The 57,063-nt window shown below is 69.5% G+C and carries 49 protein-coding genes (2 of these 49 cut by a window edge); 26 read left to right on the top strand and 23 right to left on the bottom strand.

Annotation, left to right across the window (positions count from 1 at the left end; genetic code table 11):
* On the top strand, positions 1–723 hold the 3' portion of the coding sequence (nadC, locus tag AL072_RS23880) for a carboxylating nicotinate-nucleotide diphosphorylase (RefSeq protein ID WP_045583966.1). The gene continues 111 nt to the left of window position 1, outside the view; only the last 723 of its 834 coding nucleotides appear in the window; its start codon lies beyond the left edge, outside the window; the stop codon is at positions 721–723.
* A 19-nt stretch (positions 724–742) separates the two neighbouring features.
* Here the strand turns inward: nadC and AL072_RS23875 are convergent, their stop codons facing one another.
* The 6 genes from AL072_RS23875 to AL072_RS23850 all read right to left on the bottom strand — a co-directional run bounded on the left by AL072_RS23875 (position 743) and on the right by AL072_RS23850 (position 6,350).
* Positions 743–1,309: a carbonic anhydrase gene (locus AL072_RS23875; protein ID WP_045583626.1), complete on the bottom strand. Its 567-nt coding sequence runs from the start codon at positions 1,307–1,309 to the stop codon at positions 743–745.
* Positions 1,310–1,504: 195 nt separating this feature from the next.
* On the bottom strand, positions 1,505–2,392 hold the full coding sequence (locus tag AL072_RS23870; RefSeq protein ID WP_045583627.1) for a MurR/RpiR family transcriptional regulator: 888 nt from the start codon (positions 2,390–2,392) through the stop codon (positions 1,505–1,507).
* 94 nt (positions 2,393–2,486) lie between these two features.
* The gene (locus AL072_RS23865) at positions 2,487–3,428 is read right to left on the bottom strand and encodes an ABC transporter substrate-binding protein (RefSeq protein ID WP_045583628.1); all 942 of its coding nucleotides are present in this window, start codon (positions 3,426–3,428) and stop codon (positions 2,487–2,489) included.
* Positions 3,428–4,477: a FecCD family ABC transporter permease gene (locus AL072_RS23860; RefSeq protein WP_045583629.1), complete on the bottom strand. Its 1,050-nt coding sequence runs from the start codon at positions 4,475–4,477 to the stop codon at positions 3,428–3,430. The genes AL072_RS23865 and AL072_RS23860 overlap by 1 nt, the downstream gene beginning before the upstream one ends.
* On the bottom strand, positions 4,474–5,502 hold the full coding sequence (locus tag AL072_RS23855) for a FecCD family ABC transporter permease (protein WP_045583630.1): 1,029 nt from the start codon (positions 5,500–5,502) through the stop codon (positions 4,474–4,476). Before AL072_RS23855 ends, AL072_RS23860 begins: the two co-directional genes overlap by 4 nt.
* Positions 5,499–6,350, bottom strand: a complete 852-nt coding sequence (locus tag AL072_RS23850; RefSeq protein ID WP_144428359.1) for an ABC transporter ATP-binding protein — start codon at positions 6,348–6,350, stop codon at positions 5,499–5,501. The genes AL072_RS23855 and AL072_RS23850 overlap by 4 nt, the downstream gene beginning before the upstream one ends.
* Before the next feature lie 366 nt (positions 6,351–6,716).
* Here AL072_RS23850 and AL072_RS23845 point away from each other — a divergent pair, with 366 nt between their 5' ends.
* Positions 6,717–8,873, top strand: a complete 2,157-nt coding sequence (locus tag AL072_RS23845; protein ID WP_158511090.1) for a TonB-dependent siderophore receptor — start codon at positions 6,717–6,719, stop codon at positions 8,871–8,873.
* Positions 8,874–8,958: 85 nt separating this feature from the next.
* Here AL072_RS23845 and AL072_RS23840 read toward each other — a convergent pair whose 3' ends face one another.
* Entirely contained in the window at positions 8,959–9,624 is a 666-nt protein-coding gene (locus tag AL072_RS23840; RefSeq protein ID WP_045583632.1) for a hypothetical protein, read from the bottom strand.
* Between the two features lie 279 nt (positions 9,625–9,903).
* On the opposite strand from AL072_RS23840, the gene AL072_RS23835 reads away from it, so the two are divergent.
* From AL072_RS23835 to AL072_RS23805, 7 genes are all read left to right on the top strand, one after another.
* Complete coding sequence (locus tag AL072_RS23835; protein ID WP_045583633.1) at positions 9,904–10,974, top strand: amino acid ABC transporter substrate-binding protein; 1,071 nt, start codon at positions 9,904–9,906, stop codon at positions 10,972–10,974.
* 164 nt (positions 10,975–11,138) lie between these two features.
* Positions 11,139–12,296 (top strand): amino acid ABC transporter permease, encoded by a 1,158-nt coding sequence (locus AL072_RS23830; RefSeq protein WP_045583634.1) that lies wholly within the window; start codon positions 11,139–11,141, stop codon positions 12,294–12,296.
* Complete coding sequence (locus AL072_RS23825; protein ID WP_144428358.1) at positions 12,293–13,471, top strand: amino acid ABC transporter permease; 1,179 nt, start codon at positions 12,293–12,295, stop codon at positions 13,469–13,471. The genes AL072_RS23830 and AL072_RS23825 overlap by 4 nt, the downstream gene beginning before the upstream one ends.
* Positions 13,472–13,505: 34 nt before the next feature.
* Positions 13,506–14,249, top strand: coding sequence for an amino acid ABC transporter ATP-binding protein (locus tag AL072_RS23820; protein ID WP_045583635.1), 744 nt, complete (start codon positions 13,506–13,508; stop codon positions 14,247–14,249).
* A 51-nt stretch (positions 14,250–14,300) separates the two neighbouring features.
* Positions 14,301–15,008 (top strand): response regulator, encoded by a 708-nt coding sequence (locus AL072_RS23815; RefSeq protein ID WP_045583636.1) that lies wholly within the window; start codon positions 14,301–14,303, stop codon positions 15,006–15,008.
* A gap of 395 nt (positions 15,009–15,403) precedes the next feature.
* The gene (locus AL072_RS23810; RefSeq protein ID WP_045583637.1) at positions 15,404–17,626 is read left to right on the top strand and encodes a methyl-accepting chemotaxis protein; all 2,223 of its coding nucleotides are present in this window, start codon (positions 15,404–15,406) and stop codon (positions 17,624–17,626) included.
* Positions 17,627–17,765: 139 nt separating this feature from the next.
* The gene (locus AL072_RS23805) at positions 17,766–18,776 is read left to right on the top strand and encodes an amino acid ABC transporter substrate-binding protein (protein WP_245636999.1); all 1,011 of its coding nucleotides are present in this window, start codon (positions 17,766–17,768) and stop codon (positions 18,774–18,776) included.
* Between the two features lie 10 nt (positions 18,777–18,786).
* Here the strand turns inward: AL072_RS23805 and AL072_RS23800 are convergent, their stop codons facing one another.
* Genes AL072_RS23800 through AL072_RS23780 form a run of 5 tightly spaced genes read right to left on the bottom strand, consistent with a single transcriptional unit; the run spans position 18,787 to position 23,449 of the window.
* On the bottom strand, positions 18,787–19,500 hold the full coding sequence (locus AL072_RS23800; RefSeq protein WP_045583638.1) for an ABC transporter ATP-binding protein: 714 nt from the start codon (positions 19,498–19,500) through the stop codon (positions 18,787–18,789).
* Positions 19,490–20,281: an ABC transporter ATP-binding protein gene (locus tag AL072_RS23795; protein WP_045583639.1), complete on the bottom strand. Its 792-nt coding sequence runs from the start codon at positions 20,279–20,281 to the stop codon at positions 19,490–19,492. Before AL072_RS23795 ends, AL072_RS23800 begins: the two co-directional genes overlap by 11 nt.
* Positions 20,278–21,348 carry a branched-chain amino acid ABC transporter permease gene (locus AL072_RS23790; protein WP_063840370.1) on the bottom strand — a complete coding sequence of 357 codons (1,071 nt, stop codon included), beginning with the start codon at positions 21,346–21,348 and terminating at the stop codon, positions 20,278–20,280. Before AL072_RS23790 ends, AL072_RS23795 begins: the two co-directional genes overlap by 4 nt.
* Positions 21,345–22,214, bottom strand: coding sequence for a branched-chain amino acid ABC transporter permease (locus AL072_RS23785; RefSeq protein ID WP_045583640.1), 870 nt, complete (start codon positions 22,212–22,214; stop codon positions 21,345–21,347). The genes AL072_RS23790 and AL072_RS23785 overlap by 4 nt, the downstream gene beginning before the upstream one ends.
* A gap of 50 nt (positions 22,215–22,264) precedes the next feature.
* Positions 22,265–23,449, bottom strand: coding sequence for an ABC transporter substrate-binding protein (locus AL072_RS23780; RefSeq protein WP_144428357.1), 1,185 nt, complete (start codon positions 23,447–23,449; stop codon positions 22,265–22,267).
* 341 nt (positions 23,450–23,790) lie between these two features.
* On the opposite strand from AL072_RS23780, the gene AL072_RS23775 reads away from it, so the two are divergent.
* The 8 genes from AL072_RS23775 to pcaG all read left to right on the top strand — a co-directional run bounded on the left by AL072_RS23775 (position 23,791) and on the right by pcaG (position 30,753).
* Complete coding sequence (locus AL072_RS23775) at positions 23,791–24,651, top strand: CoA transferase subunit A (protein ID WP_045583641.1); 861 nt, start codon at positions 23,791–23,793, stop codon at positions 24,649–24,651.
* Complete coding sequence (locus AL072_RS23770; RefSeq protein WP_045583642.1) at positions 24,651–25,481, top strand: CoA-transferase subunit beta; 831 nt, start codon at positions 24,651–24,653, stop codon at positions 25,479–25,481. Before AL072_RS23775 ends, AL072_RS23770 begins: the two co-directional genes overlap by 1 nt.
* A gap of 4 nt (positions 25,482–25,485) precedes the next feature.
* Positions 25,486–26,685 carry a 3-oxoadipyl-CoA thiolase gene (pcaF, locus tag AL072_RS23765; protein ID WP_045583643.1) on the top strand — a complete coding sequence of 400 codons (1,200 nt, stop codon included), beginning with the start codon at positions 25,486–25,488 and terminating at the stop codon, positions 26,683–26,685.
* 170 nt (positions 26,686–26,855) lie between these two features.
* Positions 26,856–27,656: a 3-oxoadipate enol-lactonase gene (pcaD, locus tag AL072_RS23760; RefSeq protein WP_045583644.1), complete on the top strand. Its 801-nt coding sequence runs from the start codon at positions 26,856–26,858 to the stop codon at positions 27,654–27,656.
* A complete protein-coding gene (gene pcaC, locus AL072_RS23755; protein WP_045583645.1) occupies positions 27,653–28,063 on the top strand; it encodes a 4-carboxymuconolactone decarboxylase in 411 nt (136 codons plus the stop codon). The genes pcaD and pcaC overlap by 4 nt, the downstream gene beginning before the upstream one ends.
* A gap of 5 nt (positions 28,064–28,068) precedes the next feature.
* The gene (locus tag AL072_RS23750; RefSeq protein WP_045583646.1) at positions 28,069–29,442 is read left to right on the top strand and encodes a 3-carboxy-cis,cis-muconate cycloisomerase; all 1,374 of its coding nucleotides are present in this window, start codon (positions 28,069–28,071) and stop codon (positions 29,440–29,442) included.
* Positions 29,443–29,467: 25 nt separating this feature from the next.
* Positions 29,468–30,190 (top strand): protocatechuate 3,4-dioxygenase subunit beta, encoded by a 723-nt coding sequence (gene pcaH, locus AL072_RS23745; protein WP_045583647.1) that lies wholly within the window; start codon positions 29,468–29,470, stop codon positions 30,188–30,190.
* A 5-nt stretch (positions 30,191–30,195) separates the two neighbouring features.
* Positions 30,196–30,753, top strand: a complete 558-nt coding sequence (gene pcaG, locus AL072_RS23740; protein WP_045583648.1) for a protocatechuate 3,4-dioxygenase subunit alpha — start codon at positions 30,196–30,198, stop codon at positions 30,751–30,753.
* A gap of 64 nt (positions 30,754–30,817) precedes the next feature.
* Here pcaG and AL072_RS23735 read toward each other — a convergent pair whose 3' ends face one another.
* The 5 genes from AL072_RS23735 to AL072_RS23715 all read right to left on the bottom strand — a co-directional run bounded on the left by AL072_RS23735 (position 30,818) and on the right by AL072_RS23715 (position 36,836).
* Positions 30,818–32,902 (bottom strand): methyl-accepting chemotaxis protein, encoded by a 2,085-nt coding sequence (locus tag AL072_RS23735; protein WP_045583649.1) that lies wholly within the window; start codon positions 32,900–32,902, stop codon positions 30,818–30,820.
* A 300-nt stretch (positions 32,903–33,202) separates the two neighbouring features.
* Complete coding sequence (locus AL072_RS23730; RefSeq protein ID WP_045583650.1) at positions 33,203–34,222, bottom strand: TRAP transporter substrate-binding protein; 1,020 nt, start codon at positions 34,220–34,222, stop codon at positions 33,203–33,205.
* Between the two features lie 49 nt (positions 34,223–34,271).
* Complete coding sequence (locus AL072_RS23725) at positions 34,272–35,549, bottom strand: TRAP transporter large permease (protein ID WP_045583651.1); 1,278 nt, start codon at positions 35,547–35,549, stop codon at positions 34,272–34,274.
* Positions 35,550–35,601: 52 nt separating this feature from the next.
* On the bottom strand, positions 35,602–36,192 hold the full coding sequence (locus AL072_RS23720; protein WP_045583652.1) for a TRAP transporter small permease: 591 nt from the start codon (positions 36,190–36,192) through the stop codon (positions 35,602–35,604).
* Positions 36,189–36,836, bottom strand: a complete 648-nt coding sequence (locus AL072_RS23715) for a gluconokinase (RefSeq protein ID WP_052710173.1) — start codon at positions 36,834–36,836, stop codon at positions 36,189–36,191. Before AL072_RS23715 ends, AL072_RS23720 begins: the two co-directional genes overlap by 4 nt.
* A 354-nt stretch (positions 36,837–37,190) precedes the next feature.
* On the opposite strand from AL072_RS23715, the gene gntR reads away from it, so the two are divergent.
* The 6 genes from gntR (at position 37,191) to AL072_RS23685 (ending at position 46,851) form a co-directional block, all read left to right on the top strand.
* The gene (gntR, locus tag AL072_RS23710) at positions 37,191–38,255 is read left to right on the top strand and encodes an HTH-type transcriptional regulator GntR (protein WP_245636998.1); all 1,065 of its coding nucleotides are present in this window, start codon (positions 37,191–37,193) and stop codon (positions 38,253–38,255) included.
* A gap of 286 nt (positions 38,256–38,541) precedes the next feature.
* Positions 38,542–40,050 (top strand): thymidine phosphorylase family protein, encoded by a 1,509-nt coding sequence (locus AL072_RS23705; RefSeq protein ID WP_045583653.1) that lies wholly within the window; start codon positions 38,542–38,544, stop codon positions 40,048–40,050.
* Between the two features lie 185 nt (positions 40,051–40,235).
* Positions 40,236–41,840 carry an MBL fold metallo-hydrolase gene (locus tag AL072_RS23700; protein ID WP_045583654.1) on the top strand — a complete coding sequence of 535 codons (1,605 nt, stop codon included), beginning with the start codon at positions 40,236–40,238 and terminating at the stop codon, positions 41,838–41,840.
* Complete coding sequence (locus AL072_RS23695; protein WP_045583655.1) at positions 41,837–42,979, top strand: HlyD family secretion protein; 1,143 nt, start codon at positions 41,837–41,839, stop codon at positions 42,977–42,979. The genes AL072_RS23700 and AL072_RS23695 overlap by 4 nt, the downstream gene beginning before the upstream one ends.
* A complete protein-coding gene (gene rbbA, locus AL072_RS23690; RefSeq protein WP_045583656.1) occupies positions 42,976–45,720 on the top strand; it encodes a ribosome-associated ATPase/putative transporter RbbA in 2,745 nt (914 codons plus the stop codon). The genes AL072_RS23695 and rbbA overlap by 4 nt, the downstream gene beginning before the upstream one ends.
* 3 nt (positions 45,721–45,723) lie before the next feature.
* Positions 45,724–46,851 (top strand): ABC transporter permease, encoded by a 1,128-nt coding sequence (locus tag AL072_RS23685; protein WP_045583657.1) that lies wholly within the window; start codon positions 45,724–45,726, stop codon positions 46,849–46,851.
* Positions 46,852–46,998: 147 nt separating this feature from the next.
* Here AL072_RS23685 and pgmG read toward each other — a convergent pair whose 3' ends face one another.
* The 3 genes from pgmG to galU form a co-directional block, all read right to left on the bottom strand.
* The gene (pgmG, locus tag AL072_RS23680) at positions 46,999–48,399 is read right to left on the bottom strand and encodes a phosphoglucomutase/phosphomannomutase PgmG (RefSeq protein ID WP_045583658.1); all 1,401 of its coding nucleotides are present in this window, start codon (positions 48,397–48,399) and stop codon (positions 46,999–47,001) included.
* 52 nt (positions 48,400–48,451) lie between these two features.
* Positions 48,452–49,783 (bottom strand): UDP-glucose dehydrogenase family protein, encoded by a 1,332-nt coding sequence (locus AL072_RS23675; RefSeq protein WP_045583659.1) that lies wholly within the window; start codon positions 49,781–49,783, stop codon positions 48,452–48,454.
* Positions 49,784–49,910: 127 nt separating this feature from the next.
* Positions 49,911–50,780 carry a UTP--glucose-1-phosphate uridylyltransferase GalU gene (galU, locus tag AL072_RS23670; RefSeq protein ID WP_045583660.1) on the bottom strand — a complete coding sequence of 290 codons (870 nt, stop codon included), beginning with the start codon at positions 50,778–50,780 and terminating at the stop codon, positions 49,911–49,913.
* 402 nt (positions 50,781–51,182) lie between these two features.
* Here galU and AL072_RS23665 point away from each other — a divergent pair, with 402 nt between their 5' ends.
* Positions 51,183–51,944, top strand: a complete 762-nt coding sequence (locus AL072_RS23665) for an RluA family pseudouridine synthase (protein WP_045583661.1) — start codon at positions 51,183–51,185, stop codon at positions 51,942–51,944.
* A gap of 89 nt (positions 51,945–52,033) precedes the next feature.
* Positions 52,034–52,381: a GNAT family N-acetyltransferase gene (locus tag AL072_RS23660; RefSeq protein ID WP_245636997.1), complete on the top strand. Its 348-nt coding sequence runs from the start codon at positions 52,034–52,036 to the stop codon at positions 52,379–52,381.
* 21 nt (positions 52,382–52,402) lie between these two features.
* On the opposite strand, the gene AL072_RS23655 is transcribed toward AL072_RS23660, so the two are convergent.
* From AL072_RS23655 to AL072_RS23645, 3 genes are all read right to left on the bottom strand, one after another.
* Positions 52,403–53,383, bottom strand: coding sequence for an endonuclease/exonuclease/phosphatase family protein (locus AL072_RS23655; RefSeq protein ID WP_045583662.1), 981 nt, complete (start codon positions 53,381–53,383; stop codon positions 52,403–52,405).
* A gap of 52 nt (positions 53,384–53,435) precedes the next feature.
* Positions 53,436–54,116 carry a chemotaxis protein gene (locus tag AL072_RS23650; RefSeq protein ID WP_245636996.1) on the bottom strand — a complete coding sequence of 227 codons (681 nt, stop codon included), beginning with the start codon at positions 54,114–54,116 and terminating at the stop codon, positions 53,436–53,438.
* 121 nt (positions 54,117–54,237) lie between these two features.
* Positions 54,238–55,788 carry a D-alanyl-D-alanine carboxypeptidase/D-alanyl-D-alanine-endopeptidase gene (locus AL072_RS23645; RefSeq protein ID WP_082109107.1) on the bottom strand — a complete coding sequence of 517 codons (1,551 nt, stop codon included), beginning with the start codon at positions 55,786–55,788 and terminating at the stop codon, positions 54,238–54,240.
* 141 nt (positions 55,789–55,929) lie between these two features.
* Here AL072_RS23645 and AL072_RS23640 point away from each other — a divergent pair, with 141 nt between their 5' ends.
* Positions 55,930–57,063, top strand: the 5' portion of a protein-coding gene (locus tag AL072_RS23640) for an FHA domain-containing protein (RefSeq protein ID WP_045583663.1). It continues 750 nt past the right edge of the window; the window shows 1,134 of its 1,884 coding nt (coding positions 1–1,134); its start codon is at positions 55,930–55,932; its stop codon lies off the right edge, out of view.

Below are 57,063 nucleotides of genomic sequence, written 5' to 3'. Positions count from 1 at the left end.
ACCGCCCGCATCGCCGCCCGCAAGGACGGCCGCGTCGCCGGGCTGGACGCGGCCTTGATCGCCTTCCGCCTGCTCGATCCCGCCATGGCGGTGACGGTGGAGCGCGCCGACGGCACCGACGTCGCTGCGGGCGGCACCATCGCCACCCTGACCGGCAGCGCCCGCGCCCTGCTGACGGCGGAGCGCACGGCGCTGAACCTGATGGGCCGGCTGTCCGGCATCGCCACCGCCACCCGCGCGCTGGTGCGCGAGGTGGACGGCACGAAGGCCCGCATCGTCTGCACCCGCAAGACCACCCCCGGCCTGCGCGTGCTGGAGAAGCATGCGGTGAAGCTCGGCGGCGGCTTCAATCACCGCTTCGGGCTGGATGACGCGGTGCTGATCAAGGACAACCACATCGCGGTGGCCGGCGGCGTGCGTCCGGCGGTGGAGCGCGTCCGCGCCACCGTCGGCCACATGGTGAAGGTGGAGGTCGAGGTCGACACGCTGGACCAGCTCGACGAGCTGCTCGGCCTGCGGGTCGACGTCGTGCTGCTCGACAACATGGACCCGGACACGCTGCGCCGGGCGGTGCGCATGGTGGACGGCCGGCTGCTGACCGAGGCGTCGGGCAACGTCACCCTGGCCAGCGTCCGCGCCATCGCCGAGACCGGCGTCGACATGATCTCCTGCGGCTGGCTGACCCACAGCGCCCCGAACCTGGATCTGGGGCTGGACATGTGAGGGGGAGAGAGGAAGCGCGCTACGCCGCCACCTTCTCGACCTGGCCGTCCAGGCCCATCAGCAGCAGTTCGACCTCCAGGTCGGGATGGCGTTCCTTGACCATCGCCTTCAGCCTGGTCAGGTACTGGCCGTGGACCTCGGCCTCCTTGGCGGGGTCGGGCGACAGGTCCATGCCCAGGAAGACCTTGTAGGCACCGCAGTCCCGGTGGTCCATGACGATCACCCGCTTGATGTGGTGGAGATCCTTGGCGACGGCGACATGGTCCCAGAAGGCCTCGCCCCAGGCCGGCTTCTTGTCGGTCAGGGCGCCCAGGCTGGCGCCGGCCAGGATGACATGGTCGTAGTTCGCCTGCATGTTGCGGGCGTTCATGTAGTCGGCGACATGCCCCATCAGGCGGTAGTCCATGCAGGACAGCAGCAGCGTGTCGACGCTGCCGGCCAGCGCCGGGCGGCTCATCGTCAGCGGCGCCATCAGCGTCACCCCGGCGCCCAGCGTCGCCAGCTTCAGGAACCCGCGGCGCGAGCTGTGCTCGCCATTGTGTCCGCCCTGGCAGCAGCCATGGTGATGACCGGTCGGATGATCCATCGTCGCCTCCCCACGCACCCCGAAGCCTTCCGGGGTTTCACACGCGATGCTGGCGGGAAAATGATGAAGATTTCAATATGGAGGCTTCTTCCAATTCTATCTGTCGGAAAATCCGGCGGCGGGGGCGTCTCCCGCATGGTGCCGATGGTGCCGCTGCGCGCGCCGTGATCCCGCATCCAGGAGGCACGATCCCGCTCACCGGGAATGCGGGCGGATCTCGCCATACAGCGTGACGAGCCGGTCGAGCGTGCCGACCGTCCGTTCCGGAGTCGCGGCGGACAGCGCGAGGTGCATCGCCTCGATGGTCACGAGGCCCGGCGCGTGCAGGGCGACATGCTCGGACTTCACCCGCGGCAGGAGGATGCAGGCCGCCGCGTGGGCGCGCAGCGGCGAATCCGCGCGGCCGAGGATCATGACGACGGGCAGGCCGAGACGCTGCGCCTCGGCCAGCGTCGCCGTCGCCTCGCGGTGCGCCCGCCCGTGCAGCAGCATCAGCAGGACCTGCCCCGCCCGCATGCCCAGCAACTGTTCGCCGAGCGCGATGCCGGTGGCGTTGAGCGCGAGGCCGGGCAGGCCCGAGCGGGAGAACAGCCGCGCCGCGTAATGCGCGATGATGCCCGACGCGCCGATGCCGAAGACGCAGACACCGTCCGCCCCGGCCAGCAGCCTGACGGCGGCGGCCATGGCGCGGCGGTTCTCCGGTTCGGCCAGCGCCTCGGCCGTGCGGCGCTGGCTGTCGATCACGAAATCGATGGCGGCGTCGCAGTCGCCGCCCAGTTCCCGCGCGGTCAGGGCCATCTTCTCGACCGGCGAGTCCGTCTCGCCCAGCCAACCGTCGAGCGTGTCCTTGAGGTCGCGCAACCCGCTGAAGCCGAGCGCCTGGATGGCGCGGATCACCGTGGCGTCAGACGTGCCGGTCTCGAACCCGATTTCCAGCGCCGAGAGGCCCAGCACGGCGTGGCGGTGCGCATCGATGTAGGTGGCGACCGCGAGGAGGCCGGGCGACAACCGGTGCCGGCGCTGGTTGAAACGCTCGGTGTAGAGGTCCTTCACCCGCTTCTGACGCGGTGCGACCTGAGACATGGCGGCAAATCCCCCTGGAACTCTCCGTCCTGTCTATCCCAGAGCAGGAACCGCTTCAATCGCACGGCCTCCGGCCGCCATCTTTCGGCAGCCGTCATTCCGCCGCCGGCCGCCGGGTCAGGTTCGACTGCACCGCCACCACCATCAGGCTGAGCGCCGCGTAGGAGTTGGAGATCGCCTCCTCGCGCGGGATCATGACGTAGCGCCCCTCCCGGCAAGCCTTCAGCAGATCGCAGAAGCCGGGAAGCACCTCGTTCATCAGGGCGATCTCCTCCGCCGCCCCCTTGCCCTGGTCGGAGCGGTAGGGGTCGAAGATGATGTCCGCATCCAGTTCCGGCAGCCGTTCGGGCCCGACCTCGATCCGGTCGTTCTCGGGAATTCCGTCGATCAGGGCGGGAAAGCGGAAACCCGCATCGCGCAGCACCCGGCCCAGGGCGCGGTAGCTGTGATAGACGCTGAGCTTGCCGCGCATCGGCTGCAGGACCGAAACCGTGATGGCGCCGGTGTCCACCTCCGCCCGCAGCCGCTCGATCTGCGCGCGGTAGCGGCGTTCGAGAAAAGCCAGCCGCCGCTGGGCGTGGACCAGATCGGCCAGCTGGCGGTAGAGGTGGGGGGCGCCCTTGCGGTTGTCCAGCGCGACGGTCGGCGCGATCTTCGCCAGCTGCTCCACCGGGGTGGGACGCGAAATCTCGGTGACGATCAGGTCGGGCTTCAGGCGGACGACCGCTTCGAGATCCACGGTGGTGGCGCCGATGAAGACGATGCCGCCAGTGTCGAAATCGACGCCGGTCAGCAGGTCGCTCGACCGCAGCTCCGGCCGGCCGTCGGGACCGATGCGGCCATGGCTGCCCACCGGGAGCACGCCCAGCTCGATCAGCGGAATGGTCACGTCGATGTCGTAGACCGACACGATGCGTTTGGGCTGGGCGGGCACCTCCACCTTGCGGCCGAGGTCGTCGGTGAAGCTGCGCGTTTCCTGCGCCAGCGCGAGCGTGGGCAGGCAGAGCAGCAGGGACAGGAGAAGGCGGATCGGCATCACAGCTGGTTCCTGCGGGTCCAGAGAAGAAGGATCAGCGTCGGCGCGCCGACGGCGGCCAGGACGACCCCGGTCGGCAGTTCGACCGGGGCGAAGGCGCTGCGCCCGATGGTGTCGGCCAGCAGCACCAGCATGGCGCCGATCAGCCCGGTGCCGATCAGCCGGGCGCGGGGCGATCCGGCGGGCAGCGCGCGCGCCAGATGGGGGGCGATCAGCCCGACGAAGCCCAGCCCCCCGGCGACCGACACCGCCCCCGCGACCAGGAACAGCGCCACCAGGAACTGCGCCACCGTGACTGCGCGCAGGCGCGTGCCCAGGCTGACGGCCAGGGAATCGCCCAGCAGCCGCGCCTCGGCGACTGGGCTCGACAGCAGCAGCAGCCCGGCGCCGGCCGCCGTCAGCAGCGCCGCCAGCCGCACCATCGGCCAGTCGGCGGCCTGGATGTTGCCGGCGAGCCAGAGCATCGCGGCCTGGAGGTTGCGGGTCTCCGCCGCCGCCAGCAGGATCGCCAGCACCGCCGACAGGCACCACGACACGCCGATCCCCACCAGCACCAGCCGCAGCCCCGATCCCGCCCGCGCCAGCAGCAGCACCAGCGCCCCCACCGCCAGCCCGCCGCACAGCCCGGCCACCGGCCGCCACCACAGCGGCGTGCCGGGCAGAAGCAGCAGCAGGGTCACGACGCACAGCGCGGCCCCCTCGCGCACGCCCATCAGGCCGGGATCGGCCAATCCGTTGCGCGTCAGCGCCTGCATCGTCGCCCCCGCCAGCGCCAGCATCGCCCCGCACAGCATGGCGAGCCAGACGCGCGGCGCGCGGAAGGCAGACAGGACCAGGCGGCGGCCCTCGTCCGGCACCGCGTCGCCCAGCCCGAGATAGCCGAGGATCTCGCGGGCCGGGATCGGCTCGCTGCCCCGCCCCAGCGCCCAGAAGGCCAGGAGCACCAGCGCCAGGAAGAGGCCCGCCGCCGCCAGCGCCGGACGGACGGGCAGCCGCACCGACAGCGCCCCTGCCCGCCAGACCAGGACTTGAGGATGCGCGCGGCTCATTTCGCCGTCCTCGCGAAGATCCACAGGAACACCGGCGCGCCGACCAGCCCGGTCAGGGCGCCGGTCGGCAGCTCCCTCGGCCGCAGAAGGCCGGTGGCGGCGAGGTCGGCGGCGGTCAGCAGCGCGGCTCCGGTCAGCGCCACCACGATCAGCGCGGCGGCGGACGGGCGGTTGTGCAGCCCCGGCCACAGCACCGGGGCGACCAGCCCGACAAAGCCCATCGGACCCACCAGCGACACCGCCGCCCCGCACATCAGCGCGGCGGCGCACAGCGCCCCGACCCGCAGCCCCGTCGCCGACACCCCGAGCCCCCGCGCCAGCGCGTCGCCCAGGCTCAACGCCGCGAGGCCGGGCGCGATCAGCAGCGCCAGCGCGAAGCCCGCCGCCGCGACCGGTGCCGCCGCCGCCACATGCGCCATCCGCGCCCCGGCACCGTCGCCGATCAGCCAGAAGCGCAGCTCCTCCAGCGTCCCCTCGTCGAGGATCAGGATGACGGAGGTCAGGGCGTTGGCGAGCGCGGTGAAGGCGATGCCGCAGAAGATCAGCTTCACCGGCCGCAGCCCCTGCCGCCCGGCGGACGCGAAGCCGAGAACCAGCGCGAACAGCGCCCCCGCCCCCAGGCTGGCGACGAGCGGCCGCAGGGACGGCCCGACCGCCAGCGCCGGAAAGGCGGTCAGCGCCACCATGGTCAGCGAGGCGCCGGCATTCAGCCCCAGGATGTGCGGCTCTCCCAACCGGTTGCGCAGCACCGATTGCAGCAGATAGCCCGCCGCCCCCAGCCCCGCGCCGGCCAGCATCACCGCCAGCAGGCGCGGCAGGCGCAGCATCGCCAGCATCCGGTGATCGATGTTGCGCGGGTTGTAGGCGGTCAGCAGATCGACCAGCGTCGCCGGTGCCATCGGCTTCGGCCCGCCCAGCAGATGGACCGCCGCCAGCGCCAGCGCGGCGGCCAGCGCCAGGGGCAGCAGCGGCCACGGGCTGCGGCGGGCCGCCTTCACGGGGATCGGCGTCGTGACGGCCGTCATCGACACGCCACCGGCATGGAGGTCGGGGCGGATATCGGCACGAACACCGGCAAGCCGGTTTCGGGATGGCTCAGGCCGGCGACCGGCATGTCGAACACGTCGCCGACGATCGCCGCCGTGCAGGCGGCGGGATGGTCCAGCCGGTGGCGGATGCCGCCGCCCTTCAGGAAGAGGAAGCGGTCGGCGTGCTGCAAGGCGAGGTTCAGGTCGTGCAGCACGCAGACGATGGTGCGGCCATGGTCGCGCACCAGCGTGGCCAGCATCGCCAGGATGTCGATCTGGTGGCGCATGTCGAGGAAGGTGGTCGGCTCATCCAGCAGGATGACGGGGGTTTCCTGGGCCAGGACCATGGCGATCCACACCCGTTGGCGCTGCCCGCCCGACAGGCTGTCCACGCCCCGCGCCGCCAGATCGGCGACGCCGGTCACCGCCATCGCCCGGCCGACCGCCGCCTCGTCCGCCGCGCTCCATTGCCGGAACAGGCCCTGGTGCGGAAAGCGCCCGCGCGAAACCAGATCGAAGACGCTCAGCCCCTCCGGCACCAGCGGCTGTTGGGGCAGCAGGCCGAGCTTGCGCGAGACCGCGCGGGTCGGCAGGCGGGCGATGTCGGCACCGTCCAGCAGAACCGACCCGGCCATCGGCGGCAACAGCCGCGCCATCGCCGCCAGCAGCGTGGATTTCCCCGACCCGTTCGGTCCCAGCAGCACGGTGAAGCGCCCGGCCTCGATCTGGAAATCGGCCCGCTCCAGCACCCGGCGCCCGTCATGGCCCACGGCCAGCCCCTCGACTGCGAGGGGTGGAACCGCAAAGGGGGAGAGCGGGGATCGCGGGGTGTCGTCTCTCGTCATTGGCACCTGTCCCGACAGCATCCCGCCTTAGCAGGATTTCCGCCTGTAGTAGTCAAGCCTTTCCGGCCGCAAAAAAAATTCCGGATGTCGCATCGCCGCCTCCGGGACGCGGCTGCGGGGCGGAAAACCGCCCCCGGCAGGGCCGTTTCGGCCCGATCCGGCGGGGAATCGCCTGGAAATGGAACCGGTCCGCCGGCCGTCGGCGGCGGCGCATTCTTGACTACTACGGCGTGACAGTCGAGCAAGAATGAGAATGAATTGCATGCGCAGCGCATTTCAGGCCCGGCAACCCCAAACCTCCGGCACATGCCTCCGGCACCCTGCCCCCGGCATCGTGCCCCCAGTATCATGCCCATGGAATCCGACATGACGACCAGGACCCGCCTCCGCCCCTTCGCTTCCGCCCGGCTTCTCGCGCTTGCCGCCTGCACGCTGCCTCTGTCGAACGCACCCGCCCTCGCCCAGACGGCGGAGGACAAGGGTCCGAAGCCCATCCTCCTTGCCCCCATCCTGCTGGAGGGCCGGGACGGCACGACCTACACCGCGCCGGTCGGCACCACCGCCACCCGGCTGGAGGTGCCGGTGATGGAGGTGCCGCAGGCGGTGACCACCGTCACCGGGCAGGCATTGCGGGACCGCGAGGCCGACAGCATCGACGACGCGCTGGCCACCGTCAGCGGCGTGACGCAGACCAACACCGTCGCCGGCAAGGAGGACGCCGTGATCCGCCGCGGCTTCGGATTCAGCCGCGACGGGTCCATCCTGACCGACGGGCTGAAGACGGTCCTGCCGCACTCCTTCAACGCCACCGTGTCCAGCGTCGATGTGCTGAAGGGTCCGGCCTCGACGCTGTACGGGGTGCTCGACCCCGGCGGAATGATCAACCTGACCACGAAGAAGCCGGAGAGCCGCTTCGGCGGGACCGCCTACACCCGCTTAGACGCCTATGGCGCCGGGCGCACCGGCGCCAAGGCGGGGGTGGACGCCACCGGCCCGGTCGATGGAACCGGCCTGTCCTGGCGCTTCATCGCCGAGGGCGAGAATGGCGATTACTGGCGCAATTTCGGCACGCGCAAGAGCTGGACGGTGGCGCCCTCGCTGCGGTGGACGGGGGAAACGACCGACGTCACCCTCTCCTACCTGCATCAGGACTACGAGGTTCCCTACGATCGCGGCACCGTCTACGACACCCGGACGGGCCGTTTCGCCGCCATCGACCGCCGGACGCGGCTGGACGAGGAGTTCGGCCGGACCGACGGCGCCTCCGACCTCGCCAAGCTCCTGGTGGACCACCGGCTCGGCAATGGCTGGAAGCTGTCCGCCGGCTATGCGTGGAGCGCCGACGATTTCCGCGCCGATCAGGTCCGGGTTCTCGGCTTCAACGGCACCACCGGCATCGTCAACCGCCGCGCCGACGTGCGCGACGATTACGAGGTGCAGGCGCACGCCGCGCGGCTGGAATTGATGGGCGACACGCGGTTCGCCGGGATGACGCAGGAACTGCTGTTCGGCCTGTCCTACGACCACGAGGCAACCGACCGGACCGCGCTGCAGAATTGCCGGACCAACAGCAGCTTCAACATGTACAACCCGGTCTATGGCCGCATGGCGCCCTGTGCCTATGTGCCGGTCGCCGGGACCGACGAGCATGAGCGCATCGAAACCGCGTCCCTCTACCTGCAGGACCGCATCCATCTGGCCAGGGACTGGATCCTGGTGGCCGGCATGCGGTACCAGGGCTACGACATCCGCGCCGGGCGGGGGGCGGTGGTGAACACCGACACCGACGGCCATGTCTGGCTGCCCAACCTGGGCCTCGTCTGGACCGCGACGCCCGCCCTGTCATTCTATGCCAACACCGCGCGCAGCTTCCGCCCCAACAGCTCGATCACCAGCGCCTACGGCAGCCTGCCGCCGGAGACCGGAACCTCGCACGAGCTGGGTGCCAAGTTCGAGCTGGCGCAGGGGATCACCGGCACGTTGGCGCTCTACACCGCCCGCAAGAAGAACGTCGCCTATGCCGAGACGGTGAACGGCACCACCGTCTACCGCACCGCCGGGCTGGTGCGCTCGCGCGGGGTGGAGCTGGATCTGGCCGGCCAGCTCACCGAACGGCTGCAGCTGATCGGCAGCTACGGCTTCACCGACGCCAAGGTGCTGGACGATCCCGATTACGCCGGCAAGCAGCTGGCGAACGTGGCGCGGCAAACGGCGGCCGTCTATCTCGCCTACGACCATGGCGCGCTGTTCGGGAGCGGGGGCGGCCTGCGCTTGGGCGGCGGCGTGCGTCTGGTCGGCGCGCGGGCGGGTGACAACGCCAACAGCTACGACCTGCCGGGCTATGGCGTCGTCGATGCCTTCGCCGCCTACACCTTCGATACGGCCCGCCCGGTCACCGTGCAGCTGAACCTGAACAACCTGTTCGACAAGACCTACTACACCTCCTCGATCGGCAACTCCGCCTATGGCATCGCCATCGGCGACCCCTTCAACGCCAGCCTGAGGGTCAGCGTCGCTTTCTGACGGGATGCGGCGGCCATGTGGACCGGACGGGCCGCCCGTGCCCGGCCGGTCGGGCACGCCGGGCAGTGCCGCCAGACCCGGAGCCCTAGAACAGGCCCTTGAACGGCAGCTGAGCCGGCGGTTCATCCGCCTTGGCCGCCTTGGCCGCCTTGCGGGCCGCGGGCTTCGCCTTTCCGGGCGTTTTCACCGGTTGTTCGGCGGCGGCCATGGGCATGGGAAGTTCCGGCAGCGATTCGGGTGGAGAGGGGGACGAAGGCTCCATGACGGGCTCCATGACGGGCTCCGGCACGACTGGCTCCAGCGCGACGGGTTCCGCCGCCACGGGCTCCGGAGCGGCAGGTTCCGGTGCGGCTGCTACCGGTTCCGGCTTGCCTGCCTTCTTCTTCTTCGCCGGGCGGCCCGGCGTGAAGCCCACCCCGTCCTTGGCACGCTCCTTGGCCTTGTCGCGGGCCTGGGCCTCCGGTGCGCTCGTGTCGGCGTCCAGCCATTTGCGGCGCTTGATGACCTCGTTCACCCGGCCCTGGTTGACGCCGAGCTGGAAGGCGATCTCCTGCTGGGTCATGCTGGTGGTCTCGTGCAGATGCAGGATTTCGACGGCCAGTTCGGGCGTCATCTTGCGCCCGGTCAGCCGCCGCGCCGGACGGATGGAGCGCTGGCTGCGGTCGCGCGCCCGCAGCGAGTCCAGGATTTCCAGCGCGGCCGTGTTGCCCGCCGCCTTCAGCGCCTCCTCGAACTCCTTCAGCGTCGCCATCAGATCCCTCCCCTCGTCGCCTGCCGGTCCCCCGCCGCAACCGGCAGGATCACAGATAGTTAGGGTTCTGGCGATGGAAAAGACCAGGGAGACAGGACGGCGGGACCGCCGGCAGCCCACCGGCAGCCGGCCGGCCCCGGCGAAGGATCGTCCAAAGCTGTTCACAACTCGCCCATTCCCGTTCAAGCCGGGGGGGCACTTTGTTCAAGCCGGCGGGCGATTGTCGGGGTGCGCCTGCCGCCGGGGTCACGCTCCGGGCGGCAGGCGAGCCCGGAATGAATGAGGCTGAAGGAGCCACGCCCCGTGAAGACCCGTCTGCACACGCTCGCCATCGCGGCCACCTTGTCCGTTTCCGCCATCGCCCTGTCCGGCGCCGTCTCCGGCACCGCCCAGGCCGGCGCCACCTTCGACGGCGTGAAGCAGAAGGGCTACGTCCAGTGCGGCGTCAACCTGGGCCTCTACGGCTTCTCCTCGCCCGACGACAAGGGCAAGTGGTCGGGCCTCGACGTCGACGTCTGCCGCGCGGTCGCCGCCGCCATGTTCGGCGATGCGGAGAAGGTGAAGTACACGCCGCTGTCGGCGCAGCAGCGCCTGCCGGCGCTCCAGTCCGGCGAGATCGACCTGCTGGCCCGCAACACCACCCGCACCCTGACCCGCGACACCGCCAACGGCCTGAACTTCACGCCGACCAACTATTACGACGGCCAGGGCTTCATGGTGTCGTCCAAGCTGGGGCTGAAGAGCGCCAAGCAGCTGAACGGCGCCACCGTCTGCGTGCTGCCCGGCACCACCACCGAACAGAACGTGTCGGACTATTTCCGCGCCAACAAGATGACCTTCAAGCCGGTGGTCATCGAGAAGAACGAAGAGCTGAACAAGGCCTTCTTCGCCGGCCGCTGCGACGCCCTGACCTCCGACGCCTCCCAGCTGGCCGCCATCCGCGCCGCCGAGGTCCAGAATCCCAACGACTACGTCATCCTGCCCGAGCTGATCTCCAAGGAGCCGCTGTCCCCGGCCGTGCGCCAGGGCGACGAGGAATGGATGAACCTGGTCACCTGGGCCTTCTACGCCATGGTGCAGGCGGAGGAGAAGGGCCTGACCTCCGAGACCGTCGACGCCGCCATGACCTCGCCCGACCCGGACGTGAAGCGTCTGCTGGGCGTCACCGCCGGCAACGGCAAGGCGCTGGGCGTGGAGGAGAACTGGGCCTTCAACATCATCAAGCAGGTCGGCAACTACGCCCAGAGCTATGAGCGCAACGTCGGCGCCGGCTCCAAGCTGAAGATGCCGCGCGGCCAGAACGCCCTCTACACCGAAGGCGGCCTGATGTACGCCCCGCCGATGAAGTAAGCGCCTGCCGCGGATGCCCCCTCCCTAACCCTCCCCCACCTTCGGTGGGAGAGGGGACTGCCGCCGCTTCGCGACAGACTCCCTCCCCCGCGAAGCGGGGGAGGGTCGGGGAGGGGGCAATCCGCACCCCCACGCGGCCTCACTCCCCCGCACGGAGCAACACCATGTCCAACCTGATCCAGGCGCTGAACTCCGCGCGCGTGCGGGGGTGGCTGTACCAGGGGCTGTTCCTGGCCGGCATCCTGGCCGTCGCCTGGTACCTCGTCTCCAACACACTTACCAACCTCGCCAACCGCGGCGTCGCCACCGGCCTGGGCTTCCTCGGCCGCGAGGCCGGCTTCGAGATCGGCGAGAGCCTGCTCTCATATTCCGCGTCCGACACCTATCTGAAGGCGCTGGTCGTCGGCCTGCTGAACACGCTGTCGGTCTCGGCCGCGGGCGTGGTGCTGGCGACCGTTCTGGGCGTGCTGATCGGCATCGCGCGGCTGTCGTCCAACTGGATGGTGAACCGCTTCGCCACCCTGTATGTCGAGACGATCCGCAACGTGCCGCTGCTGCTGCAACTGGTGGTCTGGTACACCATCATGAACCGGCTGCCCAGCCCGCGCGAAGCGATGGAGGTGCTGCCGCACGTCTTCCTCAGCAACCGCGGCATGAAGTTCCCGGTGCTGGCGGAGCATGCCGGCCATGGCTGGATCCTGCTTGCGCTGCTGGCCGGAATCGCCGCCGCCATCGGCATCGTCCGCTACAGCCGCCGCCATCGCGAAGCCACCGGCAAGCCCTTCCCCACCCTGCCGGCAGCCGTCGCCGCGCTGCTCCTGCCGCCGGCCGCGATGTTCATCGCCACCGGCGCGCCGCTGGCCTTCGACGTGCCGGTTCTGGCCGGCTTCAACTTCGAGGGCGGCGGGGCGATCACCCCGGAATTCACTGCGCTGCTGATCGGCCTGTCGGTCTACACCGCCGGCTTCATCGCCGAGATCGTGCGCTCCGGCATCCTCGCCGTGCCGCACGGCCAGACCGAGGCCGGGCTGGCGCTGGGCCTGTCGCCGGGTCACATCCTGCGCCTCGTCATCCTGCCGCAGGCGCTGCGCGTCATCGTGCCGCCGCTGACCAGCCAGTACCTGAACCTGACCAAGAACAGCTCGCTGGCGGTCGCCATCGGCTATCCGGATCTGGTCAGCGTCTCCAACACCTCGGCCAACCAGACCGGGCAGGTGGTGGAGGCGGTGGCGATGATGATGGTGGTCTATCTCATCATCAGCCTCAGCATCTCCGGCTTCATGAACTGGTACAACCGCCGCGTGGCTCTGGTGACCCGATGAGCAAGCACTCCCCCGCCGATCAGGCCCCCATTCCCACCGTCGCCATCCCGCCCGCCCACTGGGCCGCCTCCTACGAGGAGGAGCCGTCCCAGGCTTCCGTCCCGCCGCAACCGGGCGGCATGACGGCGCTGAAGCCCTTCGGCTGGGCGAAGGACAACCTGTTCAACACGCCGCTGAACACGGCCCTGACCGTCGCCTGCCTCGTCCTGCTGTGGCTGGTGGTTCCGCCGGCGGCAAGCTGGCTGCTGCTGAACGCCAGCTGGACCGGCGCGTCGTCGGAGGCCTGCCGCGAGGCGGCCGGCGCCTGCTGGACGGTGATCGCGGTCAAGCACCGGCTGATCTTCTTCGGGACCTATCCCTATGACGAGCAATGGCGCCCCTTCCTGGCCTGCGCCCTGTTCGTGGCGATGCTGGGGGCCAGCGGCGTGCGCGCCTTCTGGCGGCCGTGGCTGGCCGGCGCCTGGGCGCTGACGCTGGTCGGCATGGGCGTGCTGATGTGGGGCGGCGTCCTCGGCCTCTCCTATGTCGCCAACGACCGGTGGGGCGGCCTGCCGATCACGCTGATGCTGTCGGTCTTCTCCATCGCGCTCGCCTTCCCGCTGTCGATCCTGCTGGCGCTGGGCCGCCAGTCGTCGCTGCCGGCGATCCGCACCGTCTGCGTCGGCTTCATCGAGACGATGCGCGGCGTGCCGCTGGTCAGCGTGCTGTTCATGGCGTCGGTGATGTTCCCGCTGTTCCTGCCGGAAGGCGTCACGGTGGACAAGCTGCTGCGCGCGCTGGCCGGCATGACGCTGTTCACCGCGGCCTATCTGGCCGAGGCGGTGCGCGGCGGCCTGCAGGCGATCCCCCGGGGCCAGTACGAGGCCGCCGACGCGCTCGGCCTGTCCTATTGGCAGAAGACGGCGCTGATCGTCCTGCCCCAGGCGCTGCGCATCGTCATCCCGCCCATCGTCAACCAGTTCATCAGCGCCTTCAAGGACACCTCGCTGGTCACCATCGTCGGCCTGTACGACCTGCTGACCGCCGCCACCGTGGCGACGACCGACCCGGAATGGCGTCCCTACTTCGCCGAGGTCTACATCTTCGCCGGGCTGATGTTCTGGATCTTCTGCTTCAGCATGTCGCGCTACAGCCAGTGGCTGGAGCGTCTGGCCAACCGCTACACCAGCCGCTGACCGGCCCGCCGGAGAGCCTCTTGGAGAACGACCAATGACCGAGACCGCCATCATCGAACTCCGCAAGGTCGGCAAGTGGTACAACAGCTACCACGCGCTGCGCGACGTCAGCCTCAGCATCGGCAAGGGCGAGAAGGTCGTCGTCTGCGGACCCTCCGGGTCGGGCAAGTCGACGATGATCCGCTGCATCAACCGGCTGGAGGCGCACCAGACCGGCCACATCATCGTCGACGGCATCGAGTTGACCGACGACGTGAAGGCGGTGGAGAAGATCCGCCGCAAGGTCGGCATGGTGTTCCAGAACTTCAACCTGTTCCCGCACCTGACCGTGCTGCAGAACCTGACGCTGGCCCCGATCTGGGTGCGCGGCATGGCGAAGTCCGAGATCGAGGAGATCGCCATGATGTACCTGAAGCGGGTGCGCATCCCCGACCAGGCGCACAAGTTCCCCGGCCAGCTGTCCGGCGGCCAGCAGCAGCGCGTCGCCATCGCCCGCGCGCTGTGCATGCGGCCCGAAATCATGCTGTTCGACGAGCCGACCTCGGCGCTCGACCCCGAGATGGTCAAGGAGGTGCTCGACGTCATGACCGAGCTTGCCGGCGAGGGCATGACCATGGTCTGCGTCACCCACGAAATGGGCTTCGCCCGGCAGGTCGCCGACTCTATTGTCTTCATGGCCGAAGGCTCGATCATCGAGAGCGGGTCGCCGGCCCAATTCTTCGAAAACCCGAAAAGCGAGCGCACCCGCCAGTTCCTCGGCCAGATTCTGGAACATTGATCCGGAAACGGCGCGGCGGACGGCGAGCAGGCGGAAGCGGACAAGAGGACCATGCCGGCGACCATTGCCATCACCGACGACGACGCGGTGACGCGGGAGACGCTGAAGTCCTACCTGATGGACGAGGGCTTCGACGTCCTGCTTGCCCGTAGCGCGGAGGAGCTGAAGGAACTGCTGGCCGTGGCCACGGTGGACCTCCTGCTGCTCGACATCCGGCTGCCGCGCCAGGACGGGCTGACCCTGACCCGCGAACTGCGCGCGGGCTCCGAGATCGGCATCATCCTGGTCAGCAGCCGGGCGGAGAAGCTGGACCGCATCATCGGGCTGGAGATGGGGGCCGACGACTACATCGCGAAGCCCTTCGAGCCGCGCGAGATCCTGGCCCGGGTGCGGAACCTGCTGCGCCGGCTGCGGGCGCCGGGCGACCGGCGCGACGACCGCCGCCGCCTGTTCGCCGGCTGGACGCTGTGGCTCGACCGCATGCGGCTGACCGACCCGCAGGGACAGCCGGTGCGACTGACCGGGGCCGAGTTCGAGCTGCTGTCGACCTTCGTCTGCAACCCGGGCCGGGTGATGAACCGCGACTATCTGCTGACGGCGACGACCCGGCGCAAGTCCGACGCCACCGACCGCACCATCGACAGCCTGGTCCGCCGGCTGCGCCGCCTGATCGAGAGCGATCCCGCCGACCCGCGGCTGATCGTGACCGTGCATGGCACCGGATACCTCTTCGCCGGCGACGTCACGCAGGACGGCTGACCGCCTCCATACCGACCCCGAGCAAACTCCCCCGTCGCTACAGTCTCGCGGCGGCCACGCGCTCGGCAGCCTGGGCCACGGAAGCCGCGAAATATTTTCGCCGGCTTCCGTGGCCTTATTTTTATGCATCCGGCGAGGCAACCGGCCTTCTTTGAAGTCAATCCACCACATCCGGTTGCTTTTCTTCTTTTTCCAATCGCCCCAGAGAAAGTCATAGGCCCGCATTCAAGCGGAAATATCGTCAGCTCTTCTGCCGAAATCCGGCCCGCTTGTCTCAAATGCAAACGAAAAGACACGATCTGTTCACAAATCGACGCTAAACCGTTCAAAGGAACCAGCGATCATATGCGTGTTGCAATCCGTGAAACCGTGCTGTGGCGGCGGGGGGTTTGGGCATGAAGGCAATCGCGACGGTATCCGGCAGGACTTTGGACGACACCGGCGCCCGGTACCGCTTCTGGACGCTGCGGCGGGCCATGGTGTCGGTGGTGGGCGTGCTGGTGGCGGCGCTGATCGCCAGCCAGGCCTGGGTCTCGCACCGCTACACCGACTTCGCCCTGACCACCTTCAACAGCAGCGCGGCGGCGACGCTGCGGGTGCTGGCCAACGACCGCATCCGCAAGAACTACACGGAATGGCTCCAGGGCCACGCCAACGAATGGAGCCGCGATTCCTTCCTGGTCGACAGCATCAACCAGAAGGATTTCGCCAAGACCACGCTGGCGCTGAAGAACATCAACACCCGCCCCGTCGTCGTCGACCGCGAGGTGAGGCTGGTGTCGATCGCCGTGTTCGACGCCGAGATGAACCGGGTCGCCGGCACCGGCGGCGAGGCGGACAGCGTCGCCACCGTGGCCCCGCTGTTCGAGACGCTGAAGTCCCGCGACATCGCCGACAAGCGCCGCCCCGCCAGCCTGCTGTGGCGCGACGGCCAGGGACGCCCGCTCTACAGCATGATCGTCCCGATCGGCGGCTTCCGCATGCTTGGCTTCCTGGAGGTGGTGACCGATCCCCTCCCCGCCCTGTCCACCCTGGGCGCCGTGCTGGACGCCGACATCCGCGTCACCGACGCCAAGGGCGGGCTGCTGTTCGAATCCAAGGGCGGCGAGCCGTCGGCCCATGCGCAGCTGTCCACCACCACCGTCGCGCTGGGCGGCGACGGCGGCCTGCCCTGGGCGACGGCGGAGATCTCGCGCGACGTCGCCGATTTCGTCGACGCGACGGAGGAATTGCGCAACGACGCCCTCAAGATGGTCGCCGCCTTCGCGCTCGCCGTCGCCATCGCCGCGGCGCTGCTGCTGCGCGTCGCCGTCTTCGCCAACCTGCGCAAGTTCGCCCGCGCCATGGAGCAGATCGCCGCCGGCGACCTGTCGATCGAGGTGCCGCGCACCGGCCGCGACGAACTGTCGGTGATGGCGGCCTCCCTGCGCCGGCTGCGCGGCAGCGTCGAGCAGGTGCTGCTGATGAAGCGCATGGTCGATTCCAGCCCGGTGCCGACGGCACTGCTGCGCACCGATGGGCAGGCGATCCATGTCGGCTTCATCAACCCGGCCGCCCGTGCCTTCTGCGAGGCGCACGGCATCGACCCGGCCGGTCCCGACCTGCTGGGCCAGGGGCAGGAGTTCGCCGCCGAATGCGCCGACCCCGCCCGCCCGCCGATCCCGCGCCGCACCCTGACCGTCGACGAGACGACGGTGGAGGCCCATGTCGACACCGTGTACGACGACCAGGGCAACGTGCTGGGCAAGACGCTGTCCTGGACCGACGTGACCGACCAGGTGCGCTCGGCCGCCTTGTCCCGCCAGCTGATGGAGGACGTGCATCAGGTGGCGTCCGGCGTCGCCACCCAGTCGGGCCAGCTGCGCGAGCTTGCCGACGCGCTGCGCCAGCAGTCGGCGGGCACCATCGACAGCACGGTCACCGCCGGCAACTTCGTCGCCGAGAGCAACCGCAACGCCACCACCTGCAACGGCAGCGCGGAAACGCTGATGGACACCATCGGCACCGTTTCCAGCCTCGCCAACGAGGCGGCCGGCGTGGTCGGCTCCACGCTGGGCGAGCTGACCGCCGCCCGCGGCGTGGTCGACCAGCTGGGCGAGAACACCGACCAGATCCGCCGCATCGTCGACGTCATCACCAGCATCGCCCACCAGACCAAGCTGCTGGCGTTGAACGCCACCATCGAGGCGGCGGTGGCCGGCGAGGCGGGGCGCGGCTTCGCCGTCGTCGCGGCGGAGGTGAAGAAGCTGGCCGAGGAGACCGCCAACGCCACGGTGCAGATCGCCAGTTCGGTCAGTGCCATCAACGGCAGCATCCAGAACACCGTCGGCACCTTCGCCCGCATCTCCGGCTCGGTCGAGCGGATCAACGAGGTGCAGGATCTGATCGGCGAGGCGGTGGCGCGCCAGACCGAATCCTCCACCGACATCCGCAGCCGGGTCGGCGTGATCGCCGGCAACACCGGCGAGGTGGCGGCGCTGATCGACGGGGTGAGCGCCCAGGCGGCCCGCACCGGCGACATCGCCGGTTCGCTGACCCTGACGGCGAACACGCTGGCCGAGGAAGCCGCTTCGCTGCATAGTCTGCTCGGCACGCTGCGCGCCCAGCAGGCGGCCTGATCCCGGCCCGCCCGCCGGTTGCCGGCGGATCGGAGAATCAGGGGCGACAAAGATGGATCTGGTGAGGGGAGTCCGGCGGTTCGGCTCCGTGCCGGCTGCGATGCGGCTGATGGCGGCCGGTCTGATGAAGGTATCCCTGATGGCGACTGCCCTCGCCGTCATCGCCGCTCTCACCGCCACCCAGGCCCGGGCCGCCGACGGCGAGACGCTGGAGCGCATCCACAACCGCGGCGTCCTGGTCTGCGGGCTGCGCAGCGGGGTCAGCGGCATTTCCTTCTCCGACCCGCAGGGGCATCTGGACGGCTTCCTGGTCGATGTCTGCCGGGTTTTCGCCGCGGCGACGCTCGGCAACGCCCAGGCGATCCGCGTCGTCCGCCTGCCCGAGAAGCCGCAGGAATATTCCGCGGTGGAAAAGCACGAGGTCGACGTGGCGCTGACCACCACGACCTGGACCTTCAGCCGCGACATCTCCTACGACGTCGAATTCCTGATGCCGCTGCTGCATGACGGGCAGGGCTTTGCCATCCAGAGCGAGGGCCCGCCGCCGCCGCTCGACCGGCTGGGGCCGCGCACCGTCTGCGTGAAGACGGCGACCACCACCGTCCTCAACCTGGAGGACCATATCCGGAAATCGGACCTGCCCTGGACGATCCGCACCTTCCAGACGCTGGACGAGGCGCTGCAGGCCTTCCTCGCCCATGAATGCGACCTGCTGACCACCGACCGCACGGTGCTCATCACCTCGCTGGCCGGCTACCGTCAGGCCGGGATGGGCATCCACATCTATCCCGACGTGATCTCGCGCGAGCCGCTGACTCCCTACATCGCGCGCGGCGACCGCAACTGGTACGACATCACGCGCTGGATCCTCCACGCCATCATCCTGGCCGACGCCAGGGGCGTGACCGCCGCCGACGTCCAGGCCGGCCGGATTCCCGACGATCCGGAGCTTCACCGCATGCTCGGCCATGCCGGCACCGCCGCCCGCACGTTGGGACTGCCCGACGACTGGGCCTTGCAGGCGCTGGCCCAGGTCGGGAATTACGGCGAGATCTTCGACCGCAACCTCGGCATCCCCTACGGCATGGACCGCGGGATGAACAGGCCCTGGACCCAGGGCGGCCTGCTCTATTCGCCGCCGTTCCGGTGAAACACCCCCCTCACGCCGCCAGCGCCACGCCCAGATGCCGTTCCAGCAGCGCCGAATCCGTCTTCGCCTGCTGGGCCGGGCCGGCATGCACCACCCGGCCTCGGTCGAGGAAGACCACCCGGTCGGCGAAGTCCAGCGCCCGGTCGACCTGCTGCTCGACCAGGACGATGGTCATGTCGAGCCGCGACAGCGCCGCCATCAGCAAGTCGCAGATGACCGGCGCCAGCCCTTCCAGCGGTTCGTCCAGCAGCAGCACCGTCGGCTTGCCCAGCAGCGCGCGGGCGACCGACAGCATCTGCTGTTCGCCGCCCGACAGCTCGCCGCCGCCGTTGCGCCGCCGCTCGCCCAGGCGCGGGAACAGCTCGTACGCTTCCTCCAGCGCCGAGCGCGGCCGGCCCTTCAGCCCGGTGACGAGGTTCTCCTCGACCGTCAGCGACTTGAAGACGTCGCGCGTCTGCGGGACATAGCCGAGCCCGGCCGCCGCCCGCGCCGAGCTGGCCAGCCCGCCCAGTTCCACCCCGTCGAGCCGGATGCTGCCGCCATGGCGGGTCGTCTGCCCGACCAGCGTTGCCAGCGTCGTCGTCTTGCCCACCCCGTTGCGGCCGAGCAGCGCGATGCGCCCGCCCGCCGGCACGCCGAACGAGATGCCGTCGAGGATCAGCGTCTTGCCGTAGCCGGCCTTCAGGCCGGTGACCTCCAGGGCCCCGGCGGACTCAGTGTGCATTGGCACGGCTCCCCAGATAGACCTCGCGCACGCGCGGGTCGGCGACGATCTCGCTCGCGGTGCCGCTGCACAAGAGCCGCCCCTGCGCCAGCACGACGATGGTTCTCGCGAACCGGAAGACCAGATCCATGTCGTGCTCGATCATCAGCACCGCCAGATCCTTGGGCAGCCGGTCGATGGCGTCGAGGATGCGCTGGCTTTCCGAATGGGGCACGCCGGCCGCCGGCTCGTCCAGGATCAGCACCTTGGGCTTCATGGCGAGCGCCAGCGCGATCTCCAGCAGCCGCTGCTGCCCGTAGGCCAGCGAGCCGACCGCGATGTGCGCCACGGGGGCCAGCCCCATGCTGTCCAGCAACTCCGCCACCTCGTCGGCCAGCCCGGCCATCTTGGCGACGCTGGCGAACAGCCGGAAGGTGCGGCGGTCGCGCTGGAGGACGGCCAGCTCCAGATGCTCGCGCACCGTCATCGACTTGAACAGCCGTGCCACCTGGAAGCTGCGGATCAGGCCCAGCCGCACCCGCTCGGCCGCCGCCAGCCTGGTCACGTCGCGGCCGTCGAGCCGGACGGTTCCGGCGCTGGGCGGGATCACCCCGGTGACGAGGTTGACGAAGGTGGTCTTGCCGGCGCCGTTCGGCCCGATCAGGGCGCAGCGGTCGCCCGCCTTCAGCGTCATGGAGATGTCGGACGACACCTGGAGGCCACCGAAATTCTTGCTCAGCCCCTCGACCTCCAGCAGCTTGGTCTCGCCGATCACGCCGATACCGGGAGCGGTCGCGCTCATCGCGGATCTCCTTTGGCCCGTTCCCCATCATCGGAGGCCCCTGCGCGCGGGCGCAGCAGGACGGCCAGCCGCCCTCCGACCGACACGATGCCGCCGGGCAGGAACAGGACGATGCCGATCAGGAACAGGCCGATGAAGGCCATCCAGTGGAAGGGGTCGCTGGCCGCCAGGATGTGATGGATTCCCATGAAGGCGGCGGTGCCGATCACCGCGCCGTAGAGCCGTCCGGTGCCGCCCAGCACCAGCATCACCAGCGCTTCCGCCGACCAGGAGAAGCCGGCGCTGTCCAGCCCGACGATGCCGCTGGTCACCGCGGTCAGCCCCCCGGCCACCCCGGCGAAGACCCCGGCCACCGCATAGAGCGCCACCAGATAGGCCTTGGGCGAGCCGCCGATTGCGGAAATCCGCAACGGATCCTCCTTCACCCCGCGGCAGGCCAGCCCGAAGGGCGAGCGCACGATCCGCCGCGCCACCACCAGCCCGACCACCAGCACCGCCAGCGCGAACAGGTAGGAGGTGCGGCCGACCATGTCGAAGCGGAACATCCCCAGCACCGGCGCCGGGTCGATGCCCGACAGGCCGTCGCTGCCGCCGGTCCAGTCGCGCGCCTTGTTGGCGACCTCCTGCACGATCTGCCCGACGGCGATGGTCAGCATCAGCAGGGTCAGCCCGCGGGCATGCAGGATCAGGGCGCCGGTCGCCAGCGCGATCAGCCCGCCGGCGACGCCGCCGACCGCCAGCAGGGCGAAGGGATCATCGATCCAGTTGACCGCGGCGATGCCGGCGGCATAGGCGCCGGTGCCGAACATCGCCGCCTGCCCCAGCGTGGCGATGCCGCCATAGCCGAGCACGAGGTCGAGCGACAGCACGAACAGCGCCGCCGCGGCGATCCGGGTCAACAGCCCCAGATCCTCCGGGAAAACCCAGTAGGCGGCCAGCCCGGCGGCGGCGACCAGCGGGATGCCGATCCAGTCCAGGATGCGGCGCCCGGCCGGCGGGATGCGTCGGGTCATGCTGTCGCTCCGGGTGTCGCTCTGGGGGCCGGTCCGCCCGGCGACGCTCGTCATGCCGTCCTCCCTTTGAAGAAGCCGTGGGGCCAGCGGAACAGGATCAGGATCAGGGCGGCGTAGAAGAAGAACTCGCCGAAATTCGGGATCAGGTATTTGCCGGCGGTATCGACGATGCCCAGCGCCAGCGCCGCCGCGGCCGAGCCGAAGATGCTGCCCGCCCCGCCGACCGCCACCACCGCCAGGAACAGCACGATGTAGCGGATGGCGTAATAGGGCTCCAGCGGCAGCAGTTCCGCCCCCAGCACCCCGCCCAGCGCCGCCAGCCCGGTGCCGAGCGCGAAGGTCGCCAGATAGAGCCGCTCGGTGCGGATGCCGAGCGCCGCCGCCATCGCCGGATCGTCCACCGCCGCGCGCAGCCGGATGCCGAAGTCGGTGCGCTCCAGCAGCCACCACAGCCCGACCAGCGTCAGCGCGCCGGCCGCGATGACGAAGGCGCGATGCGTCGGGATCGCCTTCGGCCCGAGCGAGACGGTGCCCTGCAGCAGCTCCGGCAACGGGATGCGCTTCAAGGTCGGGCCGAACAGGTAGTTGATGCCGGCGACGATGACGAAGGTCAGGCCGATGGTCAGCAGCACCTGCGCCAGCTCGTTGGCGGACCCGTAGATGCGGCGGTACAGCAGCCGTTCCAGCGGCAGCGTCGCCAGCACCGTCAGCGCCACGGCCACCACCAGCGCCGCCGCATAGGGCAGCCCGGCGACCTGCGCCGCATAGGAGGCGACATAGCCGCCGACCATGGCGAAGGCGCCGTGCGCCAGATTGACCACCCGCATCAGCCCCAGCGTCACCGACAGGCCGACGGAGATGATGAAGAGGATCATGCCGTAGGCGACACCGTCGACGGCGATCCCGAACATGGTTTCCATGATGTGCGTCCGTCCGGCCCGTTAACGGTGGCTGCCTTACGGCTCCCCCCTCACTTCCCGACTTTGTACCCGTAGTCGGGCTGCTTCTCGAAGGCGGCCTTCTCGACATTCTCGAAGGCGTCGCCGACCTTCTCAACGGTGCGCAGATAGATCGTCTGGGTGACGTGGCGGCTGACCGGGTCGATGGTCAGGGGCCCCCGCGGGCTTTCCCAACTCATGCCCTTCACCGACTCCACCGCCTTGGCGCCGTCGATCTTGCCGCCGCCGTTCCTGATCATCTGGTAGATGACATGGGTGCCGTCATAGGCGCCGACCGAGGTGAAGGTGACGCTGTCGCTCGACCCGAACAGCTCCTTGTGCTTGGCGATGAACGCCTTGTTCATCGCCGAATCATGGGCGCGGCTGTAGTTGAAGGTGGTGGTGATGCCCAGCGCCGCGTCGCCCAGCGTCGGCAGGTCCGGTTCCTGGGTGATGTCGCCAGGGCCGAAGAACTTGATCCCGGCCGCCTTCAGCCCGGTGTCGTTGAACGACTTGGCGAAGCCCAGCGTGGTCGGCCCGGCCGGCAGGAAGGCATAGACGGCCTCGGCGCCCGAATCCTTGATGCGCTGCATGAAGGGGGCGAAGTCGTTGGACTTCAGCGGCATGCGGATGGTGTCGACCACCGTGCCGCCATGCTTCTCGAAGGTGGTCTTGAAGGCGGTCTCGCCGTCGATGCCGGGGCCGTAGTCGCTGACCGCCGACACCGCCTTCCTGATCCCCTGCTTGGCCATGTATTCGGCCAGCGGCACGGTGTTCTGCCACAGGGTGAAGGAGGTACGGACGTAGCGCGGCGACTTTTCCGTGATGGCGGAGGTCGCGGCGTTGAAGATCACGCAGGGGATGTTCGCCTCGTCGATCAGCGGGGCGACCGCCAGCGCGTCGGGCGTGAAGAAATAGCCGGCGAGGAAGGACACCTTCTCCTTGACGATCAGTTCCTGCGACAGCGCCTTGCTTTGTGCCGGGTTGGCCTGGTCGAGATCCTTGTAGATGAACTCGACCGTGTCGTTGCCGACGGTCTTGCCATGTTCGGCCTGATAGACCTCGATCGCCTCCTTGAAGGTCTTGCCGACCAGGGCGAACGGCCCGGAGAAGGGCGCCACGACGCCGACCTTGATGGTGGCGGCACCGGCAGGACCGGCCGCCAGCGCCAGACCGAATGCCGCACCCAGCAGCGCAGTGCGCAGAGTCCTCGTCATCGTTCCTCCCACATGTGACCATATTATGGATGCCGGAACGCGCAGCCCCGGTCGTCGACTGTTCCGCCCAGCGTACTGAGGGGCGAACGAACCGTCAAGTGCGATATTAGAAATAAGGGGCGATAAACGCCCATTTATAGACTTGGATTTAATATGTTGATTCAAAACATATTAATCCCTCTCTCTCATCGCCATCACCGGATTTTCCTCATATTGCACCGCAATATGGGCGTATATCGCACACCTATTGGCTTATTCGCCCTTGACAGCGCCGGGCGTCGCCGCTCACTCTGTGCGTAAAGACGGATATTTGTGCGATTTTCGCACATTCGGGAGGTCATATGGCGCATATCACGCCCTTGCGCGAGGCGGTGGCGAGCCTCGTGCGCGATGGCGACACCGTCGCCCTGGAAGGGTTCACCCACCTGATCCCCCATGCCGCCGGGCATGAGATCGTCCGCCAGGGCCGCCGCGGCCTCACGCTGGTCCGCATGACCCCCGACCTGATCCACGACCAGCTGATCGGCATGGGCTGTGCCGCGAAGCTGGTCTTCTCCTGGGGCGGCAATCCCGGTGTCGGTTCTCTCCACCGTTTCCGCGACGCGGTCGAACAGGGCTGGCCGCAGCGCCTGGAGATCGAGGAGCACAGCCACGCCGGCATGGCCAACGCCTATGTCGCCGGCGCCTCCAACCTGCCCTTCGCGCTGCTGCGCGGCTACACCGGGTCCGACCTGCCGAAGGTCAATCCCAACATCCGCTTCGTCGAATGCCCCTTCACCGGGGAGAAGCTGGCCGCCATTCCGTCGGTCCGCCCCGACGTGACGGTGATCCACGCCCAGAAGGCCGACCGCCGCGGCAACGTGCTGCTGTGGGGAATCCTCGGCGTCCAGAAGGAGGCCGTGCTGGCCGCCAAACGCTCCATCGTCACGGTCGAGGAGATCGTCGACGATCTGGAGGCGCCGCCGAACGCCTGCGTGCTGCCGGGCTGGGCATTGTCCGCCGTCTGTCACGTTCCCGGCGGCGCCTATCCGTCCTACGCGCAAGGCTATTCGGAGCGCGACAACCGATTCTACAAGGCATGGGATCCCATCTCCCGCTCGCGCGAGACCTTCCGGTCCTGGATGCAGCGGCATGTCCTGGACACCGACGATTTCGCCGGCTTCCGCCGCGTGCTGGCGGAAAGCATGAAGGAGGCCGCGTGATGAGCGCCGAAACCACCACCGAGACCACCGCCGAAACCGCCGGCTTCACCGCGACCGAGATCATGACGGTGGCGGCGAGCCGCCTGCTGAAGAACGGCACCGTCTGTTTCGTCGGCATCGGCCTGCCCTCCACCGCCGCCAACCTCGCGCGGCTGACCCATGCGCCGGACGTGGTGCTGATCTATGAGTCCGGTCCCATCGGCGCCAAGCCGACGGTGCTGCCGCTGTCGATCGGCGACGGCGAGCTGGCGGAGACCGCCGACACCGTGGTCGGCACGCCGGAGATCTTCCGCTACTGGCTGCAGGGCGGGCGGATCGACGTCGGCTTCCTCGGCGCCGCCCAGGTCGACCGCTTCGCCAACATCAACACCACCATCATCGGTCCCTACGACGCACCGAAGGTGCGGCTGCCCGGTGCCGGCGGCGCGCCGGAGATCGCCTCCCAGGCCAAGGAGGTCTTCATCGTCCTGAAGCAGAGCCCGAAGGCCTTCGTCGCCAAGCTGCCCTTCGTCACCTCCGCCGGCCATCTCGACGGCGGCGACGCCCGCGCCCGCGCCGGCATCCCCGGCGCCGGGCCGACCGCGGTCATCACCGACCTCGGCATCCTCACCCCCGACCCGGTGACCAGGGAACTGACCCTGACCGGCATCCATCCCGGCGTGACGGTGGAGCAGGTGACGGCGGCCACCGGCTGGGACCTGAAAATCTCGCCCGACCTGAAGACCACCGCGATCCCGGAGGCCGGAACGCTGGCGGCGCTGCGCGGCCTCCTGGCCCGCACCGCCGCCGCCCACGGCATCTCCCAGGGGCAAACCGGCGGGGAAGGATAAGACCATGCGTGACGCCTACATCTGCGACGCCGTCCGCACCCCCATCGGCCGCTATGCCGGCGCCCTGTCCGCCGTGCGCGCCGACGATCTCGGCGCCGTGCCGATCCGCGCCCTGATGGCGCGCAACCCCTCGGTCGACTGGGCCGCGGTGGACGATGTCATCTATGGCTGCGCCAACCAGGCCGGCGAGGACAACCGCAACGTCGCCCGCATGGCGGCGCTGCTGGCGGGCCTTCCCGACAGCGTGCCGGGCACGACGATGAACCGGCTGTGCGGCTCCGGCCTCGACGCGCTCGCCACCGCCGCCCGGGCGATCAAGGCGGGTGAGGCCGAGCTGATGATCGCCGGCGGGGTCGAGAGCATGAGCCGCGCCCCCTTCGTCATGGGCAAGGCCGACAGCGCCTTCTCGCGGTCCGCCGAGATCTTCGACACCACCATCGGCTGGCGCTTCGTCAACCCGGCGATGAAGGCGCTCCACGGTGTCGATTCGATGCCGGAGACGGCGGAAAACGTCGCCGACGACTGGGGCATCTCGCGCGCCGACCAGGATTCCTTCGCGCTGCGCAGCCAGGACCGCGCCGCCCGCGCCATCGCCGGCGGCAGCATGGCGCGTGAGATCGTCCCCGTCACCATCAGGACCCGCAAGGGCGAGGCGGTGGTGACCACCGACGAGCATCCCCGCGCGACGACGATCGAGGCGCTGTCCACCCTCAAACCAATCGTCCGCCCCGGCGGCACGGTGACCGCCGGCAACGCGTCGGGGGTCAATGACGGCGCCGCCGCCCTGCTGGTGGCGTCCGAAGCGGCGGTGGCGCGTTTCGGCCTGACGCCGCGCGCCCGCATCGTGGGCGGCGCCACCGCCGGCGTTCCGCCGCGCGTCATGGGCATCGGCCCGGCGCCCGCCACCCGCAAGCTGCTGGAGCGGCTCGGCCTGACCATTGCCGCCATCGACCTGATCGAGCTGAACGAGGCCTTCGCCGCCCAGGCGCTGGCCGTCCTGCGCGAGCTTGGCCTGCCCGACGATGCCGCCCATGTGAACCCGAACGGCGGCGCCATCGCGCTCGGCCACCCGCTGGGCATGAGCGGCGCCCGTCTGGCGACCACCGCGGTCAACCAGCTCGAGCGATCCGGCGGCCGGACCGCGCTGTGCACCATGTGCATCGGCGTCGGCCAGGGCATCGCGGTGATGATCGAGCGGGTATGAAGCGCCAGAAAGCCAGCCCCCCACCTATCCTCCCCCACTGGGTGGGGGAGGGACTGCCGCCACTTTCCCGAACAGGCACTTGTCCCCTCCCCCGCCCAGCGGGGGAGGGTTAGGGTGGGGGCACCGTCAGCCGACGCCCATGCATCGCAACCACCGAAGGTGGAGTCCCCATGCCCTTCATCGAAGCAGCCGGCATCACCCAGCATTACGACCTGACCGGCCCGGCCGATGCGCCGGTGCTGCTGTTCGCCAACTCCATCGGCACCAGCTTCCACATCTGGGATGCCGTGATGCCCCACCTGTCGCAGCGCTACCGCATCCTGCGCTACGACATGCGCGGCCATGGCCTGACCCAGGCGACGCCGGTCACCGGGGACTCCGGCTACAGCATGGATATGCTGGCCGACGACGCCGCCGGCCTGATGGACGCGCTCGGCATCGCCCGTGCCCATGTCTGCGGCCTGTCGATCGGCGGCATGATGGCCCAGCGCCTCGCCGTCAAGGCTGCGGACCGCGTGCATGGGCTGGTGCTGTGCGACACCGCCGGGCAGATCGGCCCGCCGTCGGTCTGGACCGACCGCATCGCCGCCATCCGCGCCCGCGGCATGTCCGCCATCGCCGAAGGCGTGATGGCGCGCTGGTTCACCGCCGGTTTCCGCGACAGCCGCCCCGACCAGATCCGCGGCTACACCGCCATGGTCGCCCGTATCTCCGAGGACGGCTATGTCGGCTGCGCCATGGCGATCCGCGACGCCGACCTGCGCGCCGACACTGCCGGCATCAAAGCCCCGACCCTGGTGATCTGCGGCGAGGAGGATGTGGTGACCCCGCCCGACCTCGCCCGGGAGCTGGCGGCCCGCATCCCCGGCGCCCGTCTCGAACTGCTGCCCGGCGCCGCCCATATCCCCGGCGTCGAGAAGCCGGCGGAACTGGCGGCATTGATCGACGGCTTCCTGGGGGAGCTGACATGATTGACGAGGATCTCCACGACCGCGGCATGGCGGTGCGCCGCAAGGTGCTGGGCGACGCCCATGTCGACCGCGCGCTGGAGCGGGCCACCGGCTTCGACGCCGATTTCCAGGAGTTCATCACCAAGGCCGCCTGGGGCCAGATCTGGACGCGGCCGGGGCTGGACATCCGCACCCGCAGCATGCTGACCATCGCCATGCTGGCGGCGCTCGGCAAGGATGGCGAGCTGAAGCTGCACATCCGCGCCACCCGCAACACCGGCGTCACCCGCAACGAGGTGAGGGAAATCCTGATGCAGGCCGCGGTCTATGCCGGTATCCCCGCCGGAAACCACGCCATCGCGCTGGCCCGCGCCGTCTATGCCGAGATGGACGAAGAAGACGCGACCGAAGCGGCGCGGAAGGCCTGACCACCATGGCCGACATCCGCCATGCCGACCCGCTGCTCGACCCGCTCTTCACCACCGACGCGGCGGCCGACGCCTTCTCGCCCGCGGCAAGGCTCCAGGGCATGCTGGATTTCGAGGCGGCATTGGCGCGGGCGGAGGCATCCGCCGGGGTGATCCCGGCCGGCGCCGTTCCGGCCATCGAGGCGGCGTGCCGGGCCGATCTCTACGACCCCCACGCGCTGGGGGCGGAGGCCGCGCTTGCCGGCAACACCGCCATCCCGCTGGTCAGGCATCTGACCGCCATGGTGAAGGCCGCCGACGAGGAGGCGTCGCGTTTCGTCCATTGGGGCGCCACCAGCCAGGACGCGATGGACAGCGGCCTGATGCTGCAGCTTCGCCGCTTCCTCGACGGGCTGGACGCCGATCTGGCGGAGCTGGCCGACGGGCTGGCGGCGCTGGCCGACCGCCACCGCGCCACTCCGATGGTCGCCCGCACCTGGCTGCAGCATGCGCTGCCCACGACCTTCGGGCTGAAGGCGGCGGGCTGGCTCGACGCGCTCGGCCGCGACCGGCAGCGGCTGGCGGCGGCGCGCGGCCGGCTGGCGCTGCAGTTCGGCGGGGCGGCCGGCACGCTGGCTGCGCTGGGCGAAGCCGGCCCGGCGGTGGCCGAGGCGCTGGCAAGGGACCTGGCCCTCCCCCTGCCGGCCCTGCCCTGGCATGCCAGCCGCGACCGCATCGCCGAACCTGCCGCCGCGCTGGGCATCCTCGCCGGCACGCTGGGCACGCTGGGTCGCGACATCGCGCTGATGATGCAGATGGAGGTGGGCGAAGCCTTCGAGCCCGCCGTTCCCGGCCGCGGCGGTTCCTCCACCATGCCGCACAAGCGCAACCCGGTGTCCTGCGCCGTGCTGCTGTCCTGCGCCATCCGCGCCCCGGCGCTGGTCGGCGGGCTGCTGGCCGCCCAGGTGCAGGAGCATGAGCGCGGGCTGGGCGGCTGGCACGCCGAGTGGCAGGCGCTGCCCGACCTCTGCCGCCTCGTCGCCGGGGCCGCCCGCCATGCCCGCGAGACGGTCGCCGGCCTGACGGTGGATGCGGAGCGCATGCGCGCCAACCTGGACCTGACCCGCGGCCTGATCCTGGCCGAGGCGGTCGCCATGGCGCTGGGCGAGCGCATGGGCCGGCTTGCCGCCCATTCCCGCATCGCCGACGCCAGCCGCCGCGCCGCCGAAGCCGCCCGCCCCCTGCGCGACGTGCTGGCGGAGGATGCGGAGGTGGTGCGGGCGCTGGGCATGGACGGGCTGGACCGTCTGTTCGACCCGCTGCGCTACACCGGCTCCGCCGCCCATTTCATCGACCGCGTACTGGACAACCACAGGCAAACACAAGGTCGGCAAAGCTGACCGCTCCCAAGGAGGGAACCTCAAGATGGATACGGCCGTTCGAGAGGCGGAGGGCGATTTCGGCCCCCGCGACTGGGCGCAGCATCCGCCCTACCTGTCGCCGCTCTACAAATCGACGGTGCTGCGCTCGCCGCGCAAGCCGCTGATCCCGATGAAGCAGTGCCTGTCGGTGCGGACCGGCCCGGTCTTCGGCCATGACAGCGTCGATGCGCTGGACAACGACCTGACGAAGAACGGCCGGGTCAACGGCGAGCCGGTCGGCGAGCGCATGATCGTCACCGGCCGCGTGCTCGACGAGAATGGCCGGCCGGTGCCACATACCCTGCTGGAGATCTGGCAGGCGAACGCCTGCGGCCGCTACGTCCATCGCTGGGACCAGCACGACGCGCCGCTCGACCCCAATTTCTTCGGGGCCGGCCGCTGCATCACCGACGCCGAGGGGCGCTACCGCTTCACCACGATCAAGCCCGGCGCCTATCCCTGGGGCAACCATCACAATGCGTGGCGCCCGGCCCACATCCATTTCTCGCTGTTCGGGCCGTCCTTCCTGACCCGGCTGGTCACCCAGATGTATTTCCCGGGCGATCCGCTGCTGCCGCTCGATCCCATCTACAACGGCGTGCCGGAGGGTGCGCGCGAGCTGCTGGTCTCGCGCTTCTCCATCGACGTGACAGAGCCGGTGTGGGCGCTCGGCTACGAGTTCGACATCGTCCTGCGCGGACGCCAAGCCACGCCGATGGAGGGCTGAAACCGATGAGCCAGACGCTGAAACAGACCCCGTCCCAGACCGTCGGCCCCTATTTCGCCTATGCCTGGACACCGGAACTCTACGGCCGCCGCCCGCTGGCGACCAACCGGCTGGCGGCCCGCGACATGCCGGGCGAACACATCCGCATCGAGGGCATCGTCCATGACGGCGAGGGCACGCCGATCCGCGACTGCGTGGTCGAGATCTGGCAGGCCGGTGCCGACGGCAAGCATGCTCCCGGCGCCGCCGGCTTCGGCCGCTGCGGCACCGACGATGCGGGCCGTTATTTTTTCGACACCGTGAAGCCGGGCTCCCACGGCGACGGCCACGCCCCGCATATCGCGGTGACGGTGTTCGCCCGCGGCATGCTGAGCCACGCCTTCACCCGCCTGCACTTCTCCGACGAGGCGGCGGCCAATGCCGAGGATCCGGTGCTGGCGACCGTGCCGGACGACCGCCGCGACACCCTGATCGCCCAACGGGCCGAGACGCCGGGCGGCGTGGTCTACCGCTTCGACATCCATCTCCAGGGCGAGCGGGAGACGGTGTTCTTCGACTGCTGATGCCAACGGCTCCTGATCCTGACAGGCCAGGATCAGGAGCCGTTGGCGGCGTGGGCCGCCCTTCTCAAGCCTCGCGGATCGTCACCACGAAACGCTGAACCTCCTGCCGCAGCCGGGCCGACTGGTGCGACAGCGCGTCGGCGGCGGCACGGGCCTGGGCCGCCATGCTGCCGGTTTCCCCGGCGGCACGGGTAACGCCAACGATGTTGGCCGACACCTCGCGCGTGCCGCCCGCGGCCTGCTGGACGTTGCGGCTGATCTCGCGCGTCGCTGCCCCCTGCTCCTCCGCCGCGGCGGCGACGGCGGTGACCGTCTCGCTGATGCCGAGGATGGTGCGGCCGATGGATTGGATGGCGCCGACGGCATTGCCGCTGACCGCCTGCATCTCGGCGATCTGGGCGGCGATCTCCTCCGTCGCCTTGGCGGTCTGGTTGGCGAGGTTCTTCACCTCGCTCGCCACCACGGCGAAGCCCTTGCCCGCTTCACCCGCGCGGGCGGCCTCGATGGTGGCGTTCAGGGCCAGCAGGTTGGTCTGGCCGGCGATGGACTGGATCAGGCTGACCACATCGCCGATCTTCTGCGCGGCCTGCGCCAGCCCGGCGACGGTGCCGTTGGTCCTTTCGACCTCGCCCACCGCATCGTTCGCCATCCGGGAAGAGGCGGCGATGCGCTGGTTGATCTCCTCGATGGAGTGGGCCAGCTCCTCCGCCGCGGCGGCAACCGTCTGCACATTGGCACTGGCGACGTCGGCGGCACCGGCGACGGCGGAGGCCTGGGCGTTGGTCTGCTCGGCGATGGCCGACAGCCCTTCGGAATCGGCGCGAATCCGTTCCGCCTGCTCGGTCACCCCGGCGACCACGTCGCCGACCGACCCCTCGAAGCCGGCGGCCAGACGGGCCAGCTCCTGCTTGCGCCGTTCGGCCGCCTGCGCATCGTCAAGGCGGCGCTGCTCCTCCATCTGGGCGACGCGGCCGGCATTCTCCTTGAACAGCTGCAGCGCCGTGTTGATCGCCCCGATCTCGTCGGCACGGTCGCGGTCGACCACCTCGACGTCGCGCCGGCCGGCGGTCAGCGCCTGCACAGTCACGATGATCCGGCGCAGCGGCCGGCCGACGATGGCGCGGGTCGCCAGCCACAGCGCCAGCAGCAGCCCGGCGGCCAGGGCCAGGGCGCCCACGGCGATGAAGGTTCGCAGTTCCTGCTTCGGCGCCTCGATCCTGTTCATCGGCAGGTTGACCAGAACCGCCCAGGGTGTGGCCGACCGGCCGACCGTCACCGGCAGGAACAGCTGGCGCACCTCCGTGTTCAGGCTTTTCGACACCGAATATTGCGCGAAGTCCCGCCCGTCGCGGATGGCCGACAGGGCATTCTTCAGCCGTTCGTTGGTCTGGTCGATGGGTTTGCCCAGATGGTCGCGGTTGGAATAGCCCGCCCACAGTCCGCCGTTGGAGATCAGGAAGACCGAACCCGTATCGAAGGGCTTGGCCGACTTCAGCTCGTTCCAGATCTCGTCGGTGGCGATGTCGACGCCGGCGACGCCGATGAATTTTCCGCCTTCCATGATCGGCACCACCAGCGACACCATCAGGATGCTCTTGCCGGCGACGACATAGCTGTAGGGCTCGACGATCACTTCCCGGCCGGTGCGCTTGGCCTGCTGGTAATAGAGACCGTCCGGCCCGGGATCGTCATAACCGACCAGAGCCTCCAGTTGGACCTTGCCGCCGCCGCGGTTCCAATAGGGAATGAAACGGCCGCTGGGATCGCTGCCAGGACTGTTGACGAAGGCGGAATCCTTGCCGTCCAGCGCGTTCGGCTCCATGCCGACCCATACGCCGATCAGGTTGCCGTTGCTCTCCAGCAGGCTTTTCAGCCAGTCGTTCAGCGTGCCGCGATCGGCGACCCCGTTTCGCTTCAGGCTCAGCAGCGTGGTGCCCATCAGCCGGCTGATGTCCAGGGCATCGTTCAGCCGGCGTTCGACGACCGCCGAATGGTACCTGCCCAGTTCGTCCCCCGCCTTGAAGGACAGCGCGTCGGTGTCGGCGCCGCCCTTGGCTGAGATCCCGACCGTGCCTGCTCCCAATCCGATCACCAGAACCAGGCCGATCGCCAGCACCAGCTTGGTGACCAACGGCAGCTTCCCGAACATCGCAAACCCCATCCATAGCCGACTCGACGTATTACCATCGCCTGATGCACGGGGTTGCGTCCAGAAAAAGAAGATAAAATTTTATAAGTGTCACAAGGAGCGCGGATAACGATTATCATAATCGTTCTGCGTTCTGAAATATCAGTGCTCAATAACAACAATGGTATTTCGCCACTCCATACCGGTCATATCCCTTGCATCTCCGACCGCACTTCACCTGCCGCCCCAATGGGATAAGGAAAAGGGGCGGCCCGGCTTTCCGGACCGCCCCTTCCGTCATCGGTGCTGCGGCGTCGTTGCTTACTTGCGGGCGGCGGCGATGGCGGCCTGGATGTCCTTCAGGACGTCGGCACCACCCTCGGCGGCATACTTGTCGAAGGCGGGCTTGACCATCTCGCGCATGCGGTCCAGCTCGGCCGGGCTCAGCTCGTTGATCTGCATGCCCTTCTCCTTCAGGTAGGCCACGCTCTGCGCCGAGGCGTCGCGGCTGTCCTTGCGCTCGAACTCGCGCGAGGCGACGGCGGACTCGTTCAGGATCTTCTTCTCGTCGGCCGACAGGCCGTCGTACCAGCGCTTGCTGGCCAGCACGATCCACGGGCTGTAGACGTGGCGGGAGATGGTCAGGTACTTCTGGACTTCATAGAACTTGGAGGACTGGATGGTGGTGACCGGATTCTCCTGGCCGTCGACCGTGCCGGTCTCCAGCGCGGTGAACAGCTCGGAGAAGGCCAGCGGCACCGCGTTGGCGCCAAAGCGGTTGAACATGTCGATGTAGACCGGGTTCTGCATCACGCGCAGCTTGATGCCACCCATGTCCTCGATCTTGGTGATCGGCCGCTTGCTGTTGGTCAGGTTGCGGAAGCCGTTCTCCCAATAGACCAGCCCGACAAGACCCTTGTCGTTCAGCGCCTTCAGCAGCTTCTCGCCGAACGGGCCGTCGAGGACGGCGTCGGCCTCCTTCTCGTTGTTGAACAGGAAGGGCAGGTCGTAGACACCGAAATCCTTGACGATGCCGACGAGCGTGGCGGTGGAGCCCACCATCATCTCCTGCGCGCCGCCGATCAGGGCGTTCTGCATCTGGATGTCGCTGCCCAGGCTGGCGTCGCCGAAGCCCTTCATCTTGAACTTGCCGCCGCTGCGCTTGGACATCTCCTCGGCGAGGAACTTGACGGCGCGGCCCTGGTTGCTGCTTTCCGACAGGCCGTAGCCGAAGCGGATGATGCGGGTCTTGACCTCCTGCGCCGAGGCGGTCGTCGCGGCGGCGACCGGGGCGAGCAGGGCGGCGGCGAGGCCGGTGGCGAGCAGAAGCTTGCGGAACATGGTGGGGACTCCCTTCTTCAGGCGTTTCGTTGTGATTGGTCTTCGAGGGTCAGTGGAACATGTGCAGCGGGACGGTGACGATCTCCGGCACGGCGATCAGCAGGCCCAGCAGGACGATGTAGGTCAAAAGGAAGGGCCAGATGCCCTTGGTGGCGCTTTCCAGCGAGATGCGGGCGACGCCGCACACCACGTTCAGCACCGTGCAGACCGGCGGATGGATCAGGCCCAGCGTGCCGACCAGGACGAACATCACGCCGAAATAGGCGGGGTCGATGCCGGCCTTGATCGCCAGCGGGGTCAGGACCGGGCCGAGCACCAGGATGGTCGGCGTCAGGTCCATCACCGTGCCGACGGCCAGCAGCAGGAAGGCGATGGCCAGCATCAGCAACTTCGGATGGTCCATCAGCGGGGCCAGCAGCTCGGTCATCTGCTGCGGCAGGTCGGCCAGCGTCACCATGTAGGACGACACCAGCGCCGCGGCGCACAGGAACATCACCGTCGCCGTGGTGCGCGCCGCCTGGACCAGCAGCGGGACCAGCTGCGGCAGCGTCACCTGACGGTAGACGAACAGCGCGACGAACAGCGAATAGACGGCGGCGACCACCGCGGCCTCGGTCGGCGTGAAGATGCCGCCGCGCAGGCCGCCGATGATGATGACCGGCAGGGCCAGCGCCCACACGCCGTCGCCCAGCGCCTTCAGCCGCTCGCGCCCGCTCGCCTTGGGCTGCAGCTTCACCGTCATGTCGCGCACCACGAACATCCAGGCGCCGACCAGGCCGATGCCCATCAGCAGGCCGGGCACGATGCCGGCCATGAACAGCGCGCTGATCGAGGTGTTGGTGGTCACGCCGAAGATGATGAAGGGCATGCTGGGCGGGATGATCGGGGCGATGATGCCGCCCGACGCGATCAGGCCGGCCGAGCGCGGCACCGGATAGCCGTGGTCGCGCATCATCGGGATCAGCAGGGTGGCGAGCGCCGCGGTGTCGGCGATGGCCGAGCCGGACAGGCTGGCCAGCATCACCGACGCGCCGATGGTGACGTAGCCGAGGCCGCCCTTGATGTGGCCGACCAGGCTGACCGCCAGGTTGATGATGCGCTGGGAGATGCCGCCGGCATTCATCAGCTCGCCGGCCAGGATGAAGAAGGGCACCGCCATCAGCGGGTAGTTGTCGGCGCCGCTCAGCATGTTCTGGGCGACCAGCTGGGCGTCGAAGAAGTCGAGGTGGACCATCAGCGCGACGCCGGTCAGCATCAGCGCGAAGGCGATGGGCATGCCGAGCAGCATGAAGCCGAACAGCGAACCCAGGAAAATGGTGAGCGTCATGGCGGCGTCTCCGTCCGCAGAAGTCTTGCGACGTTTGTCTTGGGGACTGGGTTCAGTGCTTGGCGGCGGCGGTTTTGCCGCCCTGGACGCCCGGTGCCGGCGCCGGCGGCGCCACCGCGGGGCCGTGCGACTCCGGATGGTCCAGCGTCGTGTCGGGATCGCCGGGAACGCGGGCGTCCGGCTGGTCGGTGACGATCTTCCACAGGTTGGTCAGCACGGTCAGCGCCATGGCGATGGCCGGGAAGAAGCCGGCGGCGGCGTAGAAGGCCATGGGGAAGCGCAGGACGGTGGAGAAGGTCTCCATGCCGATCAGCAGCTGGATCCAGCTGCCCTGTATGAACAGCCACAGGGCGTACAGCATCAGCAGATGCGCGATCACCGCGCAGATGCGGCGCACCTTGGCCGGCAGGCGGCTCTGCAGGATCTCCAGCCCCAGATGGCGCTGGTGGCGCAGCGCCACGGTGGCGCCCAGGAACACCAGCCACACGAACATCAGCCGCGCGATCTCTTCAGCCGCGACGATGCCGCTGTTGAAGATGTAGCGCAGGACGACGTTGCCGAAGACAAGACCGACCATGACCGCCAGCATCAGCGCCATGATCCATTCGGTGATCCGCTCCAGCAGATCCGCCACGCGTTTCATGCGTTCCTCCCGGCGGCTACGCCGCCATTCCTTGGCCCAGCGGCCGCGCCGCCACTATTTGCTTTGTCACAGCCACCGGTCAGGCGGGCATACGCATCGGCGACGATGGCATCGGCCGGCAGCGTCACCTCATAGGACAGGACGCACTCGTCCTCGGCCGGCGGTTCCAGGTCGGCGAACTGGCTGTCGACCAGGGCCGTCGGCATGAAATGGGCGGTGCGGGCCCCCATGCGCGACAGGATCAGCGCCTTGTCGCCGAACAGATGCAGGAACACCACCTTCCCGCTGTCGCCGCGCAGCCGGTCGCGATAGCGCCGCTTCAGCGCCGAACAGGCGACCACCAGCCCGCGGCCCTCGCGGTCGGCATCGGCGATGAAGCCGGCCAGCGTGCCCAGCCAGCCGTCGCGGTCGGCGTCGGTCAGCGGGATGCCGGACGACATCTTGGCGATGTTGGCCGGCGGATGATGCGCGTCGCCTTCGACGAACCCGACACCCAGCGCATCGGCCAGGCCTTGGCCGACACTGGACTTGCCGCAGCCGGCCACGCCCATCACCACGACGACCGGCGGGGCGGCGGGCGGCGGCGCGGCGGACGGCGCCCCGGCGGACTGCACAAGGGGCGGCACAATGGGGGGACCGTTCATGAGCCTTTTGTTCCCGATTCCCGGGTGCGCGGCGGCATCGCAGCGTCGTTGCGACACCGCCGCGCACTGACATATCAATGTTAGCGCTATCATCGCAAGGTCACCTATTGCTTCACAGCCCATAGGCCGGAATGCGTGGATGACGTCCAGGCGAGATGGCGATACTGTTAGCGCTAACCTTGACGCCGGTAAAGAGTTTTGTTTGAGTTGCGGACGAACTGAGGAACGGAGCCGGAGGATGCGGGCGAAGGCCCTGCGACGCCGGCGGCTCTTGTGGCCCATGATACGGGACTGTAATCAGCCGGTCCGCGCGACCCTTCGTCGCGCCGGCCGGAATTGGAAGGACGGACCCTCGTGACGACGCATGGCGGTGATCGGGTGCCCCCCCTGACGGTCAAGACGCGCAAGCCGCGCTCCTCGCGCACCGGGCGCGCGACGATGGCGGACGTGGCGGAACGGGTGGGCGTCAGCGCCATCACCGTGTCGCGCGCCTTCAAGCGGCCGGAGCTGGTGATGCCGGAGCTGCGCCAGCGCATCCTCGACACCGCCCAGTCGATGGGCTACGTGCCGAACCAGGCGGCCAGCGCGCTGGCGTCGGCGCGCTCGATGACGGTGGCGGTGCTGATCCCGTCGATGACCAACATGGTCTTTGTCGAGACGCTGGCCGGCATCCACGACATGCTGCTGCCGCGCGGCTACCGCGCCCTGATCGGCGTCACCCACTATTCCCCGGAGGAGGAGGAGCGGCTGATCCGCACCTACCTGCAGTTCCAGCCCGACGGCATCCTGCTGACCGGCACCGACCACACCGAGATCGCCCGCACCTACCTGTCGGCGCTGAGCAGCCCGACCGTCCACATGATGGAGCTGCTGGACGATCCCGACAGCCTCAGCGTCGGCTGTTCGCAGGAAGAGGGCGGCCGGCTGATGACCACCCACCTGCTGGAGCGCGGCTACCGCCGCATCGGCTTCGTCGCGGTGCAGCTCGACCCCCGAACGCTCGCCCGCCTGGACGGCTACCGCCGCGCGCTGGAGGAGGCCGGCCTGTATGACGAGAAGCGGGTGTGGCGCCTGCCCGACCCCTCCTCCATCCATCTTGGGGCGGCGATGATCGACCGGCTGATGGCCGAGAACAGCGACTGCGACGCCGTGTTCTTCTGCAACGACGACCTGGCGCAGGGCGCGCTGTTCCAGTGCCAGCGCCGCGGCATCCGCGTGCCCGGCCAGCTCGCCGTCGCCGGCTTCAACGACCTGCCGGCCTCGGCCTGGACGACCCCGACCCTGACCACCGTCGCCACGCCGCGCTACGCCATCGGCCGCCATGCCGCCGCCATGCTCATCGACCTGATGGACGGCAAGGAGCCGGTGCAACGCCAGCTCGACCTGGGGCTGACCTTCATCGCGCGGGAGAGCACCTGAGGGGTTGCGGCGTCTTGCCCCCTCCCCATCCCTCCCCCGCTCTCGGCCGGCCGAAGGCCGGTCCGATCACGGGAGAGGGGGTAGGAGCTTTGCAGAAGTACGGCAACGGTTCCCTCTCCCACCGAAGGTGGGGGAGGGTTAGGGAAGGGGCAAGACGCCGCACCCCTGAACCACATCCCCTCCGGCCCGCCAATGATCCGGATCAACCGCGGAGCCCGGCGGCCGGCATGGCTGCCGCGCAGGCTCCGCGTCTCAGACCGGCAGGGCCGGGCGTAGACTGTGGGGCATGCTGACGCTCCGACATCTGGCGATCGACACCGTCCGGGAGAATGTCGCCTTCCTCAACCGGCGCTGCACCCGCTACCATGTCGAGGATTTCCTCGGGCTGGGGCGGGTGGAGGTGCGGAACGACGGCCGCTCCCTGCTGGCCGTGCTGAACATCGTCGATGACGATACCATCGTCGGCCCGGACGAGATCGGCCTCTCGGCCCCGGCCTTCCGCCGGCTCGGGCTGGCCGCCGGATCGGCGGTGCATCTGGTGCCGCCCACCCCGCCGGAAAGCTTCGAGCTGGTGCGCGCCAAGGTCGGCGGCGCCGCCCTGGACGACGCGCAGTTGGCCGCGATCATCCGCGACGTCACCGACCTGCGCTATTCCAAGATCGAGATCGCCGCCTTCCTGATCGCCTGCGCCAGCTTCATGACCACGGCGGAGGTGCTGGGCCTGACCCGCGCCATGATCGCCGCCGGCACCCGGCTGAGCTGGGACGGCCTTGACGGCCTTGGCGGGCTGCCGCGGACCATCGCCGACAAGCATTGCATCGGCGGCATCCCCGGCAACCGCACCTCGATGATCGTCGTGCCGATCGTCGCCGCCCACGGCCTGCCGATCCCGAAGACCTCGTCGCGCGCCATCACCTCGCCCGCCGGCACCGCCGACACCATGGAGGTGCTGGCCAACGTCGACATTCCTGTCGAGCGCATGCAGGCGCTGGTGCGCGAGGCCAAGGGCTGCCTGGTGTGGGGCGGCCATGTCCGGCTGTCGCCGGCCGACGACATCCTGATCTCGGTCGAACGGCCGCTGGCCATCGACACCCGCGAACAGCTGGTCGCCTCCATCCTGTCGAAGAAGGTGGCGGCCGGCTCCACCCATCTGCTGATCGACATCCCGGTCGGCCCCAGCGCCAAGATCCGCAATGCGGGCGAGGCGGTGCGGCTGCGCAAGCTGTTCGAGCATGTCGGCGACCGGCTCGGCCTGACGCTGGAGGTGGCGGTCACCGACGGCTCGCAGCCGGTCGGGCGCGGCATCGGCCCGGTTCTGGAGGCGCGCGACGTCATGGCGGTGCTGCGCAACGATCCCGCCGCCCCGGCCGACCTCAGGGAGCGCGCCCTGCTGCTGGCCGGCCGCATCCTGGAATTCGACCCGGCGGTGCGCGGCGGAGCGGGATGCAGCCGGGCGCGCAACCTGCTGGAGTCCGGCGCCGCGCTCGCCACCATGGAGAGGATCATCGCCATGCAGGGACCGCCGCCCGCGGTGGCGACCCTCGGCACGCTGGTCGCCGAGGTCGCGGCCCCGGCCGACGGGGTGGTCGCCTCGCTCGACTGCTACCGCCTCGCCCGCATCGCGCGGCTGGCCGGCGCCCCCAACGACAAGGGCGCGGGCATCGACCTGCTGCGCAAGGTCGGCGAGCGCGTGCGCCGGGGCGAACCGCTCTACCGCATCCATGCCGGCACCAACGCCGACTTCACCTTCGCCCAGGCCTTTGCGGCGGACGACAGCGGGGTGGTGGTGGGGTGACAACAATGCCCTCTCCCGCCCCGGGAGAGGGAGGGGACCCACGAAGTGGGGAGGGTGAGGGGCAGTGCGGGAATTGAGAACCGCATGGTTCCTTCGATCACCCCTCACCCTTCCCACCGCTTCGCGGCGGGCCCCTTCCCTCTCCCGAGACGGGAGAGGGAATGTTCAGAAGAAGGAGCCTTCCGATGTCCCTGTCGCTGACCTTCCACGGCGCCGCCGGAACGGTGACCGGCTCCTGCTTCCGCCTGTCGACGCCCGAGGGCGACGTGCTGATCGATTGCGGCATGTTCCAGGGCACCAAGACGATCCGGGAGCTGAACTACCGCCCCTTCCCCTTCGACCCCGCCGCGATCCGGGCGGTGCTGCTGACCCATGCCCACATCGACCATTCCGGCCTGCTGCCCAAGCTGACGCGGCTGGGCTTCCGCGGCCGAATATTCGCCACCGGCGGCACGGTCGACCTGCTGGACTACATGCTGCCCGACAGCGGCTATATCCAGGAGGGCGAGGTGGAGCGGCTGAACCGCCGCAACCGCCAGCGCGGCCGGGCCGCCGTCCAGCCGATCTACACCCAGGACGACGCCATCCGCAGCCTGCGCCGGCTGCGCCGGGTCGAGTACGACCGCTGGGTCCAGATCCTGCCGGGCCTGCGCGCCCGCTTCTGGCAGGCCGGCCACATCCTGGGATCCGCCTCCATCGAGATCGAAGCCATGGACGGGGGCGCGGAACCGACCCGCATCCTGTTCTCCGGCGACCTCGGCCCCGGCGGCAAGAGCTTCCACGCCGACGCCGACGGCCCCGAGCGGCCCGACTGGATGGTGCTGGAGACCACCTACGGCGACCGCGACCGCACCGACCTCGACGAGGCCGGGCGGCAGGCGGTGTTACGGGCGGAGGTGACGGCGGCGCTGGCGGCCGGCGGCGTGCTGCTGATCCCGGCCTTCGCGGTTGAGCGCACGCAGGAGCTGCTCTACGACCTCGACTGCCTGTTCGACACCGGTCAGGTGCCGGCGGTGGACGTCTTCCTCGATTCGCCGCTGGCCGATGCGGTAACCGGCGTCTTCCGCCGCCATCTCGACGATCTGGAGACCGACGGCGATCCCTTCACCCGCGCCAACCTCCACCATGTCCGCAGCGTGCCGGAGAGCCAGCGGCTGAACAGCCTGTCCGGCGGCGCCATCGTCATGGCGGCCAGCGGCATGTGCGATGCCGGCCGCATCCGCCATCACCTGAAGAACCGGCTGTGGCGCCCGCAGGACACGGTTCTGCTGGTCGGCTACCAGGCGCCCGGCACGCTGGGACGGCTGCTGCAGGAGGGCACGCCCCGCGTCCGTATCCATGGCGAGGAGATCGCGGTGAAGGCGCGGCTGCGCTCCATCGATGTCTATTCCGGCCATGCCGACCGCTCGGCCCTGCTCAATTGGGTTGCGGCACGGCACGGCGTCGGCCACGGCCTGTTCCTGGTCCATGGTGAGGAGGCCGCCCGCGCCTCGCTCCGCCAGGGCCTGCTCGACAAGGGCTGGGCTCCGGAGCGCATCGCCCTGCCCGCGCTGGACGACCGTGTCGACCTCGCCGCCCCGCGCCCGCTGGAACCGGCCGAGCGCCATGCCCGCCTCGCCGCCGCCGGGCTTGCCGGCCGCGACTGGCACAACCGCTATGCCGAGGCGCTGCTGGCGCTGCGCCGCACGCTGGACGCCGCCCCCGACGACGACGCGCGCGACCGCATCCTGGCCTGCGTGATGGGGGCGCTGGACACCGGCGGAAAAGCTGGAAAGGGAACCCTGCCATGACCTTCAAGCGCGTTCTGATCGCGGTGGTCCTGCTGGCGCTGCTCGGCGCCGGGGCCGCCTATGGCTGGCGGGCGATGCAGGGCAACCGGCTGCCCGCCGGCTTCGCCTCCGGCAATGGCCGGATCGAGGCGAACGAGATCGACGTCGCCACCAAATACGCCGCCCGCGTCCTGACCATCCCGGTCGAGGAAGGCGATCTGGTGGAGGCCGGCGCCGTCATCGCCACGCTCGACACCCGCGACCTGGAAGCGCAGTTGCGCTCCGCCGAGGCGCAGTTGCGCCAGTCCCGCCGCACGCGCGAGGAATCGGTGGCGCTGGTCGCCCAGCGCGCCAGCGAGGCCGACTTCGCCGCCAAGGAGATGGAACGGGCGCTGATCCTGTTCGGCAAGGGCCATGTCGCCGAACAGCGGGTCGATCAGGCCCGCAACAGCCGCCGCACCGCCGACGCCGCGCTGGATGCCGCCAAGAGCCACCTCGCCAGCGCCGACGAGGCCATAACCGCCGCGGCCGGCGATGTCGACCGGCTGGCCGATCTGGTCGCCGACGGCGTGCTGAAGGCGCCGCGCAAGTCGCGCGTGCTCTACCGCCTGTCCGAACCGGGTGAGGTGCTGGCGGCCGGCGGCAAGGCGGCGACGCTGCTCGATTTGTCCAACGTTTACATGACCTTCTTCCTGCCGACCGACACGGCGGGAAATCTCGCGCTGGGGGCGGAGGCCCGCATCCTGCTGGACGCCGTTCCCGGCACCGCGATCCCAGCCGCCATCACCTTCGTCGCCCCGCGCGCCCAGTTCACGCCCAAGCAGGTGGAGACCAAGTCCGAGCGCGACCGCATGATGTTCCGCGTCAAGGCCCGCGTCCCGGAAGCGCTGGTCACCCGCTACATCGAGCGGGTGAAGACCGGCCTGACCGGCATGGCCTATGTGAAGCTGGACGACAAGGCGGTCTGGCCCGACTGGCTGGAATCGACGCTGACCCGCGGAGAGTCTCCCTCTCCCCCGCCGATATCTCCCTCTCCCCCCCGGGGAGAGGGTCGGGGTGAGGGGGAGGCACAGCATGACTTCGCCGAGAATAAGCCCCTCCCCACCCCCCAATCCACCCCACGCACCCCCCGGAACACCCCCGCGGGCGAAAGATCATGACTCCCACCCCCGCCGTCTCGCTGTCGGGCGTGCGGCACCGCTATGGCGGGACGGTGGCGCTGGAGGAGATCGCGCTCGACATCCCCGCCGGTGCCGGCGTCGCGATCATCGGCCCGGACGGCGTCGGCAAATCGACCCTGCTCGGCCTGATCGCCACCGCCAAGAAGATCCAGCACGGCACCATCCGCGTGCTCGGCACCGACCTTGCCGACCGGCGCGGGCGGGCGGCGCTCCAGCCGCGCATCGCCTACATGCCGCAGGGGCTGGGCCGCAACCTCTATGCCGACCTCAGCGTCGCGGAGAACCTGCAATTCTTCGGCCGCCTGTTCGGCCTCGACGCCGCCGAACGCCGGAGCCGCATCGCCGACCTTCTGGAATCGACCGGGCTGGCCCCCTTCCCCGACCGGCCGGCCGGCAAGCTGTCGGGCGGCATGAAACAGAAGCTCGGCCTGTGCTGCGCCCTGCTGCACGACCCCGACCTGCTGATCCTCGACGAGCCGACGACCGGCGTCGACCCGCTCTCCCGCCGCCAGTTCTGGGAGCTGATCGCCCGCATCCGCGCCGGCCGGCCCGGCATGACGCTGCTGGTCGCCACCTCCTACATGGACGAGGCGGAGCGGTTCGAGCGGGTGCTGATGATGAATGCCGGCCGCCTGCTGGCCTACGACACGCCGGCGGCGGTGAAGGCGCGGACCGGCGCCGCCGATCTGGAGGAGGCCTTCGTCGCCCTGCTGCCCGGCGATGCCGGGCGCGGCCATGGGCGCCTGGTGGTGCCGCCCCGCCCGGCGGAGGCCGACGGCGCCGAGCCGGCCATCGAGGCGCGCGGCCTGACCCGCCGTTTCGGCGATTTCACCGCGGTGTCGGACGTCGATTTCCGCATCGGCCGCGGCGAGATCTTCGGCTTCCTGGGATCCAACGGCTGCGGCAAGACCACCACCATGAAGATGCTGACCGGCCTGCTGCCCGCCAGCTCCGGCGAGGCGCTGCTGTTCGGCAAGCCGGTCGATGCCGGCGACCTGGAGGGCCGCCGCCGCGTCGGCTACATGGCGCAATCCTTCTCGCTCTATGGCGAGCTGACGGTGCGGCAGAACATGGATCTGCACGCCCGGCTGTTCGGCCTGGACGATGCGGCACCCCGGCTGGCCGCGCTGGTGGAGCGCTTCGGCCTGTCCCCCTACATCGACGCGGTGGCCGACCGGCTGCCGCTGGGGGTGCGGCAGCGGCTGTCGCTGGCGGTCGCCATCCTGCACGAACCGGAGCTGCTGATCCTCGACGAGCCGACCTCCGGCGTCGATCCGGTGGCGCGCGACCAGTTCTGGCGCGACCTGATCGCGCTCTCGCGCGACCAGGGGGTGACGATCTTCGTCTCCACCCACTTCATGAACGAGGCGGCGCGCTGCGACCGCGTCGCCTTCATGAACGCCGGCCGCGTCATCGCCGCCGGCCCGCCCGACGAGCTGCGCCGCCTGCAGCATGCCGAAACGCTGGACGACGCCTTCATCGGCTTCATGCGGCAAGCGGAGGGGGATGCTCAATCCCAAAGCGGGGAGAGTCCCCCTCTCCCGCCCCGGGAGAGGGAGGGGCCCCACGAAGTGGGGAGGGTGAGGGGGGCTCCCCCTCTCTCCACCCGCCGGCTGCTGGCCTATGCATGGCGCGAGACGCTGGAGCTGCGGCGCGATCCGGTCCGGCTCACCGTGGCCCTGCTCGGCACCGTGCTGCTGATGCTGGTCTTCGGCTTCGGCATCACGATGGATGTCGAGAACCTGACCTTCGCCGTGCTGGACCACGACCGCACGCCGGAAAGCCGCGCCTATGTCGAGCAGTTCGACGGCTCGCGCAGTTTCCGCGCCACCGCGCCGGCCGTGGACGCCCGCGATCTGGCGCTCCGCCTGCAACGGGGCGACGCCTCGCTGACCATCGAGATCCCCGAAGGCTTCGGCCGCGACCTGCGCCGCGGCCGGGTGCCGGAGCTGGCGGTGCGCATCGACGGCGCCATGCCCTTCCGGGCCGAGACCATCCAGGGCTACGTCTCCGGCATCCACCAGCGCTTCATCCAGGATGCCGCCACAGCATCCGGTGTCGCCCTGCCCGCCTCGCCGGCCACCCTGGAGATGCGCTACCGCTACAACCAGGCCTTCCGCAGCCTGGACGCCATGGTGCCCAGCACCATCGGCCTGCTGCTGGTCTTCATCCCCGCCATCCTCGCCGCGCTCGGCGTGGTGCGGGAGAAGGAGCTGGGATCCATCACCAACCTCTACGTCACCCCGGTGACGCGGCTGGAATTCCTGCTGGGCAAGCAGCTGCCCTATATCGGGCTGGCCGCCTTCAACCTGCTGCTGATGGTCGCCATGGCCGTCACCCTGTTCGGCGTGCCGGTGAAGGGCAGCCTGTTCGGGCTTCTGCTGGGCGGGCTGGTCTATGTGGTGGCGACCACGGCGCTCGGCCTGCTGATCTCGGTCTTCACCGCGACCCAGACCGCCGCGGTGTTCGGCACCGCCATCGTCACCATGCTGCCGGCCACGCAATTCTCCGGCATGCTGCAACCGGTGGCGACGCTGGAGGGCGGGGCGTGGCTGTTCGGCACGCTGTTTCCCACCACCCATTTCCTGAAGGTCTCCGTCGGCGCCTTCACCAAGGGTCTGGCCTTCCCGGAGCTTCTCCCCTTCATCCTGGCGACCGCCGCCTTCATCCCCGTGTTCCTGGCGCTCGGCGTCGCCTTCCTGCCGAAACAGGAGCGCTGAGCCATGGTCCGCTTCCTCCGCAACAGCCTGACGCTCGCGCGCAAGGAGTGGATCAGCCTGCTGCGCGACGTCTTCATGCTGGGTTTCGTCGTCTATTCCTTCACCTTTTCCGTCTACAGCCAAGCGACCGGCATCTCGCACGAGTTGCACAACGCCGCCATCGCCATCGTGGACGAGGACCGCTCGACCCTGTCGCAGCGGCTGGCCTCCAGCTTCCACAAACCGGAATTCCAGACCCCGGCGATGATCGGCCATGCCGAGGTCGATCCGGCGATGGATTCGGCCCGCTACACCTTCGTCCTCGACATCCCGCCGGATTTCCAGGCCGACGTTCTGGCCGGGCGCAGCCCGACGATCCAGCTGCTGATCGACGCCACCGCGATGATGCAGGCCGGCATCGGCGCCGGCACCATCCAGGGCATCGTCGACGATGAGGTCGGCCGCTTCGTCCGCCGCGAGGCCGACGGGACCGCCGCCCCGGTGTCGCTCCAGCTCCGCGTCGCCTACAACGAGGCGCTCGACACCAAATGGTTCACCGGCACCATGTCGGTGGTCAGCAACGTCACCATGCTGGCCGTGCTGCTGGCCGGCGCCGCCCTGATCCGCGAGCGCGAGCATGGCACGCTGGAGCATCTGCTGGTGATGCCGGTCCGCCCGTCCGAGATCATGACCGCCAAGGTGCTGGCGAACGGCGCGGTGATCCTGGTGATGACGCTGGTGGCCCTCTATGCCGTGCTGCGCGGCCTCTTGTCGGTGCCGCTGGCCGGATCGGTGCCGCTGTTCCTGGCGGGAACGGCTCTCTACCTGTTCTTCGCGACGGCGCTCGGCATCTTCCTCGGCACGGTGGCGCGCTCGATGCCGCAGCTGGGGCTGCTGTTCATCCTGATCGTGCTGCCGATGAACATGCTGTCCGGCGGCTTCACCCCGCTGGAAAGCGAGCCGGAATGGCTGCAGATGGCGATGCAGCTGTCACCCTCGACCCATTTCGTGGCCTTTGCCCAGGCGATCCTGTTCCGCGGCGCCGGCTTCGACGTGGTGTGGCCGCGGTTTGCGGCGACGGCGGGGATCGGCGCGCTGTTCTTCGCCTGGAGCCTGGCTCGGTTCCGGCGGCATCTGGCGAATTTCAGGTGAGGGGGCGTTCTGCCCCCTCACCGACCCTCCCCCGCTTCGCGGGAGAGGGTGCCTTATGCTAAGCGGCGGCAGTCCCCTCTCCCGCGTGAGCGGGGGAGGGTTAGGGAGGGGGCATTCGCCAGCCGAAGCCTGAACACCCCCCAAACCTCAGTGCGACCCGCCGCCCTCGAACGACGGCGCCGCCAGCCCAGAGGCCACCAGCTGCTCGATCAGCGCGCCCTTCAGCCGCTCCAGCCCGTCCTGGCTGTAGGACTCGGCGCGCGCCACCAGCACGTCCTGGGTGTTGGACGCACGCAGCAGCCACCAGCCGTCGTCGGTCGTCACGCGGACGCCGTCGATGTCGTTGACCTTGGCGCCCGACGCCATGACCCGGCCCTTGACCTCCTCGACCACGGCGAACTTGCGTTCCTCGTCGATCTGGAAGCGGGTCTCCGGCGTGTTGACCATGTCGGGCAGGCCGTCGCGCAGGTCCGCCAGCGTGGTGCCCAGCTTGCTGACCAGCCCGGCCAGCCGCACGCCGCAATAGAGCGCGTCGTCGAAGCCGTACCACTTGTCGGCGAAGAAGATGTGTCCCGACATCTCGCCGGCCAGCGGCGACCCGGTCTCCGCCATCTTGGCCTTCAGCAGCGAGTGGCCGGTCTTCCACATCAGCGGCACGCCGCCATGCTTGGCGATCTCGTCGAACAGGGCCTGGCTGGCCTTGACGTCGGCGATGATGGTGGCGCCCGGATGGCTCTTCAGCACGTCGGCGGCATAGAGCGCGACCAGCTGGTCGCCCCACACCACCCGGCCCTTGTGGTCGATGGCGCCGATGCGGTCGCCGTCGCCGTCGAAGCCGATGCCGATGTCGCAGCCATGCTCCGCCACCGCCTTCTTCAGGTCGACGAGGTTGGCCTCGACCGTCGGGTCCGGGTGATGGTTGGGGAAGTTACCGTCGATGTCGTCGAACAGCAGGACATGGGTGCCCGGCAGCTTGGCGGTCAGGCGGCGCAGGATCTCGCCCGACGCGCCGTTGCCGGAGTCCCAGGCGATCTTCAGGTCGCGCGTGCCGTCATAGTCCTTCAGCAGGCGGGCGACATATTCGTCCTGGACGTCGATCTTCTCCGACGAGCCCTCGCCCGTCGCCCAGTCGGCCTTGGCCGCCATGGTGCCGAGTTCGAGGATCTGCTGGCCATAGACCGGACCCTTGCCCAGCATCATCTTGATGCCGTTGTAGTCCGGCGGGTTGTGCGAGCCGGTGATCATGATGCCGGCCGCAGCCTCGCGGTCGCGGGTGGCGAAATACAGCATCGGCGTCGGGCCGAGCCCGATGCGCAGGACATGCAGGCCGGTGGAGACCAGCCCCTCGACCAGCGCCTCCTCCAGCTCCGGCGAGGACAGACGGCCGTCATAGCCGACGCAGACCGTCTTGCCGCCCTTGCGCACCACCACGGTACCGAAGGAACGGCCGACCGCGCGGGCGTCGGCGGGGGTCAGCGTCTTGCCGACGATGCCGCGGATGTCGTACTCGCGCAGCACCGTGGGGTGGAAGGTATGGGCTTCGCTCATCGTCTCGTTAGTCCTCTGTTGGACGCCGTCTTTAAGACCTTATCCGCAGACCTTATCCGCGATCCATCCCGCCGGCCGGCGTCGGCCGGCCGATGGACGTATAGATGAAGCCGGCCTTCGCCATGTCGTCGGGATTGTAGATGTTGCGCAGGTCGATCATCACCGGCCGCTTCAGCATCGCCTTCACCCGCTTCAGATCGAGCGCGCGGAATTCGTTCCACTCGGTGAGAATAGCGACGCAGTCGGCGCCCTCCAAGGTGCCGTATGCATCGCCGGCCCATTCCACGCCGGGCAGCAGCTTTCCGGCCTCGTGCATCGCCGCCGGGTCGAAGGCGCGCACATGGGCGCCGGCCGCCTGCAGCGCCGGGACGATGTCGAGCGACGGGCTGTCGCGCATGTCGTCGGTGTTCGGCTTGAAGGCGACGCCCAGCACCGCCACCGTCTTGCCGTCCACCGACCCGCCGCAGGCGGCGACGATGCGCTCGGCCATCTGCTTCTTGCGCTTGTCGTTGATGTCGACGACCGTCTCGATGATGCGCAGCGGGCTGCCGACCTGCTGGGCGGTGCGGACCAGCGCCAGCGTGTCCTTGGGGAAGCAGGAGCCGCCGTAGCCCGGACCCGGGTGCAGGAACTTCTTGCCGATGCGGCCGTCCAGCCCGATGCCGCGCGCCACGTCATGGACGTTGGCGCCGACCTTCTCGCACAGATCGGCGATCTCGTTGATGAAGGTGATCTTGGCGGCCAGGAAGGTGTTGGCGGCGTATTTGGTCAGCTCCGCCGTCTCCAGCGAGGTGATGACGATCGGCGTCTCGATCAGGTAGAGCGGCCGGTAGAGCCGGCGCATCACCTCGCCCGCGCGGTCGGACGTGGCGCCGATGACGACGCGGTCGGGCCGCATGAAGTCGCCGATGGCCGAGCCTTCGCGCAGGAATTCCGGGTTGGAGGCGACGTCGAACTCGGCGTCGGGCCGCACGCGGCGGATGATCGCCTCGACCTCGCGGCCGGTGCCGACCGGGACCGTCGACTTGGTCACCACCACCGTGTAATGGTCGAGATGCTGGGCGATCTCCTCCGCCGCACCATAGACATAGGACAGGTCGGCATGGCCGTCGCCGCGGCGCGACGGGGTGCCCACCGCGATGAACACGGCGTCGACGCCCTGCATCGCCTCCTTCAGATCCATGGTGAAGGACAGCCGGCCGGCCGCGACGTTGCGGGCGACGAGGTCGTCCAGGCCGGGTTCGTAGATCGGAATCTCGCCGCGCTTCAGCCGCTCGATCTTGCCGGCGTCCTTGTCGACGCAGGTGACGTGCACGCCGAATTCCGAAAAGCAGGCGCCGGAGACCAGGCCGACATAGCCCGTGCCGATCATCGCTATGCGCATCGCGTCCCCCTCATGTCCTTGAAATCAGAAATCCCGTATCGGCCTCGCCCGGCCCAAACGCACGCGCCCGCCGCCGTCCGGCTCAGGGGACGGGGGCGGGCGCGGCATCGGCAATGCCGTCCGTCGGTCAGCAATATTTCCGCAGCATCTCGCGCACCTTGTCGGCCATGTCCGGCCGGTTCAGCGCGTGGGCGAGCGTCGCCTCGATGAAGCCGACCTTGTCGCCGCAGTCGTAGCGGGTGCCTTCGAAGCGCAGGCCGTGGAACGGCTGCGTGCCGATCAGGTTGGCCATCGCGTCGGTCAGCTGGATTTCGTTGCCGGCGCCGCGCTGCTGCTTTTCCAGATGGTCGAAGATTTCCGGCTGCAGGATGTAGCGGCCGATGATCGACAGGGTCGACGGCGCCTCTTCCGGCTTCGGCTTCTCCACGAGGCCGCGCACGGTGGCCAGGCGGCCGTCGTCCTTCTCGACGTCGAGGATGCCGTAGCTGCTGGTGCGCTCGCGCGGCACGTCCACCACCGCGACGATGTTGCCGCCGACCTCCTCATAGGCCTCGACCATCTGCTTCAGGCAGGGGGTCTTGCCCTGGACATAGTCGTCGGGCAGCACGATGGCGAACGGGTCGTTGCCGATCAGGGCGCGGGCGCACCACACCGCGTGGCCGAGGCCGAGCGGCACCTGCTGGCGGGTGTAGAAGCAGCGGCCGGGCGCGATCTCGCTGTGGCGGACCTCCTCCAGCGCGTCCAGCTTGCCGCGCTCCTCGAGCGTGCGGTTCAGTTCGGTGTCGGCGTCGAAATGGTCCTCGATGGCGCGCTTGGAACGGCCGGTGACGAAGACGAAATCCTCGATGCCGGCGGCGCGCGCCTCTTCGACGGCGTGCTGCAGCAGGGGGCGGTCGACCAGGGGCAGCATCTCTTTCGGGATGGCCTTGGTGGCCGGCAGGAAGCGCGTGCCGAGACCGGCGACCGGGAACACCACCTTGCGCACGGGTTTCCGCATTGGACGTCTCTTGTGGTTGAGGCAAGTCGAAATCAAAATCGTCGCACGGTCGCCCGACCGCAAGCGGAGCCGGCGGGAGCGCGACCGTGGTCCGCGCTTTCTGCCACGCCTGCCGCGGCTGCGCAACAAACCTTCCGAGACCGGGCAAAAGGCTAGCCCACAGGGCAGAAATCGAATGAAAAACGGCCTAATGTCCTCGTTGGGGCTGAACTTTATCCGTTCCGTCGAATCCTGCCCCGGACCTTTCTCATAGGCGCCGGGGCCTGGATTTCCCTTGGGAACGGCTGGCGCGACACCGTGCCGCTGTCCCTTCCGCCCCGCCGTTCCGGCACCGCATCGTCCGTATGACGCCGCATCCGCGACGCTTGCACCGGAGGGGGTGCGGCAGCCATTCTGCGCGGCATGATCCCCGACTCGCCGAATGTCCTCCCGCTGAACGCCCCCTTGCTGAATGCGGAGGCGCTGCACGCCCGCGTGCTCCACCGGGACGAACTGTGCTTCGTCATCGACAAGCCGGCCGGTCTGGCCGTCCACAAGGCCGGACGCATCACCGACCATCTGGAGCTCTACCTGCCCCATCTGGCCGAGCCCGGCGGCGAGCCGCCGAAGCTCGGCCACCGGTTGGACCGCGACACCGCCGGCTGCCTGATCCTGGGACGCACGCCCTGGGCATTGAAGCGCTTCGGCCAGATGTTCGCCGCCGGCCATGTGGAGAAGACCTATTGGGCGGTCGCCGACGGCATCCCGGAGGCGGAGTCCGGCGTCATCGACCTGCCGCTGCTGAAACGGATCGAACCCAAATCCGCGACGGGAGCCGCCCGCTCCTCCTGGACCATCCTGCCCCACCCGGACGGCCAGCCGGCGGTCACCGAATACCGCGTGCTCGGTACCGGTCCCGGCGGCTCCGCCGGCCGCTCATGGCTGGAGCTGCGCCCGCGCACCGGCCGCACCCACCAGATCCGCCTCCATTGCGCCGCCATCGGCTGCCCGCTGGTGGGGGAGCCCTTCTACGGCCCGGAGCGCATCCCACCGGGCAATCTCCATCTGCTGGCCCGCTCCGTCGCCTTCCGCATGGCCTTCGAATACCCGGCGGTCGACGCCGTCGCCCCGGCACCGGCGCATATGCAGGACGCCCTGTCCGCCTGCGGCTGGCAGGGCGGGTGAGCGGCGCTGCGCAAAAGGGGATGCTTCCGTCATGTCCGCCGCGCCCCAATGTTAGGGGAAGGACACCAGCAACGGACGGAGCGCACGGGATGGGACAGGCGATCGGACAAACGGGTGGCGGACAAACGGGTGGCGGGCAGGCGGGCGGCGGGCAGGCGGGCGGCGAACAGGCGGTCACCGACAACCGCGCCATGGGCCGGTTCGAGCTGGCGGTCGGCGGCCAGACGGTCTACGCCGACTATCGCCGCAACGGCCCGACCCTGGTCATCTCCTACGTCGAGGCGCCGCCCTCGCTGCGCGGCACCGGCGCAGCCGGCCGCCTGATGGAGGGCGTGATGGAGGCGGCGCGGGCGGAGGGGCTGAAGATCGTGCCGCTCTGCAGCTACGCCGCCCTGTGGATGCGGCGGAACCGCCGGCACACCGACCTGCTGGCATAACCCGCCGCTACCCCCAGGGCTCTATCCCTCCGGCAGCACGAAGCTCGCCACCACCGGCGCATGGTAGCTGACGGGGGACGGCCCGTCGGGATGGTCGACCTCGTCGGTCAGATCCTCGTTGTGGATGGCGACGTCGCGCAGGCGCTCGGTCAGGCGGGGCGAGGCCAGCAGATGGTCGAGCAGCACCGGCGTGCCGGCATGCAGCACGGTGTAGCGCCGCTCCTGCGGGATCGCCTCCTCCAGCGGCTCCAGCACGCGGCCGGCCAACGCGGGGTTTCCGGTGAAGTCGGGAGCGGCACGGATGATGCGCACCGCGGTCTGTTCCAGCTCGGCGTTGCAGTCGCCGGCGACGACGATCAGCGCGTCGGGCTCGGCGTCGAACAGCCGGTCCACCGCGATGCGCGTCTCCAGCGCCTGCCCCGCCCGCTTGATCGACGCGAGGTAATAGCCCTCCGCCCAGCCGGCCGCCGTCTTCCAGGTTGAGGCATCCGCCTTCTGCCCCGGCACCGGGGCGGCGATCGGCGCCCGCAGATGCAGGTCGAAGACATGCAGCGTCCGCCCGCCGGGCAGCGCCACCTCGGCATGGAGCACCGGGCGGTCCCAGCCGACCTCCGTCGCCTCCTCCGACGCCGGGTCGGCGGTGGCGAGCATCACCCGCGGCGGCGGCACCAGCTGGTGGCGCAGCAGCCGCGCCGCCGCGATGGGCCAGCGGCTGACGATCACCGGGTTGTGACGGTCGGCCGGCGACCCGGCATCGCCGGCGGTGACGTGGTAGCCGGCATAGCGCGTCCCCTCCAGCAGGCGGGACAGCGCCCGCAGCACGCGCGGCTCGCTCTTCACCGGATGCTGGGCGTCGACCTCCTGCAGGCAGAGGATGTCGGCCTCCAGCCGCTCCAACTGCGGGCGCAGGGTGGCGATCCGCGCCTCGAAGGGCGGCTCGTCCGTGTCGTCGTCCAGGTTCTCCAGATTGAAAGTGGCGATCCGGACCAGCGTTTCGGCCATGGCGGGCTCCGCGGAAGGACGGCAGGCGGCGGCGTACCGCCGGTCGAGCCTATCAGAACAGCTCGACGTCGCCTTCGATCCGCGACTTGCGCAGATGCTCGATGTAGGAGGATTCGTTGCGGGCGATGTCGTGCAGCGACTCGTCGCCGATCAGCCGGCGCTGGCTGCGCCCGCTGGTGGGGAAGAAACGCACCGCCCGCGGGCTGACGCCGCCGACGTCCCAGCTGATGGTGGGGATCCCCTCCGTCGCCAGATACTCCATGACGAAATCGACGTTGCGCTGGCCGATGTTGGCGGTGCGCAGCGTGTTCAGATTGACGTTGGCCCCACCGAACAGCTTGGCGCGCAGCCGGTCGCGCCGGCCGGTGACGGCCAGCAGCCGGTTGATCAGATGCTCCATCGCCGTGGCGCCGTAGCGGGACGACAGCGACAGCACGTCCAGCCCGGCATCGGGCAGCAGGAAATGGTTCATGCCGCCGATCTCCGCCACCGGATCATACAGGCAGGCGGCGACGCAGGAGCCCAGCGTGGTGGTGATGACGACGTTCGGGTCGTCGGTGACGACGCAGCCGCCGACGACGATGTTCACCACCTCCGCCCCCAGCCGCCGGTCGTGGTAGCGGTTGGCGGCGACGTCCTGCCGTTCCAGCCTGCGGCGAAGGGCGCTGCGCGCGGCCGGGCTGCGGGGACGGTCCTTCGTCATCGGGCGGGCATCATGGGGGGCGAACGTCATGGAAGGTGGCGGGCTCCCGGCATGGGCTATGGGCAGATATAGGACGGATGGACCGTTGGTCCATTCAACGTTGGTCTGATTTTTCACATATTAGTCATATTCCGTACTATGACGGTTGTCGTCAATAGGTTGTGATCCACCGCTCCAGGATTCTGGTCTGCAACGCCCGCGCGCCGGCGGCCCAGGCCCGCGCCTCTGGCGGGGTGGCCGTCACCCGCCGGTCGAGCGCCGCATCCAACGCCGCCCGGCGCCCGGGATCGGAAATAAACAGGACGAAGCCCAGCCGCCGGCCGCTGGCCGCCGTCAACAGGCCGGCCACCCCCTTGACATAGGCCAATGTTCCCGATTTGGCCCGGACGCCCGGGGGCAGCACCTTGCCGTCCTCCTCACCCGGCAGCAGGTCCCACAGCGCCGGGCCGCCGGCCCGCAGCAGCGCCGCCATCTGCCGCGGCGTGGCGCGCGATCCGGTGCCCAGCCCCGAATGATTGGCCAGCCGCAGCCTGCGCCAGTTCGCCCCCTCCAGCGGCTGCCGGGTCAGCCACCCCTGCAGCAGGGCCGCCGACCGCTCCAGCGTGGCGGGGCCGGAGCCGGCGGCAGTGGCGGGATCCAGCCGGCGGGCGGCGGCCAGCCCGATCACCTCGGCCGACAGATTGTTGGAATGACGCAGCAGCCCGCGCGCCAACTCCGACAGCGGCAGGCTGTCCAGCGCAGCCAGCGGCACCGCATTGCCCGGCGCCCGGCCGGCCAGCGGCGGCGGCAGGGCAAGGCCGGCATCGGCGGCCATCCGGCGGAACAGCGTGGCCGTGGCCAGCCCCGGCCGTGCCACCGGCACCCAGACCGGTCGCGGATCGGCTCCGCCCGGCAGTGCGACGCGCCAGCGGTCGGCGCCGTCCGGCAGCAGGGCAAAGGGCCCGCCGGCCGTCATCGGCAGCGCCGCGACGCTGTCCAGCGGCAGCCGCCCGGCGGAGGCGACCGACAGCACCTCCGGCACCGGACGCCCGTCGGCGCCGCGGCGCCACGCCAGCAGGGCCCGGTTGTAGTTCAGCGACAGCGCGCCGATCCCGGTGTTGTAGGCCGCCGCCCAGGGCTGGCCGGCATCGATCTCCCCCAGTTCGGGCAGCAGCCCGCAATCATAGAGGAACCGCCCCTGCACCTGGCGCAGCCCGGCGGCGCGCAGCATGTCGACCAGCTGTGCCAAGCCCTCCGTCGCCAGAGCCGGATCGCCGCCGCCCTGCAGGATCAGGTCACCCCGCAAGATGCCGTCGAGCGGTGCCGCGCTGCCGAACAGCCGGGTGGTGAAGCGGTGGTCCGGGCCCAGCAGGGCCAGCGCCGCCGCCACCGTCGGGATCTTCGCCACCGACGCCGGGATGAAGAGGGTGTCGGCCGCCCGCGCGTCCACCACCTGCCCGCCGACCGGATCGAACAGGATGTATCCGACTGCGGTTTCGTCAAAACCAGGGGTTGCAGGCGCCGACCCCGCCAGGGCCGGCAGGGCCGCGGCCGGCAGCAGGGAGGACGCCAGAAGCGCCCCCAGCAGCCCAAGGACCGGGCGGCGTCCTATCGGCGCCCTTTGCGGCGCCCTTTGCGGCAGCCATTGCGGCGGCCATTGCGACGCGGAGCCGGGATCGCCGCCGGGCGCTGTTTCGGAATCGCTGTCGGGAGGGCAGGTCATCGTCGGGCGGGGTGTCCTGTCTTGGCGGGGGCGGTCGGGCCCTTTCCGCTTCTGAAGGAGCCTTTGATAAAGTATTCTGGGAAAAAATGCAGGAAATCGCGATCAGGGGCGTAGCCGGGCGATGCCCGGGCGGGGGGCGGGATGGCGATGTCCAAGCGGCGCGAGACGCGCTTCGAGGTGGTGGTCGAACAGGGCGGAAAGCCCAACATCGACGGCGTCTTCGATGACGAGAAGGCGGCGACGGAACGCGCCAACTATCTGCTACGCCTCGCAAAATTCCCGGTGGTCCGCGTGGTCAAGGTCACCGGCAGTGGACGGGAAGAGACGGTCTTCCAGAAGAAATCCGCCGGCGGCGGCAAGCTGACAACGATCTCCCCGATCGAGAACGCCAACCTCTGCACCGATGTGCTGCAGGTGTTCTCATTCGACAGCCGGATGACCCTGCTGCGCCTGCTGCGCGGCTATTGGGACGACCAGGGCGTCATCCCGACGGAGCAGCTCCACCGCTATTTCCCGTTGCGTTACTTCGAGCGCGAGGCCCTGCTGTTCAACCCGGCGGTCAGCCGGCTCGCCAGCATCCAGGCGCCGATGCTGGGGCTGAAGCCGCACGAACGCTACGACCAGATCATCCGCCTGTTCGGCTCGCTGAAGGAACTGGCCCAGCAGTCGGACACGCTGGCACCCTTCGATCAGGCGCTGATGCGCAGCGGGATCTCCGGGCTGCTGCTGGCCGCCGTCGATCGGCCGCTGGAGGAGCGCGACCGCATCGTCACCCATGCCGTCGGCTCGGCGCTGGAGCCGCACCGCGAGTGGGGCGCCAAGCTGACCACGGTGCTGCGCCTGCACCGCGAGGACGACGGCGAGACCACCCGGCTGGTCGACGAGTTCACGGCGGAGATCGTCGACGGGCGCGAGCCGATCCGCGCGCTGATCGGCTATGCGCCCGACCTAGGCTCCGCCATCCTCGCCCTGCTGGCGACCCTGCGCGGCGACCTGGACGACCGGCTGCCCCACACCGACGCGCTGCTCGCCCTGTCCAACGCCGTCGGCGGCGGCGGCTTCGTCCGGACGCGGGAGGCGGTGCTGCACCGGATCCGCGGCGGGCTGGACGGGCTGACCCCGCTGACCCGCACCGGGGCGGCCAGCGACGCCCGTGCCTTCGGCGCCGTCGTCGACGGGATGATCGCCTTCGACGGCTTCATGGGCGGCCCGGAGATGGCGGAAACGCTGACCCGCCGCGGCAAGATCGTGTGGGCGGCCGGCGGCCGAGACCTG

The sequence above is a fragment of the Azospirillum thiophilum genome, from assembly GCF_001305595.1.
Classification (GTDB): domain Bacteria; phylum Pseudomonadota; class Alphaproteobacteria; order Azospirillales; family Azospirillaceae; genus Azospirillum; species Azospirillum thiophilum.
Note: the sequence above shows the minus strand (reverse complement) of the source record. Positions and strands in the feature narration are given on the sequence as shown.

Bases quoted from the DNA above. Each gene is read 5' to 3' on its own strand.
- AL072_RS23875 (WP_045583626.1), bottom strand. From the start codon at position 1,309: ATGGATCATCCGACCGGTCATCACCATGGCTGCTGCCAGGGCGGACAC.
- AL072_RS23705 (WP_045583653.1), top strand. From the start codon at position 38,542: ATGCTGACGCTCCGACATCTGGCGATCGACACCGTCCGGGAGAATGTC.
- AL072_RS23715 (WP_052710173.1), bottom strand. From the start codon at position 36,836: ATGAACGGTCCCCCCATTGTGCCGCCCCTTGTGCAGTCCGCCGGGGCG.
- AL072_RS23790 (WP_063840370.1), bottom strand. From the start codon at position 21,348: ATGACGAGCGTCGCCGGGCGGACCGGCCCCCAGAGCGACACCCGGAGC.
- AL072_RS23815 (WP_045583636.1), top strand. From the start codon at position 14,301: ATGCCGGCGACCATTGCCATCACCGACGACGACGCGGTGACGCGGGAG.
- AL072_RS23785 (WP_045583640.1), bottom strand. From the start codon at position 22,214: ATGGAAACCATGTTCGGGATCGCCGTCGACGGTGTCGCCTACGGCATG.
- AL072_RS23695 (WP_045583655.1), top strand. From the start codon at position 41,837: ATGACCTTCAAGCGCGTTCTGATCGCGGTGGTCCTGCTGGCGCTGCTC.
- pcaH (WP_045583647.1), top strand. From the start codon at position 29,468: ATGGATACGGCCGTTCGAGAGGCGGAGGGCGATTTCGGCCCCCGCGAC.
- AL072_RS23795 (WP_045583639.1), bottom strand. From the start codon at position 20,281: ATGAGCGCGACCGCTCCCGGTATCGGCGTGATCGGCGAGACCAAGCTG.
- AL072_RS23825 (WP_144428358.1), top strand. From the start codon at position 12,293: ATGAGCAAGCACTCCCCCGCCGATCAGGCCCCCATTCCCACCGTCGCC.
- galU (WP_045583660.1), bottom strand. From the start codon at position 50,780: ATGCGGAAACCCGTGCGCAAGGTGGTGTTCCCGGTCGCCGGTCTCGGC.
- pcaG (WP_045583648.1), top strand. From the start codon at position 30,196: ATGAGCCAGACGCTGAAACAGACCCCGTCCCAGACCGTCGGCCCCTAT.
- AL072_RS23735 (WP_045583649.1), bottom strand. From the start codon at position 32,902: ATGTTCGGGAAGCTGCCGTTGGTCACCAAGCTGGTGCTGGCGATCGGC.
- AL072_RS23665 (WP_045583661.1), top strand. From the start codon at position 51,183: ATGATCCCCGACTCGCCGAATGTCCTCCCGCTGAACGCCCCCTTGCTG.
- AL072_RS23655 (WP_045583662.1), bottom strand. From the start codon at position 53,383: ATGGCCGAAACGCTGGTCCGGATCGCCACTTTCAATCTGGAGAACCTG.
- AL072_RS23860 (WP_045583629.1), bottom strand. From the start codon at position 4,477: ATGAGCCGCGCGCATCCTCAAGTCCTGGTCTGGCGGGCAGGGGCGCTG.
- rbbA (WP_045583656.1), top strand. From the start codon at position 42,976: ATGACTCCCACCCCCGCCGTCTCGCTGTCGGGCGTGCGGCACCGCTAT.
- AL072_RS23645 (WP_082109107.1), bottom strand. From the start codon at position 55,788: ATGACCTGCCCTCCCGACAGCGATTCCGAAACAGCGCCCGGCGGCGAT.
- pcaF (WP_045583643.1), top strand. From the start codon at position 25,486: ATGCGTGACGCCTACATCTGCGACGCCGTCCGCACCCCCATCGGCCGC.
- AL072_RS23780 (WP_144428357.1), bottom strand. From the start codon at position 23,449: ATGACGAGGACTCTGCGCACTGCGCTGCTGGGTGCGGCATTCGGTCTG.
- AL072_RS23840 (WP_045583632.1), bottom strand. From the start codon at position 9,624: ATGGCGACGCTGAAGGAGTTCGAGGAGGCGCTGAAGGCGGCGGGCAAC.
- AL072_RS23810 (WP_045583637.1), top strand. From the start codon at position 15,404: ATGAAGGCAATCGCGACGGTATCCGGCAGGACTTTGGACGACACCGGC.
- AL072_RS23730 (WP_045583650.1), bottom strand. From the start codon at position 34,222: ATGTTCCGCAAGCTTCTGCTCGCCACCGGCCTCGCCGCCGCCCTGCTC.
- AL072_RS23845 (WP_158511090.1), top strand. From the start codon at position 6,717: ATGACGACCAGGACCCGCCTCCGCCCCTTCGCTTCCGCCCGGCTTCTC.
- AL072_RS23700 (WP_045583654.1), top strand. From the start codon at position 40,236: ATGTCCCTGTCGCTGACCTTCCACGGCGCCGCCGGAACGGTGACCGGC.
- AL072_RS23725 (WP_045583651.1), bottom strand. From the start codon at position 35,549: ATGACGCTCACCATTTTCCTGGGTTCGCTGTTCGGCTTCATGCTGCTC.
- pcaD (WP_045583644.1), top strand. From the start codon at position 26,856: ATGCCCTTCATCGAAGCAGCCGGCATCACCCAGCATTACGACCTGACC.
- AL072_RS23805 (WP_245636999.1), top strand. From the start codon at position 17,766: ATGGCGACTGCCCTCGCCGTCATCGCCGCTCTCACCGCCACCCAGGCC.
- AL072_RS23830 (WP_045583634.1), top strand. From the start codon at position 11,139: ATGTCCAACCTGATCCAGGCGCTGAACTCCGCGCGCGTGCGGGGGTGG.
- AL072_RS23855 (WP_045583630.1), bottom strand. From the start codon at position 5,502: ATGACGGCCGTCACGACGCCGATCCCCGTGAAGGCGGCCCGCCGCAGC.
- AL072_RS23720 (WP_045583652.1), bottom strand. From the start codon at position 36,192: ATGAAACGCGTGGCGGATCTGCTGGAGCGGATCACCGAATGGATCATG.
- pcaC (WP_045583645.1), top strand. From the start codon at position 27,653: ATGATTGACGAGGATCTCCACGACCGCGGCATGGCGGTGCGCCGCAAG.
- AL072_RS23820 (WP_045583635.1), top strand. From the start codon at position 13,506: ATGACCGAGACCGCCATCATCGAACTCCGCAAGGTCGGCAAGTGGTAC.
- AL072_RS23775 (WP_045583641.1), top strand. From the start codon at position 23,791: ATGGCGCATATCACGCCCTTGCGCGAGGCGGTGGCGAGCCTCGTGCGC.
- AL072_RS23750 (WP_045583646.1), top strand. From the start codon at position 28,069: ATGGCCGACATCCGCCATGCCGACCCGCTGCTCGACCCGCTCTTCACC.
- AL072_RS23835 (WP_045583633.1), top strand. From the start codon at position 9,904: ATGAGGCTGAAGGAGCCACGCCCCGTGAAGACCCGTCTGCACACGCTC.
- AL072_RS23650 (WP_245636996.1), bottom strand. From the start codon at position 54,116: ATGACGTTCGCCCCCCATGATGCCCGCCCGATGACGAAGGACCGTCCC.
- AL072_RS23770 (WP_045583642.1), top strand. From the start codon at position 24,651: ATGAGCGCCGAAACCACCACCGAGACCACCGCCGAAACCGCCGGCTTC.
- AL072_RS23685 (WP_045583657.1), top strand. From the start codon at position 45,724: ATGGTCCGCTTCCTCCGCAACAGCCTGACGCTCGCGCGCAAGGAGTGG.
- AL072_RS23870 (WP_045583627.1), bottom strand. From the start codon at position 2,392: ATGTCTCAGGTCGCACCGCGTCAGAAGCGGGTGAAGGACCTCTACACC.
- AL072_RS23675 (WP_045583659.1), bottom strand. From the start codon at position 49,783: ATGCGCATAGCGATGATCGGCACGGGCTATGTCGGCCTGGTCTCCGGC.
- AL072_RS23660 (WP_245636997.1), top strand. From the start codon at position 52,034: ATGGGACAGGCGATCGGACAAACGGGTGGCGGACAAACGGGTGGCGGG.
- pgmG (WP_045583658.1), bottom strand. From the start codon at position 48,399: ATGAGCGAAGCCCATACCTTCCACCCCACGGTGCTGCGCGAGTACGAC.
- AL072_RS23865 (WP_045583628.1), bottom strand. From the start codon at position 3,428: ATGCCGATCCGCCTTCTCCTGTCCCTGCTGCTCTGCCTGCCCACGCTC.
- AL072_RS23800 (WP_045583638.1), bottom strand. From the start codon at position 19,500: ATGCACACTGAGTCCGCCGGGGCCCTGGAGGTCACCGGCCTGAAGGCC.
- AL072_RS23850 (WP_144428359.1), bottom strand. From the start codon at position 6,350: ATGACGAGAGACGACACCCCGCGATCCCCGCTCTCCCCCTTTGCGGTT.